Annotated in this window: 47 protein-coding genes and 1 other RNA gene (2 of these 48 running past the window's edge); 28 read left to right on the forward strand and 20 right to left on the reverse strand. The window is 75.1% G+C overall.

The genetic code is table 11. The features are described 5' to 3' along the window. Window positions 1-566 carry the final stretch of a bifunctional 3'-5' exonuclease/DNA polymerase gene (locus tag DNL40_RS06220; RefSeq protein ID WP_111250384.1) on the forward strand. Its footprint begins 1,111 nt before the window's first position, so 566 of the gene's 1,677 nt are visible here — the last part of the coding sequence; the start codon falls outside the window, past its left edge; the stop codon is at window positions 564-566. A gap of 67 nt (window positions 567-633) precedes the next feature. On the opposite strand, the gene DNL40_RS06225 is transcribed toward DNL40_RS06220, so the two are convergent. Then, a complete protein-coding gene (locus tag DNL40_RS06225) occupies window positions 634-1,050 on the reverse strand; it encodes an ArsR/SmtB family transcription factor (protein WP_111250385.1) in 417 nt (138 codons plus the stop codon). 61 nt (window positions 1,051-1,111) lie between these two features. Here DNL40_RS06225 and DNL40_RS06230 point away from each other — a divergent pair, with 61 nt between their 5' ends. The 3 genes from DNL40_RS06230 to DNL40_RS06240 are packed head-to-tail and all read left to right on the forward strand — an operon-like array spanning window position 1,112 to window position 4,024. Then, a complete protein-coding gene (locus DNL40_RS06230; protein WP_245885712.1) occupies window positions 1,112-2,035 on the forward strand; it encodes a Nif3-like dinuclear metal center hexameric protein in 924 nt (307 codons plus the stop codon). 49 nt (window positions 2,036-2,084) lie between these two features. Further along, window positions 2,085-2,828, forward strand: coding sequence for a zinc ribbon domain-containing protein (locus DNL40_RS06235; RefSeq protein ID WP_111250387.1), 744 nt, complete (start codon window positions 2,085-2,087; stop codon window positions 2,826-2,828). Between the two features lie 2 nt (window positions 2,829-2,830). Beyond that, on the forward strand, window positions 2,831-4,024 hold the full coding sequence (locus DNL40_RS06240) for a bifunctional RNase H/acid phosphatase (RefSeq protein WP_111250388.1): 1,194 nt from the start codon (window positions 2,831-2,833) through the stop codon (window positions 4,022-4,024). Window positions 4,025-4,057: 33 nt separating this feature from the next. Here DNL40_RS06240 and DNL40_RS06245 read toward each other — a convergent pair whose 3' ends face one another. Next, complete coding sequence (locus tag DNL40_RS06245) at window positions 4,058-4,906, reverse strand: YaaA family protein (protein WP_111250389.1); 849 nt, start codon at window positions 4,904-4,906, stop codon at window positions 4,058-4,060. Between the two features lie 68 nt (window positions 4,907-4,974). Here DNL40_RS06245 and rnpB point away from each other — a divergent pair. Further along, window positions 4,975-5,362: RNase P RNA component class A (gene rnpB / locus DNL40_RS06250), an RNA gene on the forward strand. Between the two features lie 33 nt (window positions 5,363-5,395). On the opposite strand, the gene DNL40_RS06255 is transcribed toward rnpB, so the two are convergent. After that, complete coding sequence (locus DNL40_RS06255) at window positions 5,396-6,142, reverse strand: MerR family transcriptional regulator (protein WP_245885713.1); 747 nt, start codon at window positions 6,140-6,142, stop codon at window positions 5,396-5,398. Window positions 6,143-6,181: 39 nt separating this feature from the next. Here DNL40_RS06255 and DNL40_RS06260 point away from each other — a divergent pair, with 39 nt between their 5' ends. From DNL40_RS06260 to DNL40_RS06275, 4 genes are all read left to right on the forward strand, one after another. After that, entirely contained in the window at window positions 6,182-6,685 is a 504-nt protein-coding gene (locus DNL40_RS06260; protein WP_111250391.1) for a DUF6194 family protein, read from the forward strand. 65 nt (window positions 6,686-6,750) lie between these two features. Continuing rightward, entirely contained in the window at window positions 6,751-7,170 is a 420-nt protein-coding gene (locus DNL40_RS06265; protein WP_111250565.1) for a pyrophosphohydrolase domain-containing protein, read from the forward strand. A gap of 43 nt (window positions 7,171-7,213) precedes the next feature. Next, window positions 7,214-7,831 (forward strand): GNAT family N-acetyltransferase, encoded by a 618-nt coding sequence (locus DNL40_RS06270; RefSeq protein ID WP_111250392.1) that lies wholly within the window; start codon window positions 7,214-7,216, stop codon window positions 7,829-7,831. A 219-nt stretch (window positions 7,832-8,050) separates the two neighbouring features. Then, window positions 8,051-8,380, forward strand: a complete 330-nt coding sequence (locus DNL40_RS06275) for an STAS domain-containing protein (RefSeq protein ID WP_245885714.1) — start codon at window positions 8,051-8,053, stop codon at window positions 8,378-8,380. Between the two features lie 57 nt (window positions 8,381-8,437). Here the strand turns inward: DNL40_RS06275 and ppgK are convergent, their stop codons facing one another. After that, entirely contained in the window at window positions 8,438-9,223 is a 786-nt protein-coding gene (gene ppgK / locus DNL40_RS06280; RefSeq protein ID WP_111250394.1) for a polyphosphate--glucose phosphotransferase, read from the reverse strand. A gap of 28 nt (window positions 9,224-9,251) precedes the next feature. On the opposite strand from ppgK, the gene DNL40_RS06285 reads away from it, so the two are divergent. The 4 genes from DNL40_RS06285 (at window position 9,252) to DNL40_RS06300 (ending at window position 16,367) form a co-directional block, all read left to right on the forward strand. Next, on the forward strand, window positions 9,252-9,467 hold the full coding sequence (locus tag DNL40_RS06285; RefSeq protein ID WP_111250395.1) for an SPOR domain-containing protein: 216 nt from the start codon (window positions 9,252-9,254) through the stop codon (window positions 9,465-9,467). A gap of 100 nt (window positions 9,468-9,567) precedes the next feature. Further along, on the forward strand, window positions 9,568-10,905 hold the full coding sequence (locus tag DNL40_RS06290) for a glutamine synthetase family protein (RefSeq protein WP_111250396.1): 1,338 nt from the start codon (window positions 9,568-9,570) through the stop codon (window positions 10,903-10,905). A 62-nt stretch (window positions 10,906-10,967) separates the two neighbouring features. Next, on the forward strand, window positions 10,968-14,129 hold the full coding sequence (locus DNL40_RS06295) for a bifunctional [glutamine synthetase] adenylyltransferase/[glutamine synthetase]-adenylyl-L-tyrosine phosphorylase (RefSeq protein WP_425450765.1): 3,162 nt from the start codon (window positions 10,968-10,970) through the stop codon (window positions 14,127-14,129). A gap of 219 nt (window positions 14,130-14,348) precedes the next feature. Continuing rightward, entirely contained in the window at window positions 14,349-16,367 is a 2,019-nt protein-coding gene (locus DNL40_RS06300) for a serine/threonine-protein kinase (RefSeq protein WP_111250397.1), read from the forward strand. 73 nt (window positions 16,368-16,440) lie between these two features. Here the strand turns inward: DNL40_RS06300 and DNL40_RS06305 are convergent, their stop codons facing one another. The 3 genes from DNL40_RS06305 to DNL40_RS06315 form a co-directional block, all read right to left on the reverse strand. Further along, on the reverse strand, window positions 16,441-20,712 hold the full coding sequence (locus DNL40_RS06305; RefSeq protein WP_111250398.1) for an FtsK/SpoIIIE domain-containing protein: 4,272 nt from the start codon (window positions 20,710-20,712) through the stop codon (window positions 16,441-16,443). Window positions 20,713-20,788: 76 nt separating this feature from the next. Then, window positions 20,789-22,138: an ABC transporter substrate-binding protein gene (locus DNL40_RS06310; protein ID WP_179950969.1), complete on the reverse strand. Its 1,350-nt coding sequence runs from the start codon at window positions 22,136-22,138 to the stop codon at window positions 20,789-20,791. Window positions 22,139-22,185: 47 nt separating this feature from the next. Continuing rightward, entirely contained in the window at window positions 22,186-25,083 is a 2,898-nt protein-coding gene (locus tag DNL40_RS06315) for a hypothetical protein (protein WP_111250400.1), read from the reverse strand. A 212-nt stretch (window positions 25,084-25,295) separates the two neighbouring features. On the opposite strand from DNL40_RS06315, the gene DNL40_RS06320 reads away from it, so the two are divergent. The 3 genes from DNL40_RS06320 to DNL40_RS06330 all read left to right on the forward strand — a co-directional run bounded on the left by DNL40_RS06320 (window position 25,296) and on the right by DNL40_RS06330 (window position 31,469). Further along, window positions 25,296-25,577, forward strand: a complete 282-nt coding sequence (locus DNL40_RS06320) for a pyrophosphorylase (protein WP_111250401.1) — start codon at window positions 25,296-25,298, stop codon at window positions 25,575-25,577. A 113-nt stretch (window positions 25,578-25,690) separates the two neighbouring features. After that, complete coding sequence (locus DNL40_RS06325; protein WP_111250402.1) at window positions 25,691-31,078, forward strand: DUF6531 domain-containing protein; 5,388 nt, start codon at window positions 25,691-25,693, stop codon at window positions 31,076-31,078. A gap of 46 nt (window positions 31,079-31,124) precedes the next feature. Beyond that, window positions 31,125-31,469: a hypothetical protein gene (locus DNL40_RS06330; RefSeq protein ID WP_111250403.1), complete on the forward strand. Its 345-nt coding sequence runs from the start codon at window positions 31,125-31,127 to the stop codon at window positions 31,467-31,469. Between the two features lie 69 nt (window positions 31,470-31,538). On the opposite strand, the gene DNL40_RS16890 is transcribed toward DNL40_RS06330, so the two are convergent. The 7 genes from DNL40_RS16890 to amiA all read right to left on the reverse strand — a co-directional run bounded on the left by DNL40_RS16890 (window position 31,539) and on the right by amiA (window position 39,220). Beyond that, window positions 31,539-33,167: an ATP-binding cassette domain-containing protein gene (locus tag DNL40_RS16890; protein ID WP_111250404.1), complete on the reverse strand. Its 1,629-nt coding sequence runs from the start codon at window positions 33,165-33,167 to the stop codon at window positions 31,539-31,541. Next, window positions 33,164-34,828 carry an ABC transporter ATP-binding protein/permease gene (locus tag DNL40_RS06340; RefSeq protein ID WP_111250405.1) on the reverse strand — a complete coding sequence of 555 codons (1,665 nt, stop codon included), beginning with the start codon at window positions 34,826-34,828 and terminating at the stop codon, window positions 33,164-33,166. The genes DNL40_RS16890 and DNL40_RS06340 overlap by 4 nt, the downstream gene beginning before the upstream one ends. Next, on the reverse strand, window positions 34,828-35,802 hold the full coding sequence (locus DNL40_RS06345; RefSeq protein ID WP_111250406.1) for a nitroreductase family protein: 975 nt from the start codon (window positions 35,800-35,802) through the stop codon (window positions 34,828-34,830). The genes DNL40_RS06340 and DNL40_RS06345 overlap by 1 nt, the downstream gene beginning before the upstream one ends. A gap of 13 nt (window positions 35,803-35,815) precedes the next feature. Next, entirely contained in the window at window positions 35,816-37,222 is a 1,407-nt protein-coding gene (locus DNL40_RS06350) for a YcaO-like family protein (protein WP_245885715.1), read from the reverse strand. Then, on the reverse strand, window positions 37,219-38,202 hold the full coding sequence (locus tag DNL40_RS06355; protein WP_111250407.1) for a CocE/NonD family hydrolase: 984 nt from the start codon (window positions 38,200-38,202) through the stop codon (window positions 37,219-37,221). Before DNL40_RS06355 ends, DNL40_RS06350 begins: the two co-directional genes overlap by 4 nt. Then, the gene (locus DNL40_RS06360) at window positions 38,199-38,978 is read right to left on the reverse strand and encodes a hypothetical protein (RefSeq protein WP_111250408.1); all 780 of its coding nucleotides are present in this window, start codon (window positions 38,976-38,978) and stop codon (window positions 38,199-38,201) included. The genes DNL40_RS06355 and DNL40_RS06360 overlap by 4 nt, the downstream gene beginning before the upstream one ends. A 143-nt stretch (window positions 38,979-39,121) precedes the next feature. Further along, the gene (amiA, locus tag DNL40_RS16720) at window positions 39,122-39,220 is read right to left on the reverse strand and encodes a streptamidine family RiPP (protein WP_245885716.1); all 99 of its coding nucleotides are present in this window, start codon (window positions 39,218-39,220) and stop codon (window positions 39,122-39,124) included. A gap of 106 nt (window positions 39,221-39,326) precedes the next feature. Between amiA and DNL40_RS06365 the strand changes: the two genes are divergently transcribed. The 5 genes from DNL40_RS06365 to DNL40_RS06385 all read left to right on the forward strand — a co-directional run bounded on the left by DNL40_RS06365 (window position 39,327) and on the right by DNL40_RS06385 (window position 45,127). After that, window positions 39,327-40,529: a hypothetical protein gene (locus tag DNL40_RS06365; RefSeq protein ID WP_111250409.1), complete on the forward strand. Its 1,203-nt coding sequence runs from the start codon at window positions 39,327-39,329 to the stop codon at window positions 40,527-40,529. A 149-nt stretch (window positions 40,530-40,678) separates the two neighbouring features. Then, on the forward strand, window positions 40,679-42,199 hold the full coding sequence (locus DNL40_RS06370) for a prolyl oligopeptidase family serine peptidase (protein ID WP_179950970.1): 1,521 nt from the start codon (window positions 40,679-40,681) through the stop codon (window positions 42,197-42,199). A 74-nt stretch (window positions 42,200-42,273) separates the two neighbouring features. Next, a complete protein-coding gene (locus tag DNL40_RS06375) occupies window positions 42,274-43,323 on the forward strand; it encodes a FecCD family ABC transporter permease (RefSeq protein ID WP_245885718.1) in 1,050 nt (349 codons plus the stop codon). Then, window positions 43,320-44,111 (forward strand): ABC transporter ATP-binding protein, encoded by a 792-nt coding sequence (locus DNL40_RS06380; protein ID WP_111250412.1) that lies wholly within the window; start codon window positions 43,320-43,322, stop codon window positions 44,109-44,111. Before DNL40_RS06375 ends, DNL40_RS06380 begins: the two co-directional genes overlap by 4 nt. After that, complete coding sequence (locus tag DNL40_RS06385) at window positions 44,108-45,127, forward strand: ABC transporter substrate-binding protein (protein ID WP_111250413.1); 1,020 nt, start codon at window positions 44,108-44,110, stop codon at window positions 45,125-45,127. The genes DNL40_RS06380 and DNL40_RS06385 overlap by 4 nt, the downstream gene beginning before the upstream one ends. A gap of 75 nt (window positions 45,128-45,202) precedes the next feature. On the opposite strand, the gene DNL40_RS06390 is transcribed toward DNL40_RS06385, so the two are convergent. From DNL40_RS06390 to DNL40_RS06415, 6 genes are all read right to left on the reverse strand, one after another. Continuing rightward, window positions 45,203-46,180: a carbohydrate kinase family protein gene (locus DNL40_RS06390; protein WP_111250414.1), complete on the reverse strand. Its 978-nt coding sequence runs from the start codon at window positions 46,178-46,180 to the stop codon at window positions 45,203-45,205. Then, entirely contained in the window at window positions 46,177-47,694 is a 1,518-nt protein-coding gene (gene gtfA / locus DNL40_RS06395) for a sucrose phosphorylase (protein WP_111250415.1), read from the reverse strand. Before gtfA ends, DNL40_RS06390 begins: the two co-directional genes overlap by 4 nt. Window positions 47,695-47,772: 78 nt before the next feature. Continuing rightward, window positions 47,773-48,768: an alpha/beta hydrolase gene (locus tag DNL40_RS06400; RefSeq protein WP_111250416.1), complete on the reverse strand. Its 996-nt coding sequence runs from the start codon at window positions 48,766-48,768 to the stop codon at window positions 47,773-47,775. Beyond that, on the reverse strand, window positions 48,765-49,589 hold the full coding sequence (locus tag DNL40_RS06405; RefSeq protein WP_111250417.1) for a carbohydrate ABC transporter permease: 825 nt from the start codon (window positions 49,587-49,589) through the stop codon (window positions 48,765-48,767). Before DNL40_RS06405 ends, DNL40_RS06400 begins: the two co-directional genes overlap by 4 nt. Continuing rightward, window positions 49,589-50,554, reverse strand: coding sequence for a carbohydrate ABC transporter permease (locus tag DNL40_RS06410; protein ID WP_111250418.1), 966 nt, complete (start codon window positions 50,552-50,554; stop codon window positions 49,589-49,591). The genes DNL40_RS06405 and DNL40_RS06410 overlap by 1 nt, the downstream gene beginning before the upstream one ends. Further along, on the reverse strand, window positions 50,554-51,918 hold the full coding sequence (locus tag DNL40_RS06415) for an ABC transporter substrate-binding protein (RefSeq protein WP_111250419.1): 1,365 nt from the start codon (window positions 51,916-51,918) through the stop codon (window positions 50,554-50,556). The genes DNL40_RS06410 and DNL40_RS06415 overlap by 1 nt, the downstream gene beginning before the upstream one ends. A gap of 263 nt (window positions 51,919-52,181) precedes the next feature. On the opposite strand from DNL40_RS06415, the gene DNL40_RS06420 reads away from it, so the two are divergent. From DNL40_RS06420 to DNL40_RS06450, 7 genes are all read left to right on the forward strand, one after another. Continuing rightward, the gene (locus tag DNL40_RS06420) at window positions 52,182-53,246 is read left to right on the forward strand and encodes a LacI family DNA-binding transcriptional regulator (protein WP_111250420.1); all 1,065 of its coding nucleotides are present in this window, start codon (window positions 52,182-52,184) and stop codon (window positions 53,244-53,246) included. A 119-nt stretch (window positions 53,247-53,365) separates the two neighbouring features. Then, complete coding sequence (locus DNL40_RS06425) at window positions 53,366-54,049, forward strand: ABC transporter ATP-binding protein (RefSeq protein ID WP_111250421.1); 684 nt, start codon at window positions 53,366-53,368, stop codon at window positions 54,047-54,049. Next, window positions 54,046-55,629: a hypothetical protein gene (locus tag DNL40_RS06430; protein WP_179950972.1), complete on the forward strand. Its 1,584-nt coding sequence runs from the start codon at window positions 54,046-54,048 to the stop codon at window positions 55,627-55,629. The genes DNL40_RS06425 and DNL40_RS06430 overlap by 4 nt, the downstream gene beginning before the upstream one ends. A 107-nt stretch (window positions 55,630-55,736) precedes the next feature. Further along, window positions 55,737-56,285, forward strand: a complete 549-nt coding sequence (locus DNL40_RS06435; RefSeq protein ID WP_111250423.1) for an alternate-type signal peptide domain-containing protein — start codon at window positions 55,737-55,739, stop codon at window positions 56,283-56,285. A 1-nt stretch (window position 56,286) separates the two neighbouring features. Then, entirely contained in the window at window positions 56,287-56,844 is a 558-nt protein-coding gene (locus DNL40_RS06440; protein WP_111250424.1) for a signal peptidase I, read from the forward strand. An 11-nt stretch (window positions 56,845-56,855) separates the two neighbouring features. Further along, window positions 56,856-57,401 carry a hypothetical protein gene (locus DNL40_RS06445; RefSeq protein ID WP_146252034.1) on the forward strand — a complete coding sequence of 182 codons (546 nt, stop codon included), beginning with the start codon at window positions 56,856-56,858 and terminating at the stop codon, window positions 57,399-57,401. Next, window positions 57,398-57,671, forward strand: the 5' portion of a protein-coding gene (locus DNL40_RS06450) for a hypothetical protein (protein WP_111250426.1). 230 nt of this gene lie beyond the right edge of the window; the window shows 274 of its 504 coding nt (coding positions 1-274); its start codon is at window positions 57,398-57,400; its stop codon lies beyond the right edge, outside the window. Before DNL40_RS06445 ends, DNL40_RS06450 begins: the two co-directional genes overlap by 4 nt.

Raw genomic sequence — 57,671 nt, forward strand, 5'->3', positions numbered from 1 at the left:
GGGCCATGTACGGCGGCACCACCGGGGCGAGCGCCCAGGTGCTGCCGAGCCTGGGGCGGGCGTTCCCGCGCGCCATCGCGCTGGTCGAGGACGCCGCGCGGGCCGGTGAGCGCGGCGAGGTGGTCTCCACGTGGTTGGGTCGCGGGTCGCCGGCGCCCGGCGAGTCGTGGGAGCGGGCGCAGGCCGGGGCGTACGAGTCAGACGACGGTGGTGGCGCCCGGTCCTACACGCGTTCCTGGGGCCGGTTCACGCGCAACTTCGTGGTGCAGGGCACCGCTGCCGAGTGGGCGCTGGCATGGTTGGCGTCGGTGCGCCGTCGGCTGTGGGCGCTCGGGGAGACCGGTGCCACGGCGGGTGCTGCGCCAGAACCGTTCGCCCGCCGACCCCACCTGGTCTTCTTCCTCCACGACGAGGTGGTGGTGCACGCCCCGGTGGGCATGGCCGAGGCGGTCGAGCGTGAGCTGCGTGAGGCGGCTGCGGAGGCCGGGCGGCTGCTCTTCGGGCAGTTCCCTGTCGAGTTCCCGCTCACGGTCGCCCAGGTGCAGAGCTACGCCGACGCCAAGTAGGGCGCCGACGGCACGGGGCGGGGCGTCGCAGGGCACACCGGTGCCCGGCGTCGACCGGTGGCTGCCCTCAGCGCTCCTCTTCCTCGAGCGCGGCCACGGCGGCGTCGAGCACGGCACGGGCCGAGGCGCCGGGCAGGGCCGGCAGGCGGCGCAGCGCGGCGATCTGCCCGCGTGTGGCCTCGCCCGTCAGCCGGGTGACAAGGAACGCGCGGGCGACCACCAGGAGCTCTGCGATGAGCGGCTCTGTCAGGCGGTAGTCGACGAGGTTGCCCGTGCGCGTGGACTCGACGACGCCCACGCGCTTGAGCACGGCGAGGTGCTGGGAGAGGGCCGAAGGCTCGGCGCCGGTGACCTCCAGGAGGCGCGAGACGGGCGCGCTGAGGTCGGGGTCGGCGGCCAGGACCTCCAGCACCTGCAGGCGCGACGGGTGCGCGAGCGCCTTGAACAGGTCGGCCTTGATCTTGTAGAGCGGCTGGGTGTCCACGTACTCACTTTAGTTTGGGCTTAATCCACGGCAACCGGTGAGCGCCCTTAGGGTCGTGTGCATGATCACACCCATGGGCCAGGCTGCCGCGAGCGGTTCGGAGGGCGGTGCGGCGACGCTCGCGGACGTCGTCGGGGTGATGGACGGACTGTACCCGCCAGGCAGCGCGGAGTCCTGGGATGCGGTCGGCCTCGTGGCCGGCGACCCGGCGGCCCCCGTGCGCAAGGTGCTGCTCGCCGTCGACCCGGTCGCCGCCGTCGTCGACGAGGCCCTCGAGTGGGGCGCCGACCTCGTGATCACCCACCACCCTCTGTTCCTCAAGGGGGTGCACTCGGTGGCGGCCACCACGTTCAAGGGCTCTGTGGTGCACCGTCTCCTGACCGCCGGCTGCGGCCTGTACGTGGCCCACACCAACGCCGACTCGGCCCCCCGGGGCGTCGCCGACGCCCTCGCAGACCTGCTCGGCATCGTCGACCGTGGCCCGCTCGTCGCCCACACCGACGGCGCGCAGACCGGCATCGGCCGGGTCGGGCGGCTCGCCGAGCCGGCGACCCTCGCAGCGTTCGCCCGCAGGGTCGCCGCCGCGCTGCCCGCCACCGCCCAGGGGGTGCGGGTCGCCGGCGACCTGGAGGCCACCGTCACCACCGCAGCCGTGGTCGGCGGCTCGGGCGACTCCCTGTTCGACGCCGTGCGGGCCGCTGCCGCCGATGTCTACGTCACCGCAGACCTGCGCCACCACCCGGCGTCCGAGCTGCGCGAGCGCGCCACCTTCGAGGGTCCGGAGGGGCGACCGGAGGCAGGCACCCCGTTCCTGGTCGACGTGGCCCACTACGCCTCCGAGTGGCCGTGGCTCACCTACGCCGCCGACGACCTGCAGGCGGGCGTGGCGGCGCTGCTGGCGCAGCGCGGCGAGGAAGGTACGGTGACGTGCAGGGTCTCCACGAACGTCACCGACCCGTGGTCGGCGACGTTCCGCGCGCCGTGACCCCACGGCACGACCCTCACCCCACGCCACCGGCCAGGAAGGACCCGCGGTGACCACTGCACCCCCCGAGGACCAGATCAAGCTCTTGGCCCTCCAGGCGCTCGACACCCGCGCCCAGCAGCTCGTCCACCAGCGGAACACGCACCCGTCGCTCGCGCGCATCGCCGAGCTCGAGAAGCAGATCGCGGACCTGCACGGCTCCCTGGTCGACTCGCGCACCGCGGTGGCCGACCTCGAGCGCGAGCTCGCCAAGGCGGAGGCCGACGTCGAGCAGGTGCGTGCCCGTGCCGCCCGCGACCAGCAGCGCCTCGACACCGGCAACCTCAACGCGAAGGACGCCGTGGCCGTGACCGACGAGCTCGCCTCGCTCGGCCGGCGTCAGGCCGCGCTCGAGGAGGTCGAGCTCGACGTCATGGAGCGGCTGGAGGCCCACCAGGACGCGCTGGCCAAGGTGGAGTCCGCCCACCAGGAGCTCGTCGACGCCAAGACGGCCGCCGAGGCGGAGCGCGACGCCGCGTTCGCCGACCTCAAGGCGCAGTACGAGGCGCTCGCGGCCGAGCGCAAGACCGCTGCCGCGGGCATCGACGCCGGCCTGGTCGCGGTGTACGACAAGCTGCGCGAGCGCCTGGGCGGGCGCGGGGCGGCCGCCCTGCGCGGCGGCCGGTGCGAGGGCTGCGGCCTCGAGCTCAACCCGGGTGACCTCGCGGCCGCCCGCTCCGCCGCTCCCGAACAGGTCGTGCGCTGCGAGGAGTGCGGCCGCATCCTGGTCCGCGTCGGCGACACGGCGGCCTGACGGTGCCCGGCCGGCACCTCGTGGTCGAGGCGGACGGCGGCTCGCGCGGCAACCCCGGGCCCGCGGGCTACGGGGCGCTGGTGCGCGACGCCGCCACCGGGCGTGTGCTGGCCGAGCGGGCCGGGTTCCTCGGCATCGCCACCAACAACGTGGCCGAGTACACCGGCCTGCTGGAGGGGCTGCGCGCCGCGCACGCGCTCGACCCGGACGCCCGGGTCGAGGTGCGCATGGACTCCAAGCTCGTCGTGGAGCAGATGAGCGGGCGCTGGCAGATCAAGCACGACGCCCTGCGCCGCATCGCCCAGGAGGCTGGCCGGGTGCTGCCCGCGACCCACGTGTCGTACACCTGGGTGCCGCGCGCGCAGAACGCCGACGCCGACCGGCTCGCCAACGAGGCGATGGACACCGCCGGTGACGTGGTGCGCGACCACCCCGACGAGCCGGCCGGCGAGACGCAGCCCGGCGCGGCGTCCTCGGCGGGTGCCCCGGCCCCCGAGGCGGCCCCCGGGCGGGACACGCACGTGCGGCCGTCCGGGGCCCTTGCCCGCTACGACGGTGCCGACGCCCTCACCGTGGTGCTGGTGCGGCACGGGCAGACCCCGCTCACCGTGGTGGGCGGCTACTCCGGTGGCGGGGTCCCCGGTCCGTCCCTGACCACCCACGGGCGCACGCAGGCGGCGCGTGCGGCCGACGTCGTGCACCGCCTGACCGGCGTGTGGCCCGACCTGCCGCGCCCCACCGAGATCGTCGCGTCGCCCATGGTGCGCACGCAGGAGACGGCGACGGCGATCAGCCGCCGCCTCGGGCTGCCCGTGCGCACCGACGCGCGGCTGCGCGAGTGCGAGTTCGGCGAGTGGGAGTCGCTCACCGCGCCGCAGATCGAGGAGCGGTGGCCCGGCGAGCTCGGGCTGTGGCACACCACCGGCACGTACGTGCCGCCCGGCGGCGAGTCCTACGAGCAGGTGGGCGAGCGCGTCGACGAGGCGCTGCAGGAGCTGCTGCGAGCCGGCACGGGCCGCGCCGTCGTCGTCGTGGGGCACGCAGCCATGATCCGCACGGTGCTGGGGCGGGCGATGGGCGCGCCGTCGTCGCGGTGGTCGCGGCTGCGCATCCCGCCGTGCTCGCTGTCCGTGCTGCGTGCGTGGCCCGACGGCGCGGCCGAGGTCACCGCGGTCGGCTACCCCACCGGGGACTGAGGCGAGGGGAGCGGCCGGGCGTGGCCCGGCCGCTCAGCCGACGACGAGCTCGAGCGTCTGCGGCGCCGTCTTCGAGGTCGCGGCGTGGAGCGTGGCCTCCAGCATGCGGTAGCTGAGGCCGGATCCCACCTCGGTGCCGACCACCTGGCCCACGAGCTCGCCGGCCGCCCGCGCCAGCTCGTCCGCCGACGTCGGCGGCTGTGCCTCGCGGCGCAGCAGGTGCCCCGCGAGCACCCCGCGCGTGTGCTTGGCGTTGTGGGAGACGACGGTCCGCTTGCCGCCCGCCTCGCGGACCACCCGCACCGTGACCCACTCCGCGGCGTCCGGGCCGGTGGTGCGCGGCTTCCACGCCGCGACGTACGTGGCCGAGCGGCAGTCGACGACGACGTCGCCTGCCGCCCGAGCGTCGAGCGCCTCGCTCAGCGGGCCGCGCCACGCCGTCGAGAGCTTGCCCACGCCCGGCAGGTCGACGCCGCCCGAGAGCCGGTAGGCGGGCACCCGGTCCGCCGGGGCGACCATGCCCCACAGGCCGGAGAAGATCCGCACCGACGCCGCCGCGCGTGCGGACGCCTCGCTCCCGGCGTCGGCCGTGAGCGCCGCGAGGTCTGCCGCCGCGTACAGCACGCCCGTGTACACGTGCGCCGCGGGGCCCGCCGGCTCCGTGCGCAGCCGCGTGTTGCGCTCCACCTCCGCCGCCAGCGAGTCGCCCACACCCAGCACCGTGGTCGCGTCCGGGCGGGCGCTCACCGCAGCCAGGGCGTCGAGCACGGCGGTGCGCTGAGGCGTGAGCTCGGCGGCGGCCGTCAGAGCGGCGAGGTCCACGGGGGCGGCGCCGTCGGGCGCGGGCGTCTTGCCCTCGGAGGGCGGCAGGAGCAGGAGCACAGGCGGAACCCTACGACGCGCGGGCAGGGCGTCCGGGTCGCGCCGCTGACGTATCCTTGCCGGGCGGACGAGTCGGTCGGACGGTCGCGTCACCTGGGGTTCCGCCCCGGGTGCCGAGGAACGTCCGGGCTCCGAAGGGCAAGGTGGTGGCTAACGGCCACCCGGGGTGACCCGCGGGAAAGTGCCACAGAGAACAGACCGCCTCCCCGGCGCGAGCCGGGGCGGTAAGGGTGAAACGGTGGTGCAAGAGACCACCAGCGCACCTGGTGACAGGTGCGGCTAGGTAAACCCCACCTGGAGCAAGGTCAGACAGGGAGCGATCGAGGGCGGCCCGCCCGAGCTTCCGGGTAGACCGCTCGAGGCCTGCGGCAACGCAGGCCCTAGATGGATGACCGTCGCCCGCCTCGGGGCAACCGGGGGCGGGTACAGAACCCGGCGTACAGACCGGCTCGTCCGCCCATGCCCCCGCCGCACGGCGCGTGTGGCATCTCAGGGGTTCTCGCCGGTGGTGCGGACGATCTCCGCGAGCGCTGCGCCGGCCCGCAGGAGCGCCAGCGAGCGCTGTGCGATGAGAGCCAGCCGTTCGTCGAGCGCCGCGAGCGACCGGCTCACCTCCTGCAGCTCCCGGACCGCGGTGATCGCGTGCCGGACCTCGGGGATGCGGTAGCCGGCCGCGCGGAGGGCCGTGGTGATGCGGGCCTCGCGGATCGCAGGCGCGGGGTAGCGCCGGGCGGTCCCTGCCGAGGTGGGGACCCGCTCGGGGTGGACGAGTCCTTCCCGCTCCCAGAAGCGCAGCGTGGAGGCCCGCACGCCGAGGGCGCCGGCCAGCTCGGTGATCGTCATGGTGTCGCCGTCGGCCGGCGAGGAGTCGGTGGTGGCCTCGGTGCTGATGGCGGTGAGCGCGTGGCGTGCTGCGAGTGCCTGCTCGCGCTCCTGGTTGAGCCGCGCGTGGAGGTCGCACACGTGGGCCACGGCGTCGGCCGTGGGCATCGCACGGATCTGGCGCATCGTGCGGCGGGCCTGCACCGGTCCGACGGCGGAGGCGAGGTCCCGGTAGGTGTGCAGGTCGCGCAGGTGCTCGGGGGAGAACCGCCGGTAGCCGTTCGGTGCGCGCTGCGCGGGCGGGAGGACCCCGTGGGCCTCGAGGTCGCGGACCTGCTGCGGCGACCAGCCCGTGGCCGCTGAGACCTCGGCGGTGCTCAGGTTCGCACGGGTTGCCGAATGGCGGTTTCCCACGTCAACCCTCCATAAGCACTTCAACCTCATGCTCGAACCATGAGTATGGAGCAGATCCTGGAGACGGTACGGGGGTTCGAGGGCGTCCTGGAGCTCGCGCCCACCGAGGGCAGCGCCTTCCCGGCGCTGGCCTGGGGCGACCACTTCTTCTACTACGCACCGGACGGGAAGGTGCCGGAGAGGGAGCAGCCGTACGCCACGGTGGTGACGAAGAACTATCCCGACGACGTCTTGTGCGACCTCGACCCTCCGGGTCGCTGGCGACTGAACGTGCACGTCGGGCGCTCGGTGTTCCGGGAGCTTCTCGGTGAGGACCCTCGGTCGGGAGGGACGGCCGTGGACTTCTCCGCGACGGACACGGTGCTCCCGCACCCGGTCTACCGGACACAGGGCTGGGTGGCGATCGTCAACCCCGGCTCGGAGACCGGCGACCTGGCCGTCCGGCTGCTGCGGGACGCGCACGCGGCTGCCCGGCGGCGGGCGGGCCGCCGGGCAGCGACGTCGGCCGTCGGGAACGACGCGGCGGTCTCGGAGGACGGCTGAGCGTCGTCCGGCCCATGCCGCCCGCCTCCGTGCCGCCGGGGGCGGGCGGCCCTACGCTGCCGGGCATGAGCAACGCCGACCTGGTCGCCGAGTTCCACCGCGCCGTGGGGGAGAGCGTGCCGGCTGGGCCGACGCTGCCCGACCTGGCGACGCTCGACCTGCGCGAGACGCTCCTGCGAGAGGAGTTCGCCGAGGTGCTGGAGCAGGTCGCCCTGCTGCGCGCCCGGGTGGTGGCGGGCCAGGAGGCGAGCGAGGATGCCGGGCTCGCGGACATCGCCCGGCTCGCTCACGAGCTCGCGGACCTGCTCTACGTCACCTACGGGGCGCTGGCCGCCCTCGGCGTGCCCGCGGACCGGGTGTTCGCGGAGGTGCACGCCGCGAACCTGGCGAAGGCGTCCGGGCCGCGTCGTGCGGACGGCAAGCAGCTGCGGCCCGAGGGGTGGCAGCCGGCCGACGTGCTGGGCCTGCTGCGTTCTCTCCCGTAGCGCGCCGCACGCCTCGGACCACCCTGCGGCCTACGCTGGGCACATGAGCCCGCCGGGCGACTCAGCGTTGAGGTTCCGGGCCGCGAACGATGCGCCGTTCGAGGACCTGCAGGCCGTGCTCGGTGCGTCCACGGCCGGCCGCTGCCAGTGCCAGCGCATCGTCCTGGGGGACCGGGACTGGTGGGACATGCCGGTGGCGGAGCGGCGCCTGCGGCTGCACGAGCAGACGAACCCCGACGACCCGGGGGCTGCGTCGACGAGCGGTGTGATCGCCTACCTCGACGGGGAGCCCGTCGGGTGGGTGGCCGTCGCGCCTCGGACCACCTACCGCCGGTACACGGGACCGCGCAGCAGCAGCGTCCCGTGGCAGGGGCGGCACGAGGACCGGGCCGACGGCTCCGTCTGGGCGATCGTGTGCTTCGTCGTCCGCAAGGGCTGTCGCGGCCAGGGGATGACGTACGAGCTGGCGCGCGCCGCCGTCGACCTCGCGCGGGAGCGTGGTGCGGCCGCCGTCGAGGGGTACCCGATCGTGGCACCGCCGGGCCAGGAGATCACCTGGGACGAGGCGTCAGTGGGCACGCCCCAGGTCTTCGCCGCTGCCGGCCTGGAGGAGGTCGGTGCGCCGACGGTGCGCCGTCGCGTCTACCGGGTCGACTTCTGACCGCCGGACCCGTGCGGTCCGCACACCTGCGACCACGGACGTTGCCTCCCGCTGCCCTGCGATCGTTCAATGCAAAAGGACCGTCAAGAGGTGTTCCGTTCGTCACCATCATCGTTGTATCGTCAGGGGGCGGCAACGAGGCCGTGATCACGGCGGCCGACGCCCAGAATCGGCGCGGCCCTCCGCCGGTGAACGGGGAGATGGATCAGCATGACGGTCATGGGCACGCGGACGGGCGGCATCGACCTGGTGCGAGGCGCCGAGTCCAGCGTGGTGGAGATGTGGGGAGAGATCGACGCCGCGCTGCGCACCGAGGCGAGCGCGGCGCTCGCGGGTGCGCTGGAGCAGGACGTCCCGGTCGTCGTCGACGCGACCCGGGTGGACTTCATCGACTCGGCCGGGGTGGCGTTCCTGGTGCAGCTGTGCCGGGTGGGGCGCGACGAGGGGCTGGCGGTGTCGCTGCGCAACCCGCCGCAGGTCGTGGCGGACGTGCTGCACATGGTCGGCGTGCACGACGTCATCTGCGACGAGCGGCCGCCGGGCGTCTGAACCTCGCGCAGCCCCGGGGGCGGTGCCCGCGGCGAGGAGGCCGCGGGCACCGCTCTCTCACTTCTTGTGCTTCTTGCCGTGCTTGCTGTGCTTGGCGCGCGAGGAGGCCAGCGCGGCCGCGCCGACGATGCCTGCCGCGTTGCGCAGCTCGGCGGGGATGATCGGCGCGCGCAGGTCCAGCAGCGGCAGGAACTCCTTGTGCTTCTTGCTGACGCCGCCGCCCACCACGATCAGGTCGGGGGAGAGCAGCATCTCGACGGTCTCGAAGTAGCGCTGCAGCCGCCCGGCCCAGGCCGCGAAGTCGAGGCTCTCGCGCTCGCGGGCGGAGTCGGCGGCGCGGGACTCGGCGTCGTGCCCGTCGATCTCCAGGTGGCCGAGCTCGGTGTTGGGCACCAGCACGCCGTCGACGATGAGCGCCGAGCCGATCCCGGTGCCGAGCGTGGCGACGAGCACGACGCCGTCGCGGCCCTTGGCGGCCCCGTAGCGCTGCTCGCCGATGCCGGCCGCGTCGGCGTCGTTGACGGCGGTGACCTCCCGCCCGGTGGCGTCGTGCAGCAGCTCGGGCAGGTCCACGCCCTTCCACGACTGGTGGAGGTTGGCGATGAACCGGACGACCCCGTGGTCCATGGGGGCGGGGAACGCGACCCCGACGGGTGCGTGCTCGGGCAGGTCGAACGAGTCGACCAGCTGGCTGACCACGGCGGCGACGGCCTCGGGGGTCGACTCGCCGGGGGTGGGGATGCGCAGGCGCTCGGCGGCGAGCTCGCCGGTGTCGAGGTCCACCGGTGCCCCCTTGATGCCGGAGCCGCCGATGTCGATGCCGAGGGCGAGATGTCGAGCCATGGCCTCCATCCTGGTGCAGGATCGAACCATGAGCGAGGAGAACACCCTGGACCCCGTCCCCAGCACCGACGCCGAGTACTGGTTCAACCTGTCGACCGGCGAGGTCGAGCAGGGGCGTCAGTCGTCGTGGACCCACCGCATGGGTCCGTTCAAGACGCGCGAGGACGCGCAGCGCGCCCTGGAGAAGGCCAAGGAGCGCAGCGAGGCATGGGACGAGGACGACGAGCGGTGGAACGGCTCCTGACCCGCGGCGCCGTGACGCTCGCGTCTTCGTGGCCTGCGAGGTCGCCCCGCGGGCCGGGTGCGTCACTCGCCGGTAACAGTCTTCGTGCAAGATGAGCACCATGGACAGGCAGCAGGAGTTCGTGCTCCGCACGGTCGAGGAGCGCGACATCCGCTTCATCCGCCTCTGGTTCACCGACGTGCTGGGCGTGCTCAAGTCGGTGGCGGTGGCTCCCGCCGAGCTGGAGTCCGCCTTCAGCGAGGGCATCGGGTTCGACGGCAGCTCCATCGAGGGCCTGACGCGCGTCTACGAGGCGGACATGATCGCCCGGCCCGACCCGACCACGTTCCAGGTGCTGCCCTGGCGGGGTGAGCGTCACGGCACGGGCCGCATGTTCTGCGACATCCTCACGCCGGACGGCGAGCCCTCGATGGCCGACTCGCGCAACGTGCTCAAGCGGGCGCTGGCGAAGGCGAGCGACGCGGGCTTCACGTTCTACACGCACCCCGAGGTGGAGTTCTACCTCTTCGAGCAGCTGACCGACCCGGAGGCGCCGCTGGTGCCGATCGACCGGGGCGGGTACTTCGACCACCTGGCGCGCGGGACGACGCACGACTTCCGGCGCGCCGCGATCACGATGCTCGAGTCCATGGGCATCTCGGTGGAGTTCTCCCACCACGAGGCGGGCCCGGGCCAGAACGAGATCGACCTGCGCTACGCCGACGCCCTGACCACGGCCGACAACCTCATGACCTTCCGCACGGTGGTCAAGGAGGTGGCGCTCGAGCAGGGCGTCTTCGCCACGTTCATGCCCAAGCCGATGGCGGAGCACCCGGGCTCGGGCATGCACACGCACCTGTCGCTCTTCGAGGGCGACCGCAACGCCTTCCACGAGGCGGGCGCGCAGTTCGAGCTGTCCAAGACGGCGCGCCAGTTCATCGCCGGCCTCCTGGTCCACGCAGCGGAGATCACGGCTGTCACCAACCAGTACGTGAACTCGTACAAGCGCCTGTGGGGCGGGGCCGAGGCGCCGAGCTACGTGTGCTGGGGCCACAACAACCGCTCCGCGCTGGTGCGGGTGCCGATGTACAAGCCGGGCAAGGGCAACAGCTCCCGGGTGGAGTACCGGGCTCTGGACTCGGCCGCGAACCCGTACCTGGCGTTCGCGGTGATGCTGGCGGCGGGTCTCAAGGGCATCGAGGAGGGCTATGAGCTCCCTGACGCCACCGAGGACGACGTGTGGGAGCTGACGGACGCCGAGCGCCGCGCCCTGGGCATCACCCCGCTGCCGCAGTCGCTCGACCAGGCGATCTCGATCATGGAGCGCTCGGAGCTCGTGGCCGAGACCCTGGGCGAGCACGTCTTCCGCTACTTCCTGGCGAACAAGAAGCAGGAGTGGGAGGCGTACCGGGCACAGGTGACCCCGTACGAGCTGCAGCGGTTCCTCCAGTTCCTCTGACCTGCGCGGATCGGGTCCGTGGCGGGGGCGCCGGGCGCCGCCGGGCGGGCTAGGGTCGGCACGTGGTTGCTGCGACGACGCCCGGACCGGACCTGCCGCGCCCGTCGGCGCCCGCGAGCCCTGCGGCACGACGGGAGACGCTCACCCGGCGCCTCCTGCGCGCCGGGTTCGCGGACCTCACGCGGTCGGCCGCCCTGTGGGGGGACCCCGCGCTGACGGCTGTGCTTCCGGGGCCGCCGGAGGGCGGTGCGGACGCGTCGGACGAGGTGCTCGCAGCCGTCGGCGGCACGGCGGACCCGGACCTGGCGCTGCTGCAGCTGGTGCGCCTGGCCGGGACGGCGGGCGCCGAGGACCTGCGCCGCGTGCTGGCCGCCGACGGGGAGCCGCGCCGTCGGCTGCTCGCCGTGCTCGGTGCCTCGCAGGCCCTGGGGGACGAGGTGGTGCGCCGCCCGACGCTGCTTGGCCTGCTCGACGACGACGGCGCGGTCGGCGCGGCACCGGAGCAGGTCCGTGCGGAGCTGCTGGCCGCCGTCGGCGCCGATCCCGAGGCCACCGCACCGGTGGCCGGTGCGGCTCCCGGGCAGTGGCCCGACGACGGCGCGCGGACCGCGACCGACGCGCTGCGCCGTGCCTACCGTGCCCGTCTGCTGAGGATCGCCGCGGAGGACCTGACGGCGGACGAGCCGCTGACGGTGCTCCCGGCGGTGGCCTCGGCTCTCGCGGACCTGGCCGCCGCGGCGCTGGAGGCCGCGCTCGCCGTGGCCCGCGCCGAGCACCCCGACCACGCCGAGGCGCGCCTGGCAGTCATCGGCATGGGCAAGACGGGCGGCCGGGAGCTGAACTACGTGTCCGACGTCGACGTCGTCTACGTCGTCGAGCCCGGCACGGGACCGGACGGTGCGCCGGTGGACGAGCCGCGTGCCGTCGCCGCCGGCACCCGCCTGGCCTCGACCCTGCAGAAGGTGTGCGGCGGTGCGTCGGGGGAGCCGGCCCTGTGGCAGGTGGACGCGGCGCTGCGGCCCGAGGGCAAGCAGGGTCCCCTGGTGCGCACGCTCTCCAGCCACCTGGCCTACTACGACCGCTGGGCGGCCACGTGGGAGTTCCAGGCGCTGCTCAAGGCGCGGCCCGTCGCGGGCGACGCCGTCCTCGGGCGGGCGTACCGGGAGGCGATCGACCCGCTGGTCTGGAAGGCGGTGGCCCGGGAGAACTTCGTCGAGGACGCCCAGGCCATGCGGCGCCGGGTCGAGGAGCACGTGCCGCCGGCCGAGGCCGACCGGCAGATCAAGCTGGGGCGCGGCGGCCTGCGCGACGTCGAGTTCACCGTGCAGCTGCTGCAGCTCGTCCACGGGCGCACCGACGCGGGCATCCGTTCTCCCAACACGCTGGCGGCGCTCGCCGCGCTCGCCTCCGCGGGGTACGTGGGCCGTGACCACGCCGCCCGGATGGCGGTCTGCTACCGGTTCCTGCGTGCGCTCGAGCACCGCGTCCAGCTCTTCCGCCTGCGCCGCACGCACCTGCTGCCCACCGGCGAGGACGACCTGCGCCGCCTGGCCCGGGCCCTGGGGATGCGCGGCGAGGGCGCCGAGGGGCTGACGGACCGGTGGCGCTCCACGCGCCGCGAGGTGCGGTCGCTGCACGAGGCGGTCTTCTACCGGCCGCTGCTGCCGGCGTTCGCCCAGCTGTCCGACGACGAGGTGTCGCTCGCGCCCGAGGCTGCGCGCCAGCGGTTCGAGGCCATCGGGTACCGCGACCCGGACGGGGCGATGCGGCACGTGACCTCCTTGACGGAGGGCACCTCCCGCCGTGCCGCGCTGCAGCGTCAGCTCTTGCCCGTGCTGCTCGGCTGGTTCGCCGAGGGGGCCGACCCGGACGCCGGCCTGCTCGCGTTCCGGCGCCTGTCCGAGGAGCTCGGCTCCACCCACTGGTACCTCAAGCTGCTGCGCGACTCCGGCTCGGCGGCCCAGCGGCTCGCCCACGTGCTGGCCTCGTCCCGCTATCTCGCCGATGCGCTGGCGCGGTCGCCGGAGTCCGTCCAGTGGTTCGACGACCCGGCAGGGCTGGAGCCGCGCGGCCCGCGCCGCCTGGCGGTCGAGGCTGACGCGATCCTCACGCGGGCAGAGGAGCCCCGGGCGGCGGCGACCAGCCTGCGCGCCGTCCGACGCCGAGAGCTCGCCCGTACCGGCGCGGGGGAGGTGCTCGGTGTGCTGGACCCGGTCGGGGCGGCCGCCGCGATCTCCGACGCGGCCGACGTCGCCCTGCGAGGCGTGCTGCGGATCGCCGAGCACGTGGCCCGCGCGGAGCTGGGGATCGAGCAGGACCCGGCCGCCAACCCGACGCGGATGCTCGTGGTGGCCATGGGCCGCCTGGGCGGGCGCGAGCTGGGCTACGGCTCCGACGCGGACGTCATGTTCGTGCACGACCCGGTGCCGGGCGCCGATCCCCAGGCGGCCGGACGGTTCGCCCTGGTGACCGCCACGCGGCTGCGGGAGATGCTGGGTGGCGTCGGACCCGAGCCCGCCCTGCCCGTGGACGCCGACCTGCGGCCCGAGGGGCGCCAGGGCCCGCTGGTGCGCACCCTCGACTCCTACGCCGAGTACTACGCGCGCTGGTCCAGCGTCTGGGAGGCGCAGGCGCTGCTGCGGGCCCGGCCCGTGGCGGGTGAGGACTTCGGTGGGGCGAGCAGCGAGCTGGCCGAGAGGTTCGCCGCCGTCGTGGACCCCCTGCGCTACCCGGCGGGTGGTCTCGCCCTGACCGACGTGCGCGAGGTGCGGCGCATCAAGGCGCGGGTCGAGTCCGAGCGGCTGCCCCGCGGCGTCGACCCGGCCCGGCACCTCAAGCTGGGGCGAGGGGGAGTGTCGGACGTCGAGTGGACGGCGCAGCTGCTGCAGCTGCGCCACGCCCACGAGGTGCCCGGCCTGCGCACCACGGAGACCGTGGCGGCCCTCGAGGCCGCGGTCGAGGCGCAGCTCCTGGAGCCCGACGACGCCCAGACGCTGTGCGAGGCGTGGCGCCTGGCCTCGCGCCTGCGGTCGGCCGTCGTCCTGTGGTCCGGTCGGACGGGCGGCGCGCAGGCCGACCTGCTCCCGCACGACCGGCGCGCCCTGGCAGGCGTGGCCCGGCTCCTGGGAGACGTCGGCACGGGCAGCGAGCTGGAGGAGCTGTACCTGCGCACGGCCCGGCGGGCGCGGGGCGTGGTGGAGCGGGTCTTCTACGACGCGGACTGACTGCGGTCCGAATCCGAGCCTGACTTCGGCTGGCTGCGACGTGCGGACGGCCCGCGCGCCGGCTGTGGACCGACCGTGGGCTCCGCCGCGGAATTCGCCCTCACCGAGCGGCGATCGCGCAGGTCGCCGCTTGTACGATGTGCCGCTGAGGGTTTCAGCCCGCAGGCCCGCGCAGGTGCACGTCGGCGCGCTGCGGCGAGCACGACGATGGGGGCAGCCGTGGCACGCTCGCGGTCCGGTGACGCGCTCGGGGCGTCCTACCGGCTGCTCGAGCACGTCGGTTCCGGGGCCGTCGGCGACGTCTGGCTCGCCCAGTCGCGGCACGACGGACGCACGGTGGCCGCCAAGCTCCTCAAGGACGAGCACGCCCACGACCCGGCGATCGTCGAACGCTTCGTGCGCGAACGGTCCGTGCTGCTGTCGCTGCACCACCCCCACGTCGTCCGGGTGCGCGACCTCGTCGTCGAGGGGGACCGTCTCGCCATCGTCATGGACTACGTGCCCGGTGGCTCCCTGCGTCAGCTGCTCGCCGCGCACGGGCCGCTCGCACCGCGCGACGCCGTCGGGCTCGCCGTCGAGGTCCTCGAGGCGCTCGGCGCTGCCCACGGCCGCCAGGTGGCGCACCGGGACGTCAAGCCCGACAACGTGCTGCTGTCCGAGCCGTGGCGACCGGGCCTGACCGGTGCGGTGCGCGTCACCGACTTCGGCATCGCCTCCGTCATGGGTGAGAAGGCCCGGATGACCACCGGCCTCCTCGGCACCCCGCAGTACATGGCGCCGGAGCTGATCACCACGGGGCAGGCGGGTCCGCCCGCCGACGTCTACTCGACCGGCGTCATGCTCTACGAGCTGCTCGCCGGCCGCACCCCCTTCGCCGGGCCGGGCACCGACTTCACGGTCGCCTACCGGCACGTCACGGCGGTCCCTCCGCGGCTGCCGCTCCCCGCAGACCTGTGGTCGGCGCTCGAGCGCATGCTCAGCAAGGACCCGGACGCACGTCCGAGCGCCGCCGACGCCGCGGCCCTCCTGGTGCGTCTCGGTCACGCGCACGCAGCCCTCGGCGCGCTGCCGGCCGAAGGGCTGCCCGAGGGCTTCCAGGAGCCCGACCATCCCGCCACGGTGGTGCGAGGCGGCGCAGCCGGCGGCGGCGCCGGTGCGGGCGCCGTCGTGCACGACCTCGCTCCGGACGGGACGGGCACCCGGGTCCCTGGCGCACGACCTCCCGCTGCCGCGCTGCCCGACCTCGGGGTCGCGGGAACGCAGACCGTCGTCCGCCGCCGGCAGCAGACCCCCGGCCACGCCCGCCCGGCCACACCGCAACCACGCTCACGCCGCCGCCCGGCCTGGCTGACCCCGCGGGCCGGCCTCCTGGCCGCCGTCGGCGTCCTGACCGCCGGCGCCGTCGCGCTCGCGATCACGATGTGGCCCGAGGCCGGCCCCGAGCCCGCCGCGCCCCCCGCCACGGCACCCGTGCGCATCACGGCCCACCAGCAGGACCCGGCCCTGCCGACCGGCCTGTCGGTAAGCCGGGACGCCGCCTACGACCCCGAGACGCAGACCGTCTCCCTGTCGGTGACCTACAGCGCGCAGGTCTCCCCGCTCCAGGGCGCGTTCCTCGAGGTGGTGCCCGGTGCCACCGAGGGCGAGGCGTGCCCGCCCGTCCGCTGGGAGGGCGTCACCGCCAGCCGCAACCAGCCCTCGGTCACCGCCATCACGGTCGACTGCGGGTGGCGGCTCGAGGGCGTCGAGATCCCGGCCCGCGGGCAGGTGGCGCTGCACGCCGAGGTGCCGCTGCGCCTCGCCGGCCAGGACGAGCTCGACGCCTGGCTCGCCGCCGGCGCGCAGGCCACGCGCGACGCCGTGTCGAGCCCCTCGGTCACCGGCACCGCCTACCCGGTGCAGCGGCTCCAGGACATCGAGGTCCGCACCGCCTCGCGCACGGTGAGCCAGACGGCCCTGCCCGTCACCCTCGTGCCCGTGTGGCCCAGCGGACCCGACGAGCTCAACCCGCTCTACGTCAGCCCCGCCACCGGCCGGCCCTCGCAGATGCTGCAGGACGTCGCCGGGGGCGAGGCCGGGGTGCGGTTCGCCGACGGCTGCTCCGGTGCGCTCGCCGTCTCGTCGGACGGCCTGACCGTCACGGCCCTGGCGGTCGCCCCCAGCTGCGTCGTACGGGCGTCCGTGGGCAACTTCCCCAACCTCGAGAGCGCGCCGTTCAGCATCACGACGCGTCAGTGACGCGGGCCGCGGCACCGCCGGGGAGCCCGCGCAGGACCGTCGCGGACCGGTGACGGGGAGCAGCGGCCGCAGGTCATCGGCCCGGGCTCGTCGACTGGACGAGCCGTGCCACCCCGCCCACGCAGGCGTACCCGCGGCCGGTGCTCATGGCGACCGGTGCGCGGCGCGGCAGCGCCACCCCGAGCAGCTCGCCGTCGTAGTCGACGTCGGGCTGCAGCAGCACCCCGCACCGGGACTTGCGCACGGCGCGCGTCCAGTGCCCGTACGCGGCGCGCAGGTCGGCGGAACGCCCGGCCGCCACCACGCACAGCTGCGGGCGGTCTGCGGCCAGCAGGGACGCGATGGACTGGTCGGCGTCCTCGAAGCGCTCGGCGTCGTCGACGAGGAGCACCAGCGGGCCGCGGTGCATGCGCACCCCGGCGATGAGGGCCGGCACGTCGTCCGCCCCGACGGCGACGCGGTCGAGCGGTGCGGACGCGAGCGGTGAACGCCGGTCGCACACACCCCACACGGCCGGGGCCCCGGGGCCAGCACCGCGCAGCGACTCGGCGAGGGCCAGCAGCAGCGTGGACTTGCCGGACCGGGCGGGGCCCGCGACCAGCACGTGCTCGCCCTCGTAGACCTCGAGCCGGGCCACGGACAGGTCGTCCTCGGCGACTCCCACGGGCAGCAGCCACGGCTCGCCGTCCAGCACCGGTCGCGCGCCCAGCTCGCTCACGCGTACCTGCTCGGGCAGACGACGGATCGCGGCGCCCTTGCGCGGCGCGTCCGGCCAGGCGGCAGCCACCCGCTGCACCGCGGCGTCGAGCGGCTCGCCGGGGGTGGCCACATGCATCTGCCGCCGTGACACCGCATCGACGAACCGCCCGGGGACGGGAGCCGGCACGTGGGTGCCCCGCACCCCGAGGGAGGCGTAGTCGTAGGGGTCTGCGAGGCGGAAGAGCCACTTCTGCGTGGTGACCTCGTCCATCGCGGACGGCACCGCCTTGGCGCGGTTGGTCGCCACCGCGAACGACAGCCCTAGCGCGGGGCCGTCGGCGTACGCGCGGTACAGCAGGTCGAGCAGCTGCTGGCCCTCGTAGTCCTGGTGCTCGTCGCGCAGCGCCGCCAGGCCGTCGAGCAGCACCAGCGCGCGGCGGGCCGACGCCGGGTCGGCGCGCCGCCGGTCCAGCTCGGTGCGCAGGTGGCGCAGGAACCGTGCCTGCTCCTCCTGGGCTCCTGGCCCGGTGCCCACATACGCGACGGTGTGGGGGAGGGCGGCCAAGGGTGCGAGGCCGCCGGAGCCGAGGTCGAGCACGAGCAGGTCGAGGTCCTGCGGGGAGACCTGCGCCGTGACGGACAGGGCGATGCTGGCCAGAGCGGTGGTGGTGCCGCTGCCGGGGATGCCCATCAGCAGCAGGTTGCCCTGGCGCAGGTCCCAGCCCGCCGGGACCTGGCGCTGCATCTCCGGCTCGTCGGCGAGAGCCACGGTGATCACCCCGTCGCGCACCCCGCCCACGCGCGGCTCGTCGGACGACCGGGGCGCACCGCCCGCGAGACCGTCGAGCGGCACCCGCTCGCCCAGCGGCTCGGGCCACACCCTGCGGGGCGGGGCGAAACCCTCGGCGGCGTTCGCCGCACGGATCGCGTCGATCAGCAGGTCCAGGTCGTTGGTGTCCGAGGCGCGTGGCGCCGAGTCGGCGGATGGCGTCAGGAGCACGCCGAACCGGTCGGTCTCCCGCACCTCGACTCGCCCGGCGGCTCGCTCGTCCGCGTGACCCGTAACCAGGGCGGTCTGGACCGGCACGATCTCGTCCTGGCCCAGCTTCACGTACGCCCTGCCCTGCTGGGAGCGGTTGATGCCCGCCGCCGCAGGGACCCCGACGACGTTCACGGAGTCGTCCCGGCTCTGCACCCGCAGCGCCACGCGGAGGTTGGTGTTCGCCAGGATGTCGTCGTTGACCACGCCGGCGGGCCGCTGGGTGGCCAGGATCATGTGCACCCCGAGCGTGCGGCCCACCGCCGCGACGCTGACCAGCGACGAGAGCACGTCGGGGAAGTCCTTGGCGAGCATCGCGAACTCGTCCACCACGAGCAGGAGACGCGGCATCGGCTCGACCGGGTTCGTGGCGAGATAGGCGTCCAGGGTGTCGATCTCGGGCCCCGCCTGCGCGAAGAGGCGCTGGCGGCGTTCCATCTCCGCCTCGAGGGCACGCAGCGCGCGCTCTGCGAGCTGCTCGTCGAGGTTGCTGATGGTGCCGATCGTGTGGGGGAGGCGCTCGCACGCCTTGAACGCGGCTCCGCCCTTGAAGTCGACGAGGATGAAGTTGAGCCGGGTGGGATCGTTGCGTGCCGCGAGCCCCGCGACGAGGGAGCGCAGGAACTCGCTCTTGCCGGACCCTGTGGTGCCGCCGACGAGACCGTGCGGGCCGTCCGCGACCAGGTCGAGGGTCAGCACGCCGCTCTCGGTGCGCCCGATCGGGGTCGAGACGCCGGTGGCCGAGGACCACAGGGAGCGCACGACGCGCGAGTCGGGGCGCGAGGCGCCGAGCAGGGCCGGCAGCCGCACGAGGGACGGCAGGGCGGCGCCGGGCACGACGAGCTCCGGGTCGTCGAAGCGGGCCAGGCTCGTGGCGCACTCCTCGGCGGTCTCGAGGTCCACGCCGGCCACGACGATGTCCTCCACACGCGTGAGGTTCTCGGGGTGGTGCACGGTGGCGGCGGCGTCCTCGTCGACGACGACGACGGTGGTGCACGCGGCCGGCAGCTGTTCCTCCGACGCCGCCAGGACGATCCCTGCCACCCGGCGCGGGCGCTCGTGCGGGCCCTGGGCCGCACCCGGTGCCGACCTGCCGCGGCCCAGCAGCGCCCGGGCCGGGGCGTCACGCCCCTCGGTGAGCACCTCGGAGTCCAGCACGACCAGCATCGCCGGCGTGGGCAGCTCGTCCACCTTGTCGCGCAGCGTGCCCAGCATGGCCGTGCTGGCCTGCCGGTCGCTCGACATCCAGCGCTGGCCGGTGCCGGCGCCCGCCTGTCGGGTGTGGGGCAGCCACGACGCCCACGCCCAGTCGTCCTCCCGCCCGGCGTCGCAGAACACGCCCACGGTCAGGTCCGCGGGGCCGCAGTGCACGGCCGCCTGCACCAGCAGGCTCCGCGCGAGCGCCAGGGCTCCGGGCCGGTCGCCCACGATGCCCACGACGCCGGCGTCGGTCAGGTCGACCGTGACAGGGGCGGCGAGCATGCGGCTGTCGTCCAGCACCTGCCGGACGGCGTCGTCCAGGCGCGGCGCGCCACGGTCGTCGACAGGGGGTCGCCACGGGACGTCGCCGGTGCCGGCGTGCAGGGCCAGGAAGTCGTCCGCGTCGGCCCGGCGCTGCCACAGGCGCGTCGTGGGCAGCACGGCCCGGCGCATCACGGTGGCCGGGTCGGGGACGATCTCCCACCGCCGGCGCTGCTCGGCGGCGGCCGCCCGTGCGACGTCGGACCGGAACGCGGCGACCTCCTCGGCGAACCGCTGCTCCTCCTCCTTCACGCCCTTGCTGCGCCGCCGCGCCTGCTCCACGTACATGCCCACGGCCATGACGGGGCTGAGCGCCGCGAACAACGCGTAGCGGGCGTCACCCATGATCATGACCATGGCCGCCGCCAGCACGAGGGGCGCCAGCACGGTGACGTAGCTGAAGCGGGAAGCCGGGGGCACCTCCTTGCGGGTGGGCGGCAGCACGGGACCCGCCTGCGCCGGGCGTCCGGGACGGGGCGGTCGGTTGAACGGGGCGGTGAAGGCGGGCGTGAGGTTGCGCAGGCTCCCCGGAGCGGGGGCGAGCGTCTCCTCGAGGTGCGGGCGCACCAGCAGCACGGAGCCTCCCGCCAGGACGGTGGTGGGTCCCGTGACGAGCACGCCGTCTGCGTCCACGGGCTCCCCGGCCACCACCGTGCCGTTGGTCGACCCGGCGTCGCGGACACGGACGCCGTCTGCCTCCAGCTCGAGCGTGCAGTGGTGCCAGGACCCGCTGACCGTCGGCAGGACCAGGTCCGCCTGGGGCGAGCGCCCGACCACCATCTGCCGGTGGCGCGGTACCTCCACGACGCGCCCGGCGGAGAGGCCACCGCCCAGGGTGACGCTCCACCCGCTCACCGTGGAGCGCCGTGGGCGCGGCGTGCGAGCGATCCGGGTGCCTTCCAGCAGCGGCAGCTCGGACAGCGGGGTGCTCACCGGGACGGCCGTGTCGTCGACGTGCACGACGTCGTGGCCGGCGGCCGCCGGAGCACCTACCGCCTGCAGGAGGTCGGCGAGGGTGGCAGAGCCCTGCCACCGGTCGAGGTCGACGCTCGAGCGCTGCCCGTCCAGCTCGATGAGCACTCGCATGTGCCTGTCCCTCTCGGTGCCCGCTGACGCGGGGAGTTCCTCGTTCTCGTCCTCGCTCCCGTGGGAGGCGCGGGGATCACTGTGCCACGGGTGCGGGGAACCAGACCGTGCGGACCGTGCCGTCCTGTGCCGCGGGCCGCAGCCCCAGGTCCTGCGCGGACGCGTGCAGCGGCCGCACCTCGCCGTCGAGGACCGCGCGGCGGGTCAGGTCGAGCGCGGGGCCGGCGACACCGTCACGGGCCGAGAGCCGCAGCCCTCCGAGCGCGTCGGCCACCTTCCCCGGGTCCGTGCTCTCCGCCGCCGCCACCGCGCGCACGAGAGCGACCACCGCGTCGTGGCTGCGCGAGTCCGCCGCTCCGGCGACCTCCGCGAAGGGGACGTCCTCGGTGAGGTTGGTCGCGGCCGGCTCCTCGGCGAGCAGCCGCACCGCACCGAGGAACGCCGACATCGCCCGGCCGGCGGCGTCCTGGCGCAGCGCCACGGCGTCGTCCCAGTCGGCGCCCACGGTCACCAGCTCGCTCGACACGGCTCCGCCGCGCTCCTGCAGCGCACCGGCGAACGCGGGGCTCGTGGCCTCGGGCGTCAGCACGACCCGTGCCGTGACGTCAGCCGCCTGCAGCGCCTGGACCACGACGGCCTGCTGCGTGGGCGGTCCCGCCACGACCACCGCGTCGAACGTCGCGCCTCCCGCCTCGCCCTGCGTCTGGTCCTCGGGGGCGGCGGGGGCTGCCCCCGTGAGTCGGGCGACCTCCTGGCCGAGGCTCGTGACGTCGTCGCCGGGCCGGAAGGCGAGCGACCCCGCCGTCGGCAGGGCAGCCGGGACCGATCCGCCGGCGTCCACCAGCAGGGGCCGTTCGGCGCCGCCCAGCGCGTCCGCCAGCGCCTCGGCAACCTGCTCCTCGTCCGGCGCGGTGGACCAGACGTCGGCACCGGCCGCCTCGCCGTCCGCGTACGGCATGACGACGGGGACGCCCGCGGCCGCGGAGGCCTCGAGCGCGCCCTGGACGTGGTCGCCCGAGGTGGCCAGCACGACGCCGGACGCGCCGCGGTCGACGAGTCGCTGCACGGCGGCGCGGCCGCCCTCCACGGTGCCCTGGTCGTCGAGGGTCAGCAGCGTGACGTCGGTCCCGCCCAGGCCGAACCGGTGGGCCGCCACGGCGGCTCCCTGCGCGGCCCGGTTCCAGCCGGCGCCCTGGCTCTCGTCGCTGCCGAGCGTCACGACCACACCGATCGTCGTGCCCGCAGGTGCGCCGGGGGCGGTGAGCGCCACGGGGACGGTCGCCGCGGCCGCGTCCGACGCCGACGAGCCTCCGCGGACCAGCAGCAGCACGCCCGTCACCAGCGCCGCCAGCACCACGGCTCCTGCTGCCGCGAGCAGCACCAGCCTCCGCGGCCCCGGACGAGGACGCGGCGAGGACTCGGTCACCGCGCTACCCGCCGGACCCGGCGACGGCGTGGCAGAGGCGGGCTCCGTCAACGCCCGCCCCCGAGGCGGAAGGAGTAGAACGTCTGGGTGGTGGCCCCGGCCGGCACCTCGAGCTGGAAGGGCGGCATGGACGCGGCAGCGTCGAGAGATGCCTCGAACTGGGCCTGCCGGAGCATCAGCCCCGCCACGTCCTGGCCACGGATGTTCGCGTACCCGGCGGCGTTCTGGGACGCCAGGGCGAGCTGCACGTCGGCGCTGCCCGCCTTGGCCGCGCTCGTGGACATCGACCCGAGCAGGCCGGACCCGTTGACCTGCCGGTCGCCGAGGTCGAGCATGACGCGCGAGAGGTCCGCCACCAGGAGAGCGGTGGCGCCCTGCAGGTCACGGGTGGAGGCCGACGTGCTCTCGGCGATCTGCTCCAGCGACGCGACGGTCTGCTCGTGCAGGGCCGCGGTGAGCTGCTCGCCGTGCTCCCGCAGCGTCTCGCGCTGGCCCTCGATCGTGCTGCGGGCGTCCTGCGCGACGTCGTCACGCGTCGAGCGCAGGCCCGCGACCGACCGCTCGAACGCCGCCTGCACCCTGGTGACGTCCGCGTCACCCTGCGCGGAGACGGCCGTGCGGTAGTCGTCGATCTGCGCCGGGAGCTCGATCGATGCACGGTCCGCGGCGTCGACGGTCGCCTCGAGCCGGTCGACGAGCTGCTTCTGCTGCGACCGCAGCGCGTCGAGCCGGCGCTGCAGCCCGTCGGCGCTCTCGCGCAGGCCCTCGGCCAGGGCCTGCAGCTCCGTGACCGTGCCCGTGGTGCCGTCGAGGCTGCCGCCGAGGGCGTCGACCCTCTCGAGCGTCGCGGTCACGGCGGCCCCGGTCTCGTCCGCCAGGGCGCGCAGCTCGTCCCAGGCCTGCGCCTGGGCGGCGAGCCGTGCGCTCATGGGCTGGTCCGGCGCGGGACGGGTGGGCGTCGCCGAAGGGGCGGCCGACGGGCTCGTCGAAGGCGCCGAGGGGTCGTCGGACGGCGCCTCGGACGGGGCCGGGGTCGCCTCCGCGCCGGCGGTCCGCTTGCGGAACCACCAGGGGGAGGGGGCGTCCTCGGCCGGCTCGGCCTCCGCGCCGCCCGTCTCGTCGCCCTGGGGTGCCGAGGGCTCCGGCGCCGGCGGTGCCGGGCAGGTCTCGCCCGTCAGGTAGGAGCCGACCAGGCGGTCCGCCTGCTCCGGCGTCAGCCCGCGCCCGCCCTCTCGGCGGGCCACCAGCGCGCACACCTCTTCCGCGAGGGCCGCGTTCTGCCCCCGCAGCGTGGTGCCGGGCTCGTCGTCGGCACCGATCGCCTCGACCTGCTCCGTGGCCTTGCCCCGCAGGGCGTCCGTGTGGGCAGCGAGACCCGTGAGGTCGGTGCGCAGGGCGTCCACCGAGGCGCGCAGCGCCTGCAGGGCACCGCCGTCCGGGCTGCCCTCGGTCACCTCGCTCGAGAGCGTGGCGAGCTGGCCGACCACGGCGTCCACGCCCTCCGAGACGTCGCCATAGCTGGCGATCGCCGGGTCCACGATCTCCGGCTGGAGCTCCTCGACGAGCTGCTCGCCGCTGGTCACCAGCGCGATGAGCGCGGTGCTGATCGCGAACGACGAGCGGTATAGGGCGCACGTCATGGAGGGCTGGACGCACTGCGCCTCGTCGGGCGTCTCGGGCCCGACCATCGCCTCCAGCGCGGCGACGACCTCACGCTGGCAGCGGGCGTTCGCGCGGGCATAGCCGTCGAGCTGCGCGGAGACGAGCAGCAGGCTCGAGTACACGTCGGACGGGGCCAGCGGGGCCTGCGCCTCGGCGGCGCACCCCGTGCCCGACAGCTCGATGCGCGGCGCCTCGGCGGACGTGTCGCCAAGCATGTCGTCCACGCTCGTCACGGCCTCGCGCATCTGCTCCAGGACGGTCGAGCGCGTCTCGGTGGCGGTCGACTCCAGGTCCGAGCGGAGCGCGGCGAGCTGCCGGTCCAGCTCCTGCATCGTGCCGGCCAGCGAGCCGCTGCTCTGGCTCAGGCGCCGGGCGGCGTTGGCGCCCAGCGTCTGCGAGGTCGTGTCGAGGTTGGCGCGTACCTCGGTGATGGTCTGCCCCGCCCTGGTGAGCACCTCGTTGACGTCCCCGACCAGCTCGATCGTGCGCTGCTGGAGAGCCAGCTCCGAGGTCGGCCCCGTGGTGAACGCCGAGGCGAGGACCCCGTCGACCGACAGGTCCGTCGACAGCCCCGGCTGGGCCGCGATGTCGAAGCGCGGGGGGACGAAGTCGTGCGCGTCCACGACGAGCTGGAGCGTGGTGCTCGCCCCCGACCGCGGGGGCGCGAGCAGCGCTCCCCACTGGACGACCGCGTCACCCTCGGGCGTCGCGCTCACGATCCCGTTCGTGCCGCGCCCCTGGTCCGTCGTCTCGGTCACCACGCGGCTGGGGGCGACCCCCTCCAGCACGGTCGACGCGGCGACGCTGAACGGCGCACCCACCAGCGCCGGTGCTGTCCGCGACTGGCCGGCCGCGTCGTAGACGAGCTCGCGCGGCGCCACGGTCAGGTTCTCGACCGTCAGGGTGATCTCCAGCCGCCCCGTGCGGCCCGCCAGGTCGGCGAGGTCGGTGCCCGACCCGTCCGCCGTCCGGTAGCGGGTGGTGACCCGGACCGGCAGGGCGTCCACGACGTCCTTCGGCTCGAACGACGTCTGCGAGCTCGACGAGGCGCCCGCGACGTCGTCGACGTAGACGGCCGTGCTCGCGAGGCCCGTGACGGAGCCGTCCGTCGACAGCGACGCCTCGACCGACTGCAGCACCCTCGACGGGTTCTGGACGGTCGGTGGCGCGGTGCACGCCGTGGCCAGGAGCGCGACGACCACGGCGCTCGCGGCGGTGGCTCCGGCGACCCGGCGCGGGCGTCGGGCCCGGTAGCCGGCTGTGCGGGTGTTGCCGCTGGTCATGGTGGTTGCTCCCCCGGGTGGCGTGTCCGGGAGCATGATATGGGCCGGTTCGGGCGGGTCTAGACGAGTTGAGGAGTCTTGTGGAAGTTCACCCGCTGGCAGGCGGAAAAGAGCCTGCAGCCGCTTGACGTGGCCCCCGGCGCGAATAGTGTCAATGCGGTCGTACCTGGTCAGGTCGGCACAGGGGTGGTTCACGGAGCGGAAGGTCCCACATGTCGCGCGTTCTCTCGACGGAGCAGGCCAAGACGGCGATCCGGCAGATGCAGTCCGTCATCAACGGCGGGTTCACCGACCAGATCGGCCAGCTGGACGCCCAGGGGCGCATCCTCTCCGACCCGAACGTGTGGGACGGCCCGCTCGCCGCGCAGTTCCGCGGCTCCACCTGGCCGGAGACGAAGGCCGCGCTCGACAAGGCCAAGGCCGAGCTGGAGCAGCTGCGGACCCAGCTCGACCGGATCTCGCACGACATCTTCACCGCCGGCGGCGGCGCCTGACACCTCCGGCACCCGCGGCCCGCCGGTCGGGCAGGGGCGGTGGGCGCCGCGGGTGGGGGTGCAGCGGGTAGGGGTGCAGGGGGACATGTCTGAGCGTGCGGGGGATCTGACGCGTGAGTGAGCTGCACGGGCGCGAGCCCCTCCGGTTCGACGAGGGGACGGCGGACGCGCTGGTCGCGGCGCTGCGTGCCACGGCCGACGCCATCGAGGGCCAGGCCGCGGCTCGTGCGTCCTACGTGAGCACGGCCGCCCAGGAGTTCCGCGGGTACTTCGCGCGGCTGTTCGCCGAGAACGCGGAGACGGCCGCGGCCGACGCCAGGGAGCTGGTGGCCGGGCTGCGCGAGGTGGCCGGCTGGGCCGGCGTGCTCAAGGAGTCGGCGCGGCGCGAGGACGAGCGACGGCGACGCGCACGGGAGTGGCACGCCCGCGTCCAGGAGCGGCGCGCGAGCTGGGTGCTGAGCACCTGGGACGACGTCTTCGGCGAGGAACCGCCGCCGGCAGACCCGGTCGAGCCCGCACCCGTGTTCCCCGCGCGCAGCGTCTCGCCGCGACCGCGGCACACGCCCCGGCCGGGTGCCGGCGGGAGCAGCGGCGGCACGTCCTCGGCCCGTCCGGACGACCTGCGCACCTTCGCCTCCGGGTCCTCGCGCCTGGACCTGGTGCTCGCCGGCAGGCCGCGTGCCCTGAGCGCGCGCCTGGCCGACTTCGAGGCACGGTGCCAGTGGGGCCGGATCGACGCTGACGGGCTGGTCACGGGCCTCGAGCGCTGGCTGGCCGCGAACGACGAGGACGTCGCCTGGGCCACCACCGTGGCGGACGCGTTCGCCGCGGCCGGTGGCGAGGGCGTCGTCTTCTCGGTGTCCGACGCCGCGCTCGCGCTCGCGCTGCAGGCGGGCGGCGTCTCCGCCTCCCGCCAGGAGCTGGTCGTCGCGCCGCCGCAGGCGTTCGGGGCGCCGCCGACCACCGGTTACGCCCTCGACCCGGTCAACACCTCGACGGGGAACTTCCTGGAGACGGAGGTGGACCTGGCGTTCGCGGGCGCGTCGACCAGCCTGCGCCTGGAGCGCACGTACAACTCGCTGGACGAGCGGTCGGGGCTGTTCGGCCCGGGCTGGACGTCGGTGCTCGAGACCGCGCTGGAGATCGGTGACGACGGCGCGGTGCTGACGATGGCGGACGGGCGCCAGGTCCGGTTCCCGCGCCTGGCCGACGGCTGGGACCGGGGCGTGGGGGAGAACTACTGGCTCGGCGTGGAGGATGCGTTCGCCTTCCCGGTGCTGGAGCGGGCCGGGACGAGCGGCGAGCTGCTCGTGGTTCGCGACAACGCGGGAGGCTGGTGGGCCTTCTCCCGGGCGGGTACCTGGCTGGGAGCGGGCACGGGCCCTGGCACCGCCGTGCTGGCGGAGCGGGACGCCGAGGGGAGGGTGACCGCCCTGGTCCACGAGCGCGGCCGGCGCATCGACGTCGAGCACGCGGACGGGCGCGTCGCCTCGGTGACCGGCTCGGACGGGCGCCGCCTCGAGTACGGGTACGACGACGGCCGGCTGGTGGCCGTGCGCTCGGCGCTGGGGACCCGCTCGTACCGGTGGAACGCCGCCGGGCTGATCGAGGCGGTCGTCGGCGCCTCCGGCGTCGTCGAGACGGTCAACACCTACGACGAGCGCCGGCGGGTGGTGGAGCAGAGCACCCCGCACGGGCGCCGGGTGCGGTTCGGGTACCTGCCGGGGCGGGTCACCCTCGTCTCCGACGAGGACGGGCGTCGCTCGAACGCCTGGCAGTCGGACGCCAAGGGCCGGGTGGTGGGCGTCCTGGACGCCGAGGACCGCCGTCAGTCGATGAGCTACGACCCGCACGGCAACCTGGTGTCGGTCACCGAGCGCGACGGCGCCACCACCGTCCACGCCTACGACGAGGCGGGGCGGCGCGTGCGCACGGTCACCCCGTCGGGCGCCGACATCACGTACGGCTACGACGACCTCGACCGGGTGGTGACCGTGGTGACCGAGTCGGGCGCGGTGGTCACCTACGAGTACGTGGGTGTCGAGCGGGACCCCTCGGTGATCGTGGACCCGGAGGGCGGGCGCACCGAGCTCGTCTGGCAGGACGGGCTGCTGACCCAGGTGGTGGACCCGGCCGACGTCACCGTGTGGCTGGAGTACGACGAGCTCGGCGACCTGGTCTCCACCACCAACGCGCTGGGCGACGTCGCCCGGATCGAGCGCGACGGGGCGGGCCGGCCGGTGGCCGCGGTCTCGCCGTCAGGGGCACGGACCACCTACACGTACGACGACGCGGGGCTGCTGGTCGCCAGGCAGGACCCGGACGGGGCCGTGTGGCGCTTCGAGCACACGGCCGGCGGCAAGGTCAGCGCCGTCGTGGACCCGCTGGGGGCGCGCACCGAGCTGGAGTACGGCCCGAGCGGCGACCTGGTCCGCACCGTGGACCCTCTGGGGCGGGCGACCACGCGCATGATCGACGACCAGGGCAACGTGGCGGGGGTGCGGCTGCCCGACGGCGCCGAGTGGGCGTTCAGCGTGGACGCCCTCTCGCGGCTGCGCGAGGTGACCGACCCGTCCGGGCACGTGTGGGGCCGCGAGTACGACCCGACCGGTGCCCTGTCGAGCGTGGTGGACCCGACCGGTGTGCGCCAGGAGGTGGCCCGTGACCGGGCGGGCGGCACCGCGCAGCTGCGCGACGCGTTCGCCACCACCACGATCACGTTCGACGAGTACGGCCGGCCCACCACCGTCGAGGCGCCTGACGGGTCGAGCGAGCTGACCGTCTACGACCGCTGCGGGCGGCCCATCGAGCTGGTCGACGGCGAGGGCGGCCTGACGCGCCTGGAGCGCGACGCGGCAGGCCGGGTGGTCGCCGTCGTCTCGCCGTCGGGGGCGCGCACCACCTACGAGTACGACCTGTGCGGGCGGCCGGTGGCGCGCACCGACGCCGCCGGGGCGCGCACCACGCTCACCTACGACGCCGACTCGCGCGTGGTGGCCCGCACGCTGCCCACCGGCGAGGTCGAGCGCATCGAGTACGACGCCGTCGGCCGTGTCACCGCCCGTCACGTGCCCGGCGGCGGCGTGGCTCGCTTCGGCTACGACAAGGCGGGGCGCCTCACCTGGAGCCAGGACTCCTGGTACGGGCAGCGCCGGTACAGGTACGACGCCGCGGGCCAGCTGGTGGCGACCGTCAACGGGCTGGGCGGCGTCACCCGGTTCGAGCACGACGAGCGCGGCCGCGTGGTCGCCGTCACCGACCCGGCCGGCGGCGTCACCCGCCGCACCTTCGACCAGCTCGACCGGGTCACCTCCGTGACGGACCCGCTGGGTCGCACCACGCGGGCGCGGTACGACGCCGCCGGGCGCCGGGTGTGGCAGCGCGACCCGGACGGACGCGTCACCGAGTGGGAGTTCGACGCCACGGGCCGCGAGAGCGCCGTCCGTGTCGACGGTCGCACCGTCTCGACCGTCGCGCGTGACCCGCGCTCGCGCACCGTGGTGGTCACGGACACCACCCGGCCCGACGGCGTGCCGGTGGAGCACCGGCTGACGTACGACAGGCGCGGCCTGCTCGTGCGCCGCACCCGCGGCGACGGTGCCCTCACGTGGGAGTACGACGCCGACGGGAACCGGGTCGCGATGACTGCCCCGGACGGTGTGCGCACCACCTACGGGCTCGACGCCGCGGGCCGCGCGACCAGCGTGGGAAGGCCCGGCACCGGGGAGGCGACGGTGAGCTACGATGCCGCCGGGCGCGTCACCCGCTGCTCGGCCGGCGGGGTGCTCCAGTCGTGGCAGTACGGGGACGGGTACGTGACCGAGCACGCGCGCATGGCTCCTGGTGGCGTGGAGAGCACCCGCCTGGTCCGGGACGCCTTCGGGCGTGTGGTGCGCGTCGAAGGCCCGCGGGCACCGACGGTCTACGCCTACGACGACGCCCACCAGCTGGTGTCCGTGCGCCGGTCGGACGGCACAGCGACGACGTGGCAGTACGACGTCGCCGGGCGCCTGGTGCGCGAGCAGGGACCGGGCCTGGTGCGGCAGTACCGCTACGACCCGGCCGGGCAGCTCCTGGAGGTGCTCTCCGACGACGCCCTGGACGGGCAGGGACGCGACGAGTATGCCTACGACGGGCTGGGCCGCCGCACCGCCGTGACCGCCGGCGACGGGACGTCGGTCCGGTATGCCTGGGGTGACGTCGGCCGCCTGGAGCGCGTGGTGCGCCAGGACGCCGAGGGCGTGACGCTGGAGGAGACCACGCTCTGGGTGGACGCCCTGGGAGAGCTCGCCGAGGTGGACGGCGCGCCGGTGTGGTGGGACACGGCCGCGTCCGTGCCGGCGCTGGTCTCGGTGGCCGGCACCCCGGTGCTGACCACGCCGGGCGGCGCGACCGGCGTCGGCGGCACCTGGGTCGAGCCCGGGTGGCGCACCGTGCGCTCCTCGGCCGCCGACGACCCGTGGGCGGTCGACCGCCTCGTGGAGCTGCCCGACGCCGGGCTGCCTCACGGCCTGTCGCTGACCCCCACGGGCGGGCTGTCGATCAGCGGGCTCGAGTGGCTCGGCGCACGGGCCTACGACCCGAGCACGCGAGGCTTCCTGTCCACCGACCCGCTGCCGGCCGTGCTCGGTTCCGGCTGGGCCGGCAACCCGTACTCCTACGCCGGCAACGACCCGCTGCACGCGAGCGACCCGCTGGGGCTGCGTCCGGTCACCGACGCAGAGCTGCTGGCGTACGCGACCGGCACCCAGGGCCGGCTGGCCGGAGCCGCGGGTGCGGCCGACGGGTGGGCCGGCGGGCCGGAGCACGTCGCCGCCGGAGCGCTCGCGGCAGCGGGTGCGGCCCTGATGCTCGCCGGGGTGGCAGGGCCGGCGGAGACCGTGCTGTCCGGGTCGCCTGGAGGTGCGCAGGGCGGGCTCCTCGCCGGCGGGCACGAGCCGGCCGGCAGTCACGAGGTGGTCGCCGGGCACGATGCCGCCGCGCACGATGCGCTGGCCGGGCACGTCGACTGGGCGCGGCTCGGCGTCCACGCGATCACGGGTGCCGCGGTCGCTCTCGCAGGCGCAGGCGTCCTGGCGTGGTGGGCGGGCCGGACGGACATGTTCGCTCGCTCGGCCACCGGCGCGGCGGGGGCAGCCCCGGCCGGCGCCCCGTCCGGTGCCGTGCGAGGAGAGAGGTCCGGGATCCTCGGCGTTCCCGGCCCGGCTGCCGGCCCGGCTGCCGTCCAGGCGACCGGTCGGTTCGCCGTCCCGGGGGTCGCGGGAGTCGAGCGCTCGGGGTGGCCGGGCACGGGAGCCGCGTCGGCGTCCGGGGTCGGCGTCGTGGCGCCGGGGGAGGTCGAGAGCGTCGCCGGCGTCCCCGGTGACGCGGTGCTCTTCCGTGACGGGACGGCCGCCGACGTGGGCGACCCGACGGACTCGTGGTTCTCGGTGCGCGTCACGGCGGGTCCGGGGCATCCCGCCCCGGGCGTCCTGCGGGGCGCCACCGACGGGCGCCTCTAGCCCGGTGGTGTGCTGTGAGCCGCGCTGAGGGTCGAGGATCGCTGCCGTGAGGCGGGAGACGCGTGCCGACGGGGCGCTGCTGCTGCGGCGCCTCGCCTCGTGGTGCGACGAGCTCGGCGAACAGGAGAAGTCGGAGCGGATCCAGGGCCTGGCGCGGGAGCTGGCCGCCGGCCCGGGCGCCGCGCGGGAGCGCCAGCTGTGGGCCGACGTGGTGCGGGAGCTCCGCGGCGGCCACGGCACGATCGGCGACCGGTATCTCGCACACCCCGACGGGAGCCCGGACCCTGTGCGGTCCGCGGAGCTTCTGTCGGTGCTCCGGCAGCTCCGGCGAGCAGCGCGACGGTCGTTGCCCTGGCTGACGTACCGGCGCCTCTGGAAGGTGGGGAGGTGACGGCTCGGCGGAGGGCACGCATCACCGGGAGAGCAGCCCAGCCTCGGGGTCGGCGGCCGCGCCCAGGGCTCAGCGGGCCTCTGGAGGAGGCGTGAGGGTGACGACCCTGTCCATGGTCGCGAGCGTCTCCTCCCGATGGGAGACGACGAGCAGCGTCGCGGGCAGCGCCCTCAGCACCTCGGAGACGCGGGCGGCGGCCGCGGCGTCGAGGTCGGCGGTGGGCTCGTCGAGGACGAGCACCCGAGGACGGCGCAGGAGGGCGCGGACGAGGCGGAGCCGGGCCTGCTGACCGCCGCTGAGACGGACGCCGGCCTCGCCGAGCTGGTCGTCGGGCCCGAGGGCGTCGGCCAGGTCCAGGCGCTCCAGCAGGTCCACCGCATCGGCCCACGACGCGTCGCTGCCAGCGGTGAGCTCCTCGGCGACGGTCCCGGCGAAGAGCCGACCGTCTTGCTCGACGACACCGACAGCGGCCCGCAGGTCCGCCTCGTCGAGCGCGGTGAGCGGCACGGCACCCCCGGCCCCGGTCAGCTCGACCGTTCCGAGGTCAGGGTCCCAGAGCCGCCCGGCCAGCGCGACGACGGTGGACTTGCCGACGCCGGAGGGGCCGCGCAGGCCCACGTGCTCGCCGGGAGCCACCTCGAGGTCCAGGCCGCGCAGCACCCACCGGTCGGCATAGCGGAAGCCGACGTCGCGCAGCGCCAGCCCGAGCGGGCCCTCCGGCAGGGGCGCGGGGCGCGCCGCCGGCTCGACGACGGCCGGGCGAGCGAGCTCGGTGCCGACGCGTGCGGCCGAGGCTCGCAGGGACGGCAGCTGCGCCCAGGTGGCGGCGGCGTCGGCGACGGGTGCGACGGTGGCCAGGGCGAGGACGACGAGGGCGGCGACGTGCTGGGGTGCGACGTCGCCGGCGAAGGCGGTGACGAGCACGCCGACGGCGGCGAGGGTGACGATCGCCTCCCGGGACCCGGCCAGGAGCCGGTGGGTGGTCTCGAGGGCGCCGGCGGCTCTGGCGGCCCGTGCGCCCGTCTGTGCGACCTGGCGCCGGACGGGCTCGTGCAGGCCGTACCCCAGCACCTCGCGCAGGCTGCCGAGCACGTCGACGACGTGGTCGGACAACGTGCCGGTCGCCGTGACGACCTCACCGCCCAGCCGGTCGAGGCGGTGCCGGCCCATCGGCACCGTCGCGGTCACGGCGGTCAGCGCCACCGCGACGACGGCCGCGACGCCTGCGTCGAGCAGGACGAGGACGGTCAGCCCGAGCGCGGCGTTGACCACGGCGGCCAGGAGCTGGGCCACGGTGTGCGCGTAGAAGAACTCGAGCCTCTCGGTGTCGGTCATGGCGGTCGCTGCCGCACGGCCGTGGTTCTCGCGGCTCCGTGCGGGGAACGCGACGGCGTAGCGGTCGAACAGGGCGACCCGGAGGCGGGCCAGGACGCGGAAGGCCAGGGAGTGAGAGGCGTCCATCTCGCCCCACGTGAGCAGGGCCCGCAGCAGCACGAGGCCGGCCAGGAGCGGCCACAGCCACGCCGGTGGTGCCTGGCGGAGCACGGCGACGTGGCCGACGGCGGCAGCGAGCAGCACCGAGATGGTGGTGAGGCACAGGAGGCTCACGCAGACGAGCACGACGGTCGCGGTGATGGCACGCCGCTCCGTGCGCAGGTGGTCCACCAGGGCGGCCAGGGGCCGGGCTGGCGCGCTCATGCGGGGCTCCTGTCGAGCACGGGGGCGAGGCGGCCGTCGACCAGCTCGAGGACCGTGCCGACGCCGTCGAGCGACTCCTCGCGGTGTGCGACCACCACCACGACACGGTCGGTCGCCACGCGGGCGAGGGTGGTGGTGACGGTCGCGGCGGCCGCGGCATCGAGCGCGCTGGTCGGTTCGTCGGCGAGCAGCACCGGGCGGTCGGAGAGCACGGCGCGGGCGAGCGCCAGCCGTTGGCGCTGGCCGCCGGACAGGCTCGCGCCGGCGGCCGCGACCCGCGAGTCGAGCCCTGCGGGCAGGCGGCGCACCTCCTCGTCGATGCCGGCGGCGACGCACGCCGCCCACAGGTCGTGGTCGGTCGCGTCCGGCCGTGCCACCAGCAGGTTCTCTCGCACGGTGCCCTCGAACAGCACCGGCCGCTGGGACACGACGGCGACGTCCGACGGCTTCACGGGGCGGCCTCCGCGGTGCAGGCGCCCCGACGTCGGGGTCAGGTGCCCGAGGACGAGGTCCAGGAGGGTGCTCTTGCCGGCTCCGCTGGGCCCGACGACGGCGGTGACCGCGCCCGGGCCGAACGTCGCCGTGACGCCGTCGAGGACGGGGGCGCGCGTGCCCGGGTAGGCGAAGCGGAGGTCCTGGAGCTCGAGCGGTGCCGAGCGGGGCGCCGAGTGATCGCCGGGCGAGCCGGTGCCGGTGCCGGCGCCGCGGTCAGGCTCGCGGCCGACGCCGAGCGCTCGCAGAGCGGGGACCGCGGAGACGCCGAGGTAGCCGGCGTGCCAGGCCCGGGACAGCTCACGGACCGGACGGAACGTCTCGCTGACGAGCATGAGCGTCAGGTACAGCTCGGCCGGAGGCCCTCCCGTCCCGCCGGCCCCGCTCACCAGCGCGACGCCGACGGCGGCGACGGTACCGCCCTGGACGGCGAGGTCGACGAGGGCGGTGTCGAGCAGCGACGTGCGCATGGCCCGCACGGTCGCCCGGTGCAGCGCCTCGGTGCGCACGGCGATGCGGCGACGGGTGCGCTCCACCCGGCCGAGCAGGCGCAGGGACGTCATGCCCTGCAACGACTCCAGGAGGTCAGAACCCAGGTTCTCGTAGGTGTCCCAGTGGGCGTCGCTGTGCCGGCGCACGAGCCGCTTCCAGAGCAGCGGTGCGAGGAGCGCCGTGAAGGCGGCGGTGCCGGCGAGCAGGCCAGCGAGAGGGTGGACGAGCGTGAGCAGCACGGTCACGGTGGGGACGAGGAGCACGGCCTGGGCCACCGCCGGCAGGTAGCGGGTGACGTACGCGTCGACGCCGTCCACGCCGTCGACCAGGGCCGCTCGCAGGGCACCGTCGCGACGACCGGGGTCGTGGAGGGCTGCTGGCACGAGTGCGCCTCGCAGCGCCTGGTCGCGCACACGGGTCCGCACCGCCTCGCCGAGCCGGGCGGCCGCGCGCGCCTGCGCCCAGGTGAGCAGCCAGCGGGCGGTCGTGATGCCGGCGACGGCGACGGCGGCTCGCACGGCGCCGTCCGTGTCCCCGGCGACGCCGGCCGCCAGGCCGTGGGCGAGGGCCCACGCCTGGGGGAGGTGGCTGGCGGTGGCGGTGGTCTGCAGCGCTGCCGTCAGCAGGGCCGCACGGCGGTTCTGGGTGGATGCGCGCAGGAGCAGCGGGTCGACCATCACGGTGCGGTTCCTCTCAGCACGGCGACGGCGTGCAGCAGCGGCGCGGCTCCCGCGGAGGGTTCCTCGGTGAAGCCTGAGACGGCGCGTGCCGCGTGCCCGGCACGGGCGAGGTGGTAGGTCAGGCGCGCCGCCTGGCGGTGGACGTTCCACAGGTGCGGGTAGGCGGCGGCGCAGACCCGCCCGGGACGGGCCCACGTCAGGACGCGGTCGGCCCCGAGCACCCACGCCTGGCCGCTCTGCCTGGCCGCCTCGGCGGCCTGCGCGACCGCCGCGGCGCACGCGGGGCGGCGAGCCAGGAACCGCGCCCGGTCCGGGCTGCGGCGCGCCTCGAGCCCGGCCACGGCACGTGCGTCGCGCTCCCAGGCGGGCGGCAGCTCGATCCGCGCGAGCGCGATCTCCGGGACGAGTCCGCGGTCGAGCCACCAGGTGGTGTCCCGGGCGGCCGGGACACCCACCAGGTGGCGGGCGGCCGGCATGCTCGACCAGTCCGAGGGCAGCACGGCGTCCGGGACCAGGGCGCGCACGGCCTCGAGGGCGTAGGCCGTGTCGGCGACCCACAGCGGCCAGGACCGGTGCTGGTAGCGGCCGAAGGTGCGCCCCGGCTGCACGGTGAGCACGAGCACGACGTGGTGCCCGGTGGCGGGGGCCGGGGCTCGCCGGACGAGCTCCTCGCGCGCCGGGTCGTAGACGTAGCGGCCCGGCGGGAGCTGCTCCCGCGCGCCGGGCGGGACGACGACGTGCCACTGCACGGGGTAGGTCCCGCCCGCCGAGGGCACGGCCCGTCGTGGCACGGACGTGGGGGTGCCGTCGTCGCGCACGTGCCGTCCGCGTGCCCGCCACAGCAGGTGGACGAGCGCGGCCACGGGAGCGCCGGCGCCGGCGGGCTCGCCAGGCCAGTCGTTGTGCCGAGGGCCGGGCGGGAGCGGTTCTCCTGGCGGTGCGGGCGCGAAGGCGGTGTCGAGCAGGGTCATCTCGGTCCTCCGGTCACATGTGGGGCGGCGGGCACAGCGCCAGCGGGTCGGCTGCGGGGTCCGCGGGTGCCCAGCCCCGGGAGCGAGCGGCGTCGGCGAAGCGCGGCATGCCCAGGTAGCGGAAGGCCGCCGGCGCGTTGGGCACCAGGCCGGTGACGAGGGTCCGCACCACACGCAGGGAGGTCTGTGCGACGTCCCGTGTGGTCAGGTCGTGGGTGATCACCCGGTGTCCGTCCTCGTGGAGCCGCTGCCGCAGCCGCGCGACGTCGCCAGGCGCGACCTCCTGGACGGGGACGGTGCCGTGCACCGGTGCGGTGAACCGCTCGGCGAGGTGGTGCACGCGCGGGTCGAGCCAGACCTGCACGTGGGCGCCGAGGTCACGGACGTGACGGAAGCTCGCGCCCGCCGAGTCCAGGTAACGGCGGTCGGCTCGATGATCGAGATACAGCCCCGGTGCCATGAGGCCGGCCTCGACAGCCCGGAAGACCCACCCGTCGGAGTCGACGCACCCGAGCGTGTAGATCCAGGTGTGGACGGCTTCCAGGACGGCCTTGCGCACCGCCCGGACCGGGTCGAGCGCCGAGGAGAACCCAGCGGCGTGGACACCCGTCTCCGGGTCGCGCACGAGCGCCGCCATGGCGGGGGCGAGGTCGGTGGGCATCTGGACGAGGTGCACGTCCAGAGGCGCACCCGCGAGATCTTCGGCGAGGCCGGGCACGGAGCCGGGGTCGATGCCCCGGGCGGGGCCGCCGTGGTGCCACCAGACCTCCAGGGCGTCTCGCTCGACGACCTCGAGGAGCCCGCGCTCGTGGGCGTCGGCGGCTCCCTGGCCGGTGGCGATGCCTGCGTAGTTGAGGTGGAAGACACGGTCGAGGTGAGCGAAGCGTCGCTGGCGCCAGTTGAGTCCGACGAGGGCATGGGGCAGCCAGACGTCGGTGGACGGGTCCGGGTCGTCCCGGTACCCGTCGGTGACCTGCTCGCGGCAGCGCGTCCACAGCGTGGCGACGTCGTCGGCCAGCTCTCGGTACGGGAAGTCGCCGCGGCTCAGCTGCTCGGGAGACCACCGTGGCAGGTCGTGGAGGTCGACGACGGGCAGACCCTCGGCGCGCAGCTCGGCGGCCGTGGCGATGCGGTGCCGGGCGGGGTCGAGCCGCTCGGGGAGGAAGTTGCCGCAGTAGCGCTCGACGCCTTCGGCGATCGCGGCGACGCGGGCGCCGGCGACGTCTCCGAACGTGGTGCCGAGGGAGACCCTGTCGGCGGGCCAGTCCCCGAGCCAGCGGGCGTCGGAGACCTCGGCGGTGAGCGAGGTGTAGCGGTGCGGCGCGCGTTCTGGACGCAGCACCTCGCGGACACGGCGGACGATGCCGGTCTCGCCGTCGACGAGGCGCTCGACGTCCAGCGGGGGCAGGGTCGTGGTCACCCGTGGGCCTCCATGGTGCTCGGGGCGGACGGCAGGGGGAGGACCTGCCAGGAGCGAGAGTCGATGTCGAGGCGAAGCTCGGTGCCCGGCGCGGGGGTCGTGCCACCGGTCATCCACCGTGCGGCGGCTTCGCCGGGCGACCCTGCTGTCGCGAGGGTGTCGCGCAGGGCGTGGTCAGGGGTGGAGATCCCGAGGTCATGGCCCCAGGGGCCGCTGACGACGGCCCTGGTGGCACCGGAGCGAGTGCCCCAGGCGGCAGCCAGCCGTCGTGCGTACCCGTCGAACGAGTCGTGGTCGCCGGTGACCACCAAGAGCTCGGCGCTCGCGTCGGCGTAGCGCGAGAGGTCGAGCGCGGGCGCTTGCCACAGGCGTCGGAACGCGTCGAGGCGGTGGCCGTCCCAGCCGAGCCGTCGTGCGGCCGCGACAGGTCCCTCACGGCGGGCGCGGTGAGCGGCTTCGTGCAGCACGGCAGGGGGCAGCGGCGGGTGGTCCTGGCGCCCGGACCCGTGCACGGCCCACCAGCCGAGCCGGTCGAGGTGCTGTGGGGTTCCGTCGGGCGCATAGGCAGTCTCGTGCAGCCCGAGGGCGGGCACCATGGCCACCACCTTGCGGACCCGACGGTCGGCGCGGGCGAGCTCGAGCGCGGCGTGGGCCGCGTACGAGGCGCCGTACGCGACGACCGGCCCGCGCACCCCGTGGTGGTGCAGGGTGTCGAGTGTGACCACGCCGTCCTCCGCCTCCCCGACGTACGGCGCCCAGTCGCCCGTGGAGGAGTACCGGCCTCGTACGTCCTGGACGAGGCAGTCCAGGCCGCGGCGCGCGAGCGACCGGGCCTGCGGGAGATGCTGGTCGGCGTCGTACGGCGTGCGCAGCACCACGACCCCGTGGGCGGGGCCGTGAGCGTGCACGAGGGTGCCGCCGAGGACGGCCCCGTCTGGCGCCGTCACGGAGAAGGGGCTCTCTGCGATGGGGCGGGTCATCGCCGGCCGCCCTGGGGGTGAGGAGCGGGTTCGTCGAAGCCGAGCACGGTATGCGTGGTCTCGCGCAGGTCCTCGCCGATGGTGCGCAGCAGGCGGCGGTGCTCCGCGACCGCGGGTCGCCCGGCGGCCCAGTCCTCCAGGACGGCGAGACAGCGAGCGACGGTCAGGCTCACCGCCGCGGCGCGCAGCCTCCGCCGACGGTGTGGGCGGGCCAGCCACGAGGCCAGCTCGGAGGCGGCAGGGGACGCGGCCAGCCGCCGTCGGCGTACCTGGTCCGCGGTGGCCTCCGTGCCGTCGACGGCCAGGGGGTACAGGAGCATGCGCGCCCCTTCGCGGCGTCCGCGCAGAAGAGCCGTGCCGGTGGAGGGGAGCGGGTCGAGGGCGGAGTCCTCCTCGGGGCGGTGCGGAGTGTCGCGCACGTCGACGACGACGTCGACGGACGTGAGGAGGGCTGTCCCGGCGCGAGCGGTGCTGCGGCGCACGTCGGCCCCGGCACCGCGCAGGGCGGCGGTCAGCGCACGGGCGAGGCGATCGTGGCCGAGCACGAGGACGCGCCGGCGGCCAGGCGGCCAGCGTCGGGCGTGCTCGGCCTCCTCGAGCGCGAGCACCGCCTGGCGGACCCGGTGCAGGTAGCGGGTGCGGGCCACGGGGGCGGGTGCGGGTACGTCGTGCAGGCGCAGGAAGCGGCCACCGCGGGTGCGCAGGGCGGGGCGTTCGCCGGTGAGTCGCACCTCGCCCGTGCCGAGGAGCGGGCGCCAGCCGTGCCTGGGCTTCATGGTTCTCCTGGTCTGCTCTCGTCTCGTGGACTGCTCTGGTCTCGGACCTGCGTGCGGTGTGGCGGACGAGGGAGGGCGTGCCGGCCCGCACGCGGGCCGGCACGCCCCGGTGGGCGGTCGACGCTCAGGTCGCCGCCGGTGGCTCAGTCGAAGGGGTTCTCGACGAGCGCGTTGGAGTGCGAGGCCGAGAGGTGCGCCAGCTGCTCGGTCTCCTGGATCTCGCTCACGACTGCGTCGTTCATCGGTGTTCCTCTCAGATCGATCGACCCGGCGCTGCCGGGACCCGCGGGGTGCAGGCAGGACGACCGTATATGAGAACGATTATCGTTTCTAGTAGAGTCCGGGACCATGGACATCCCGCTCCTCCTCGCGGACCACCGCGCGGGCAGCTGGTCGGTGCTCGACGGCACCGGCTCCCCGCTCGTCTCCGGGGCGGCGACGCTCGCCGAGCACGCCGGGGTGCTGAGGCTTCCGGCCGGGGCGCCCGGCGGTGCCCGTGCCGTCTTCGCCGACGACGCGCTCGGGACGCTCGTCGTCCTCGACGACGCCGGGGCCAGGCGGGTCCCGGTCGCGATCCCCGCAGAGCACCTGGCCTGCGACGCGAGCGGCCGGTACGTCGTGGCCACGACAGGCATGGGGGCCTCGTGGGAGCCCTGGAGCGACCTCGTCACCGTGGTCGACCTCGCCGACCCGGACGGCACCACCGCCGTCCGTGTCCGGGTGCGCACCGGCGAACCTGGGGTCGCGGTCGTGCCGGACACGGCGACGGGAGAGCTGTTCGTCGTCCTGCGCCACCGGCAGCCCGGGGAGGCCGAGGCGATCCCTCTATCGACGATCCTCGCGGCCGGCCCCCACTGCCCCGCCGTCCGTGGTGAGACCGTGCCCCTGACTGGCGACCTCGGGCACGGCGACGCCGCCGACCAACGCACCGGCATGGTGCACCTGGCCACGGAGGCGGGCATCGAGCGGCTGCGTGTCAGGGGCGGGCACCTCGAGAGGCTCGAGACCTGGCCCTGGCCCGTCCCGGGGCGCGCCTACTTCCTCCGGCTCGACCCCGCCGAAGGCGTCATCGTGGGCTCGCTGCGCGGGGGTGCCCCCGACCCCACCCGCTGGCACACCTGGACGAACCATGTCGCACGCTGGTCTCTCGACGGTGACGTCGACGTCACCGCGACAGGGGAAGGGCTCGTCTTCCGGCCCGACGTGCACCGGGGGACCGTCGGGTGGAGCGTCGTCCACCCCGACGGAGACCGGCTCGTCCTGCTCGACCACGGTCGCCTGCGCGAGACACCGCTGCCCTCGATGTCCGCCGCCCCCCGTCCCGGGGCGACACCGTGGGACACGGTCGACGGCCGGAGCGCCCAACGGCGGGCACTCGCGCTGGTCGGACCCGATCGTGCGGCTGTCACCCGTGGCGGGGACGGTGAGCTGCACGTCGTCGGCCCCGGGGGTGTCGAGGCGACCTTCCGCACCGGAACTCCCCTCGACGAGGGCGGTCACCTCGCCGCCCTGCACCCGCCGGTCGGTCACGTCGACGGGGTCGGTCGGTGACGCGCGCCGCGGTGCACGAGGCACTGCGGCGGGCCGAGTCCGTAGCACGGCCCGGGCTCCCGCTGGGCGGTTACCGGCTGGGAGGGCGCCCCGGAGACCGGTCGCCTGTGCTCCTCACCGCCGACGGGCGGCTCTGCCACGACCCCGGCGTGCGCATCCAGTCCGTCGCCGTCGCGCCTGGCCGAGACACGGTGGCCCTCGAGCTCTGCGACGACGGCACGGAGCAGGGCCGCGTCGTGCTGGTCGACACCGGCCCCGGCGAACCGACCGAGGTGCCCGGCCTCGTGGTCCGTCACTGCCGGCCCGTGTGGTCGGGTGACGCTCTCGTGCTCGTCGACGCCCAGGGCCGCGTCGTCGCTGTCTCCCGTACCGGTGCACCGGAGATCCTGCTCCGGCCCGCGCCAGGAGAGCGTGCGCTGCCTCTGCGCCTGGGCGGACGCCTGCTGGTCGCCCTCACCCGCGATGACCGCACGCGCCTGATGGAGCCGGACGGCACCACCGTCGCCCTGCTTCCGAGGGTGCGCAGCATCTCGAGCGCCGACGGCGTCGCGCTCGCCGTCACCGACCGGGAGCTGCTCCTCCTGCGCGGGCCGGGAGCGCACGTGGCCGGACGGCTGTCGCTCGACGCTCTCGACGGGGTGCCCGTGCACGCTCAGGCGACGCCCCTCGGGGGCGTGCTGCACGTGGTGCGCGGGGGGCACTCCGCCGTCGTGCGGCTGGCGGACGCGGCCGGCAGGCTCGGCCCCGTCGGGTCCGTGGCGGTCTCGTCGGCGGACCACGTGCACACCGTGACCGGCCTGGCGTGGGCAGACGGCACGGCCTGGGTACGTGTGGAGGCCCCCGCCGTGCCACCGCGAGTGGTGACCGTCGACGAGCTGTCCGCGCCAGTGCCCGGCCGCGCCGGCTCCCGCCTGGTGCCCGTCGTCGCCGACGACGGGGCCGCGGTCGAGCTGGTGGTCACGGGAGACCCGGGTGGCCCTGTCCTCGTCGAGGTCTACGGCGGGTTCGGCCTGGTAGACCTGCCCGTCTTCGAGCCCTCGGTGGCCGCGTGGCGTGCGCTCGGAGGCCTGCACGTCACCGCTCGGCTGCGCGGGGGAGGCGGTGCCGGGACCGAGTGGCACCGCAGCGGTCAGGGGGCGGCCAAGAGCCGTACCGTCGCCGACGCGGTCGCGGTCGTGCGCGAGCTGACCCGCAGCGGCCTCGCAGCGCCCGGGCGCACCGTGCTCGCCGGTGCCTCGCTCGGTGGGCTCGTCGCCGCTTCGGCGGCGCTGGCGGTGCCCGGCCTGGTCGCCGGTGTCGCGTGCACGGCAGCGCCCCTTGACCCGCACCGGTTCGCGGAGCATCCCGCGGGCCACCACTGGGAACAGGAGCTCGGGGACCCTGACGACCCGGCCGTCGCCGCCGCCATGGACGACTACTCGCCGTTCCAGCGTGCTCGCCGTCACCCCGGGACAGGGTGGCCCCGCTTCCTGCTGACCACCTTCGCCGAAGACTCCCGGGTCGACCGGGGGTCGTCCGACCGGCTCGCCGCCCTCCTCTCGGCACGGGGCGCGCGCGTGGTGCGCCGACACCTGCCCCGGATGGGCCACGGCAGCAACCTTCTCGACGACGTCCACGACTTCTCCGCCTCCGTCCTCGACTTCGCCCTCGACAGCACAGGAGCACCATGACCTCGACCGAGACCCGGGCGGTGCCGCGGTCCGCACCAGCCCTTCCCAGCAGGCGGTCGCCGCGGCCACGGAGCGTGGCACGCAGCGCCCGCCGTGCCCGGCTCCTGACCGCTGTCGCACTCGTCGCCCTGGCCGGTGTCGTAGCCGTCGCGGCGTCCGCCGGGACCGTCGACCTTCGCCCCGCTGACGCCGCCAGGCTCGTGCTGGGGCACCTCGTGCCGGGCATGCCCTGGATGAGCGACGGCACTTACACGCCCCTCCAGGACCAGGTCGTGTGGCAGTTCCGTCTGCCGCGTGCGCTCCTGGCCGCCCTCGCCGGCGCCGCCCTCAGCCTCGCCGGCGTCCTGATCCAGGCCGTCGTGCGCAACCCGCTCGCCGAGCCCGCCATCCTGGGTGTCTCCTCCGGGGCCGGCGTGGGCGCCGTCAGCGTCGTCGTCCTCGGGGCCGCAGCCGACGCCGCGATCGGCACCGCCGCGTTCACCGGTGCGGCCGTCGCCACCGCGGCCGTGTTCCTCGTGGCGTACAAGGACGGCCGGATCGCGCCCCAGCGCCTCGTCCTCACCGGGGTCGCGCTCGGCACGTTCTTCAGCGCCGTCACCAGCTACCTGACCATCACCACCGAGGCGCAGAACGTCTTCAGCGTCATGTTCTTCCTGCTCGGGTCCGTCTCCGCGGCCACCATGAGCGACCTCGCGGCGCCGGCGCTCGCCCTCGTCGTCGCCCTGGTCGTCGTGACCGTCACCGGCCGGTCGGTCAACGCGCTCCAGGTCGGGGACGAGACCGCGACCGCGCTCGGCGTCTCGGTCAACGCACTGCGCACGGTGCTGCTGCTCACCGCCTCCCTGCTCACCGGCACCGTGGTGGCCGTCGCCGGCGGGATCGGGTTCGTCGGCCTCGTGGTGCCGCACGTCGCGCGGGTGCTCGTCGGCGCCGACCACCGTCGCCTGGTGCCGGTCGCCGTGACGGGCGGAGCCCTGTTCCTGTGCACGGCAGACCTCGCCGCGCGGACCGTCTCCGCCCCGGCCGAGGTACCGCTCGGCATCATCACCGCCTTCATCGGCGTGCCGTTCTTCCTCTGGCTCATGCGAGGCCGCTCCGCCGACGAGCAGGGGATGTCGCGATGAAGATCGAGCTCGACGGCGTCACTCTCGTCCGCGGCAGCCGTGAAGTCGTCACCGACGCCCGCGTGGCGGCGGAACCCGGTCAGGTCCTCGGTCTCCTCGGTGCGAACGGCAGCGGCAAGTCGTCCCTCCTGCGTGCCTGCTTCGGAGCCCTGCGCCCCACAGCGGGGCGCGTGCTCCTCGACGGCACGGATATCGCGACCCTCAGTCGGCGGCAGGTGGCCCGCCGCGTCGCTGTCATGGCCCAGGAGCCGCCCGACGAGTTCGGGCTCACCGTCGCCGAGAGCGTCCTGCTCGGGCGCACTCCCCACCGGGGCAGCCTGGGCCATGACGACGACCGCGACTGGTGGCACGTCGATCGCGCCATGGCGCTCGCAGGCGTCGCCCACCTGGCCGACCGACCGGTGCACCGGCTCTCGGGCGGAGAGCGTCAGCGCACCCTGCTCGCGCGCTCCATCGCGCAGGAGGCCGACGCCCTGCTGCTCGACGAGCCCACCAACCACCTCGACGTCTCCTACCGCTTCGAGCTCATGCGCACCGTCGCAGGCCTGGGCCTGACCACGGTGATCGCCCTCCACGACCTCGACCTGGCGCTGTCGTTCTGCGACCGCGTCGTGGTGCTCCACCGGGGGAGGGTCGCTGCCCACGGGGCTCCGGCCGACGTGCTCACCCCCGCGCTCGTCCGCGACGTCTTCGGCGTCGAGGCCACCCCGGTCGTCCACCCGGTCACCGGCACCACGCACCTGCTCCTGCGCGGACCCTCCGTGCACGAACCCGAGAGGAACCGATGAACACCACACTCCTGCGACGGACCGCGCCGGCCGCTCTGGCTCTCGGCGCCCTTGCAGCTCTGACCGCCTGTGGATCAGCCGTCACAGCGGCCGGCGCCGGCGGGGGAACGGCTGCCGCCGACGGCTATCCCGTCACCGTCGAGAACTGCGGGCGCACCCTGACCGTCGACTCCGCCCCGGAGCGGATCGTGGGTCTCAGTCCCGCACAGACCGAGCTTCTCGTGCGACTCGGCCTCGCCGACCGTCTCGCCGGGCAGGCGCAGACCGACATGCACGAGCTCCCCAACGACGTCGCGCCGCAGGTCACAGACGTGCCCGTGCTCAGCACGTCCACGCCGCCGGCCCGCGAGACGCTCCTCGAGGTGCACCCCGACGCCGTCGTGGCGCCCACCGAGTACGAGTTCACCGCTGAGCAGGGATTCGCCACGATCGACCAGCTCGCCCAGGCGGGTGCTGTCACCTACGTGGCTGCCGGCGGCTGCTCGGAACGGCGCGCGACCGGCGAGGTCACCGACCTGTTCACGGACATCGACGCCCTGGGCCGCATCTTCGGGGTCACCGGGGCGGCCGAGGACCTCGCCGCTGAGGCGCGGGCCGACCTCCAGGCCGTCGACGAGGCTGTCGCCGACCGGCCCCGCCCGAGCGTCGCCCAGCTCTACGTCGAGGGCAAGACGCTCGCCGCCATCGGCGCGGGTGTCGAGTACGACATGATCGCCCGTGCCGGCGGCGACAACGTCTTCAACCCGGAAGAGAAGCTGTTCGAGCAGTTCTTCTCCGCGATCATCTCGCCTGAGGAGGTCGCCGCACGCAACCCGGACGCCATCGTGTTCGCCGTCCGTGACCAGGCCGAGGAGGCGCGTGTCCGCGAGTACCTGCGGCAGACCTTTCCCGACGTCACGGCGGTGAAGGAGGACCGCCTGGTCGCGCTCCGCACCCCCGACACGTTCCCCGGGACGCTCGGTAACGTCACCGCCGTCCGCACGATCGCCGAGGCGCTGCACCCCGACGCGTTCTGACGGTCCGGGGAGCGGCCCTCGTGGCCCTGCGGTACGGCGTTCGCGCCGCAGGGCCGCGGGGAGCCCGCCCTGCCCTCACGCAGCCGGTGGGCTGTCCGCTCTGCCGGTGCGCAGCGCCACCTCCGCCTCGGCCACCTCGGCGGCGGTCGGCAGGTCCGCTCCCGGACGAGAGACGGTGACGGAGGCGGCGAGCGCAGCCCGAGCGAGGAGCGGGGCGAGCGCGGACCCGCCTGCTGTGCGGAGCGCCTCGCGGGCTGCCGGCCCGAGCAGGCTCGCCCGCCGCAGGCCGTCGAGGAGCGCGGCCATGAAGGAGTCGCCTGCGCCCACCGTGTCTGCCACACGGGTGGCGACCGCCGGGACCTCGAACGTCCGCTCCCGGGTGGCGGCCAGCGCACCGTCCTGGCCGCGCGTCACCACGACGAGGCCGGCACCGGCGGCGACCAGGTGCCGCGCCGCCGACCCCGCCGTGCGGCCGGGGTAGAGCCAGGCGAGGTCCTCGTCGCTCGCCTTGACGAGGTCAGCGCGAGGCACGACCGCCTCGAAGCGCCGCACCGCCTCGGCGCGGTCGTGCAAGAGGTCGGGCCGGACGTTCGGGTCGACGCTGATGCTCGCGGACGGGTGGGCGGCGGCGACGAGCCGTGCGACGGCGTCAGCGCCCGGTGCCAGGAAGAGGGCGACGGACCCGGTGTGGACGTGACCCGCCTGCACCGTGCGGGGGACGTCGCGCAGCGTCCAGGCGAGGTCGAACGCGTAGCGTGCCGAACCGTCGGGGCCGATGTGCGCCGTCGCCCGGGAGGTGCGGTCGCTGGCGGCGTCCCCCGTCTCTGCTGTCAGCACGACGCCGGCACCGGTCTGGTGGGCGCGCAGGAGGTCGCCGTCGGCGTCGGCGCCCAGCTGGGTGAGGAAGGCGACCGTCGTGCCGAGCCGCGCCAGCCCGTAGGCGACGTTCGCCGGGCTCCCGCCGGGGTGGGTCGTGGTGGTGCCGTCCGCACGCCGCAGGACGTCCGCGACGGACTCCCCGACGACGAGGACGTCGTGGGCCGGAGAAGTCACGAGACGCCCTCCTCCGCGCTGCCCGCACCGTCGGCGACGCCACCCAGGGCGGCCGAGGAGAGCACGGCACGGGTACCCTCGCCGGACGTCGCGCGGACCTCGAACGAGCAGTCGGCGACGTCGAGCACCAGGGACGCCACGGCGTCGTCGCAGGCCCAGCGCAGCGTCGCCCGCGTGCCGCTGACGCTGTGGGAGAACGTGCCCTCGAACGCGCGGTGGGACGCACGCAGCCGGAGGGCCTCGAGCTGTGCACGCACGACCGGGCGCCGGAGGGCGGCATCCACCTCCGCGGGCGTGTAGTGGTGGCGGTTGACGTCACGGCCGACGCCGGTGCGGGCGAGCCGCTCCATGTCGTTCGTGCCGGCCAGGAGGCCCACGTAGTACACCTGCGGGACGCCGGGGACGAAGAGCTGCAGCAGCCGGGCGAGGAGGTAGCTGCGGTCGTCCCGGGCGAGGGCGTCGTAGAAGGTGCAGTTCACCTGGTAGAGGTCCAGGTTCGACGCGGCCGCGCCCGTGGCGAGCCGGGAGGCACCGTCCGAGGCGACGTGGATGCGCTCGACGAGCGCGTCGATCTCGTCCGCGCCGAGGAGGCCGGGCTCCCCGGGGAGCAGGTCGGAGGTGCCGACGTCGACGATGCCGATCCCGTCGTGCGTGTCCAGCACCGTGACGGCGTTCGTGGGCCGGATGCGGAGCCAGCGGTCGAGCGGACCCAGGTCGGCCGCGGTGAGCGCGTGGAGCACCAGCGGTGGCAGGGCGAAGTCGTAGACCAGGTCGACCTTCCGCGCGATCTCGACCTGCTGCAGGTAGTGGCCGTGCACCTCGACGAGCACCTGCGCGCCCCGCGCGTGCGCCCGCTCCACGATCCGCGCGGTGTAGGCGTCGGTGGCGGGCGTCATGAAGCAGTCCGTGCCCGCCTCCTTGCCCGTGTACCCGACGGCGTCGAGGCGGAGCACCGTGACACCGCCGCCCGTGAGGGCGTCGACGACCGAGTCGAGGTACTCCCACGCCTGGGGAGTACGCAGGTCGATGTCCACCTGGTCGGGGGTGAACGTCGTCCACACGAGCCGGCGCCGCCCGCCCAGCGACATCACCGTGAACGGCAGGCCGGGCCGCGGGCGGTAGATGCGGGCGAGGTCCTCCTCGGTGGCACCGTCGGGGAACACCGATCCCAGGGTGAGGAACATCGGGGCGTGCGGCGAGGCGTCGCCGTGCTCCCGGACGTCCAGGAAGCGGTCGGACTCGGCGGAGACGTGGTTGACGATCACGTCGGCCATGACGGTCCGGTCCTGGGCGAGGGCGCGCACGTCGTCCCAGGTGCCGAGCCGGGGGTCGACCTCGGTGTGGTCCCGGGGGTCGAACCCCGCGTCGGCGCCGTCGTACGGCGGGTAGAACGGCAGCACGTGCACGCCGGTGAACGCTCCGGCGAGCGGGCCGTCGAGCAGCTCGCGGAGGCCGGCGATGTCACCGGCGAGGCGGTCGGCGTAGGTGATCAGCTGAGGGCCGTGGTGGGTCACGGTCGAGACTCCGTCGTCGAGAGGGGCAGGCCGGCCGGGACGGCGGCCTGCCGCGGGTGGGGGAGCGGGGGCTCAGGGTCAGGGGGTGGGCTGCGCGGTCCGGGCGAGCAGCCGCTCGAGCCACGCGGCCCGAGCGGCACGGGCGTCGTGGGACAACGGCGCCTGGGGGACCAGGCCGTCGAAGCCGTGGCACCCGCCGGGCCAGACGTGCAGCTCGGCGTCGCCCCCCTCCTGCCAGATGCGGGCGGCGTACTGCACGCACTCGTCGCGGAAGGTCTCCGCGGAGCCGACGTCGACGTAGGCGGGCGGCAGACCGGACAGGCGTGCGGCACGTGCGGCCGCGGCGTAGGCCGGGGTCGTGGGCCCGCCTGCGGCGTCCCCCAGGTAGGCCGCCCAGGCGGTGGCGTTCGCCGTGCGGTCCCAGGTGCCGAGCCCGGCCATCTGGTGGCCGGAGGCCGAGTCGCCCCGGTCGTCGAGCATCGGGCACACGAGGAGCTGCCCGGCGAGCGCGGGCCCGCCGCGGTCGCGCGCGAGGAGGGCGAGAGCGGCCGCCAGGCCGCCTCCCGCGCTGACCCCGGTGACGACGATGCGAGCGCGGTCGAGGCCGAGCTCCCCGGCGTGCCCGGCCAGCCAGGCGAGCACCGCGTAGGCGTCTTCCACGGCGGCCGGGTACGGGTGCTCCGGCGCCAGCCGGTAGTCGACCGAGGCGACGGCGCACGTCTCGGACAGCGCCACGGCCGCGGGGACGTCGTCCGCCACGGTGCCGACCACGAGCCCGCCGCCGTGCAGGTGCAGCAGCACCGGTGCCGGCGCGTCGCCGGGCGGGCGGAGCAGCATGACGGGTACGTCGCCGTCGGGCCCCGGCGCCCGGTGCTCGGAGAGCGACCGGCCGGTCCTGCGGGCGAGCTCGGCGAGGTCGGGCGGGGTGGCCCGCTCTCGCAGGGCGGCGATCTCCTCCGGGAGCAGCGTGGTGACCACGTCGTCGGGCCGGGCGGAGAGGGCCTCGGCCACGGCCGCGTCGAACGGCGGGTGGACGCGGGGTGCTGCTGCCCGCGCGGCCCCTTCGGCGCTCATCCCTTCAGTGCTCCCTGCATGAGCGCGGACACGAACCGCCGCTGGAACACTAGGAACACCAGGAGCGTGGGCGTCAGGATGAGCAGCGACCCGGCGCACAGCAGCGGGATGTCGGTGCCCCACTGCCCCTGGAAGGCCCCCAGGGCGCCCGCCATGGTCCGCCTCGCCGGGTCGTCGACCAGCACCACCGCGAGCAGGAACTGGTTCCACGTCCACAGGAACAGCAGGATGCCCAGAGAGGACAGGGCAGGGATCGACAGCGGCAGGTGGATCCGGGAGAAGAGCTTCCAGGTGCCGGCTCCGTCGATGCGTGCGGCCTCGGACAGCTCCTCGGGCATGGTCACGAAGTGCGCCCGCATCCACATGACGGCGAACGGCATGTAGAGCCCGATCAGCGGCAGGATGATCGCCCATCGCGTGTTCAGCAGCCCCATGTCCCGCATCTGGTAGTACAGCGGCACGATCACGGCCTGGAACGGCAGGGTCAGGCCCACGACGAAGGTCAGGAAGATCGCCCGGTGCCCCGGCGGGCGCAGGTGGCCCAGGGCGAACCCCGCCAGGGTCGCGATGAGCAGCGTGACAGGGACGACGCCGATCTCGATGAGCACGCTCGACCACAGGAGGGCACCCATGTTCGCCGCCGTGAAGGCGTCGACGAAGTTCGACCAGTGCGGATCCTCGGGCCAGGCCAGCCCCGCCGGGTACGTCCCCGGAGGGTGCAGCGCCGTGACGAAGAGGGTGAGGAAGGGCACCACCGTCACGAGCATGAGGACGACGAGCAGGGCGCGCCCGAGGAAGACCTCGCGGCGAGAGACGATCATCAGTCACCTTCCCTGGTGAGCCGCTGGATCGGCAGGACGATCGCGAGCACCAGCAGCATGAACACGACGGCCAGCGCGGATGCCTGGCCCACGTCCCGGCTGAAGAAGCCGAGGTAGTAGATCTCCAGGCCGGGGACGAGCGTCGAGTTCGCCGGTCCGCCCTGGGTCGAGATGTAGACGATGTCGAAGGCGGCCAGGGCGGAGATCACGGTGACCGTGACGGCCACGCCGATCTCCTGGCGCACGCTGGGCAGCGTGACCGCGAAGAACTCGCGGACCGGCCCGGCGCCGTCGATGCGGGCCGCCTCGTACAGCGACGGGTCGATCTTGGTCATGCCCGAGAGGAACAGGAGCATGCACAGACCGAGCGCCACCCAGGCACCGATCACGCCCACCGCCGGCAGCGCCGTGCTGGTGTCCCCGAGCCATGCCCGGGTCACGGAGCCGAGCCCGACGGCGCGCAGCACCTGGTTCACGAGACCGTCCGACGCGAGCAGCCAGGTCCACATGATGCCGGCCGCCACGAGCGGGATGACCTGGGGGAGGAACAGCACCGTGCGGGACACGAGCGCGAGCCTGCTCGCGGCGAGCTTGCGGATGGTGGCGGCCGTCAGCAGGCCGAGCGCCACGGGGACGAAGCTGAAGTAGACGATCAGCTCGAGCGCGTTGACGATGGACCCGAGCATCTCCGGGTTCTCCGCCAGGCGGGCGTAGTTGCCCAGCCCCACCCACGTGGAGGAGGTGACGCCGTTCCAGTCGTAGAACGAGTACTGGACGGTGAGCGCGAGCGGGCGCAGCACGAACATCGCGTACGCGGCAGCGGCGGGTACCACGAGCCCCAGGCCGACCCAGCCGTGGCGCAGGCGCCGCGCGCGGATGGCGCGGCGCCTGGCCTCGGTGCTGGTCGCGGGCTCCTCGACGGCACGCCGCCGACCGGGGGTGCCGGTCGTCGGAGCCTGCACCATCAGCGGCCGATCTCCCTCTCGTAGTCGGCCTGGACCGCGGTCAGGAGGCCGGCGCCGTCCTGCTCGCCGGCCACCAGCTTCTGCAGGTTCGGCGTCCAGCTCTTGGCATAGATGGCGCCGGTGGCGTTCGCGATGAACTCCATCGAGCCGTTGGCCTCACCGATCGTGGCGCCGGCAGCCAGCGTCTGCGCGGTCACCGTGTCCTCCCCGACCTCGGGCATGAAGGCGTCCGCCGGACCCATGGGGTGCGACCCCCCGACCTCGACCGCGATGGTGCGTGCCTGGTCGTCGGTGGCCACCCAGTCGAGGAAGAACGCGGCGCACTCGGGGTGCTCGGCCCGGGCCGAGATGCCGTACGTCAGGGGCGCCGACATGGCGCCGACCTGGCCGCCCTCCTCGAGCGGCGGGACGAGGAAGAACCCGACCTTGCCGGGCATCTGCTTGTCGAGGTTCCCGGACTCCCAGTCCCCGTTGAACATGAACAGGCTCTTGCCCTCGAGGAAGCGGCTCATCATCATCGAGTAGTCGAGCGAGTTCACGTCGTCGGCGAAGTAGCCGTTCTCGACCCACCGCTGCAGGTGCTCCGCCGCCTTGACGTTGTCCGGCGTGTCGATGCGGGCGCCGGGCTGCTGGAACGTCCACGCGTTGATCTCGGACGGGTCGCCGTAGGACGCCATCAGGCCCTGCAGCGGGAAGGCGAAGCCACCGGTGGCGCCGCCGTTGAACTGGGCGATCGGCGTGATGCCGGCGTCCTTCGCCCTCTGGAGCACCTCGTCCAGCTCGGCGAGCGTGGCGGGCGGCTGGGTCATGCCGATCTGGTCGGCGAGCTCCTTGTTGTAGAAGACGCCGGTCATCGAGAAGTTCAGGCCCATCGCGTACAGGGGGCCGTTGCCGCGCCTGCCGTCGTCGTCGACCCGCATCTGCTCGAGCTGCGAGGCCGGCCACTCGTCCCAGCCGAAGGTCTCGGCCGCGGCGTCGAGGTCGTAGAGCAGGCCGTCCGCGGCCAGCTCCGACACCTGGGGGAGGCGCATGAGGTCGGGCGGGTTGTCGGCCAGCACGCGGGGGGCGTTCTGCGTGATGACGGCGAACTGGTCCTCGCGGACGTCGAAGGTCACGTTGGGGTGCTGCTTGGTGAACTCCTCGAACAGGGCGGCCGAGAGCGGGAACCCCGTCTCGACGTAGGCGCTGAGGGTCACGTCCTCGGTGCCGCACGACATGTCGCCGGAAGCGCTCGTCGCTGCGGTGCCCGAGCCGCCCTCCGCGGTGGACGTGCCCGGCGCGCTGCACGCGGTGGCGGCGAGGAGGCTTGCGAGCCCGAGCGACGCGACGACCGCGACGCGAGGGCTTCCACTGGTACGAGACAACGGTGTCTCCTTCTCTCGTCGAGAGCTGGTCCGCACGGCAGATCCAGCGCTAAATCGTGTTAGCATCCACATCGTCGCCAGGCGCGGACACGGTTGTCAAGGCGGGCCCGGTCACGGATCGATCACGTCGCGCGGCGCGGGCGACGCGCTGCCGCAACCGCCGGGCCACCAGCGGCACAAGAGGCGGCGAGGGTGCCACCAGGCCCCCATAGGATCCGTGCGACGGGTCGGCACGAGCCGGCGAGCACCGACGGGAGGTCAGGGTGAACCGCAGGCGGACGACGCTCGCGGACGTCGCGCGCGCCGCGGGCGTCTCCTCGACCACCGCGTCCCTCGTGCTCTCCGGCCGCGGGGCCGAGCTCCGCATCTCGGAGGCCGTGCAGGACCGGGTACGGGCCGCGTCCAGCGAGCTGGGCTACCGCCCCAACATCGTGTCGATCGGCCTGCGCAAGGGGACCACCCGCACCCTCGGCCTGGTGTCGGACACGGTGGCCACCGGCCAGATGGCCGGAGACATGATCAAGGGGGCCATCGAGGCGGCTCGCGAACGGGGGTTCATGCTGTTCATCGGCGAGACCGAGGGGGACCCGGCCGCCGAGAGCGCGCTCCTGGAGGCGATGCAGGACCGCCAGGTCGACGGCATCCTGCTCACCTCGATGTTCACCCGGGCGCGGGCGGTGCCCAAGCAGCTCGACCGGATCCCCACCGTGCTCCTCAACACGCTGCCGTCCTCCCCGACGCGGTACCCCGCCGTCGTCCCCGACGAGGTCGAGGCGGGACGGGCGGCGGCCCGGCTGCTGCTGGAGGCGGGCCACCGCTCGATCCACCTCGTCGGGGCCGGGCCAGGCCCCGACGACGTCGCTCCGGACACCGTCGCCGGCGTCGAACGGCTGGCGGGCATCCGCGAGGTGCTGCACGAGGCGGGGCTCCAGCCCGCCTCGGCGCACATGTGCGACGACTGGGTCCCGCCGCAGGGGTTCGCCGCCGCCCAGGAGGTTCTCGCCGTGGACCCCTCTCCCGGGGCCATCGTCTGCTTCAACGACCGCCTCGCGTTCGGCGTCTACCAGGCGCTGGGGGAGGCGGGCCTCAGGATCCCGGACGACGTCTCCATCGTCTCGTTCGACGACTACCCCATGGCGCAGTGGCTCAGGCCAGGGGTGTCCTCGTTCGCGATCCCTCACGAGCAGCTCGGGCGCCGCGCCATCGAGCTGCTGATCGCGCAGGTCACCGGGAAGCCCGCGGACGCGCCCGAGGACGGAGTCGTCCACCGGCTCGCCCTGCCTCTGCACGCCCGTGGGTCGATCGCACCCGTCCTCGCCGGCGCCTGACCGCGCCCGCCGCCCACGCCCGGCTGCCCGGCCCTGCCTGCCCGGCGCTGCCCGGAGGCGCCGGCTCCCCGTGGCGGCGGTCCCGCTACCAGGGGTGCCGGACTCCTACACTCGGTCGCATGGCCGAGCCCGTGACCGTCAGCGTCCGTGCGGCCACCCGCACCCACGGCACCGTCGAGGTGCTCGAGGAGACCTCGTTCGACGTGGGCCCCGGACGCGCCGCCGTCGTGGTGGGCCCCAACGGCTCCGGCAAGACGACGCTGCTGCGGCTCGTCGCCGGGGCCGACCTGCCCACGCGCGGGACCGTCGAGACCCTCGGAGCGCCCGCCGCCGAGACGCGGCAGACCCGGCGCGACGAGCTCGCGCTGCTGCTCGGCGGGCTGCCCACCTACCCCGACCTCACCGTGGCGGAGCACCTCACCCTGGTGGCCGCCGCGTGGGGTCCGCGGCACGTGCTCGGCCGCACCCCCGCGCCCGGCGTCGACGAGGCGCTCGCGGACGCCGGCCTCACCCGGGTCCGCGACCAGTACCCCGGCGAGCTGTCCTCGGGGGAGACCCAGATGTTCGCGCTCGCGTGCACCCTGTACCGGCCGGGCGCTCTGGTGATCGTGGACGAGCCCGAGCAGCGGCTCGACGCCGGCTGGCGGCGGCGGTGCCGCGACCTGCTGCTCGCCGCGCTGGACGCGGGCCGCACCCTCGTCGTCGCCACGCACGACCACGACCTGCGCGCAGCGCTCACGTCGGTGGGGCCGGACGGGCAGGCGCGAGGCGTCGAGGTGGCGCTCGCCGCGCCGCAGCGATGAGCGGGGCGTCGCAGGGCGTCCCGGCCGCGGGCACCGCCTCCCCGCTCCGCGGTGCCGCCGGCCCTGCGGGAGGGCGGGCGTATCGCGCCTGGCGTCGGCACCTGCTGCGGCGACGGGCCGACGCGGGCGCCGAGGGCTGGGGCGGCAGTGCGTACGTCGTGTACGTCGCCGTGCTGCTCGGGGCGATGTACGGGTCGATGGCGTGGTCGTTCCTGGCCTCGTTCGGCATGGGCCAGGCGTCGGCGGCCTGGCCGGTGCAGCGGCTGGCGCTGCTCGCGCTCGGCGCCGCAGCGGTGGCTGCCGTGGTGGCGGTCCGGGCGGGGGTGCCGCTGTGGGTGACGGGCCGTGAGGCGGTCCACACGCTGGGCGGCCAGTTCCGGCCGGGGGTGGTGCTGCGGGGGCGGGCGCTGGCGCTGCTCGGAGGGACCGTGACGGTCGGCGCGCTCGTCACGGCCGCCGCGGCCGCCGGGGGCGGATCGGCTCGCGAGGTGGTGCTGTGGGCTGCCGCGGGCGGACTGACGGCCCCCGCGGCGCTGGCCGTGGGAGCAGCCGCACAGGTCGCCGTCTGGCGGCGTGAGGCCACGGTGCTCGCGTCGGTGCTGCTGGCGGTCGGTGTCGCCGCAGCGACCGCGCCGCGGCCCGTGCCGCTGATCGCCTGCGCCCGGGTCGCGACCGGTGAGCCCGTCCCGTGCTCCGACCCCGGCCCGGGCGTCGCCGGTCTGGTGCTCGCGGCCGTCACGGCCGCCGTGAGCTGCTGGGTGGTGCTGCGGACGGTGCCCGCCCGGCTCGACGTCGACGACGTCGCCGCGCGCGGCGCCCGCTTCCGGGCGGCGGGCGAAGGGCTGGGCACGGGCGACGCGCTGGCCGTCTCCCGCGCCGTCGGCGTGCGGCCACGGGGACCGCGCCGCGTGTGGGACGCCGGCAGACCGCTCGCGCTCCTCACCCGAGCGCCGGTGCTGGCCCGGGACCTCCTCGGGCTGCGCCGTCGGCCCTGGACCACCGCGACGGCGACCGCCGCCGGTATCACGGGCTCGTTCCTCCTGCTCGCGGTTCCCGAGACGGCGGGCACGGTGGTCGGCGCCGTCCTGCTGTACGTGGCCGTGTGCGGGGTGGCCGGTGGGCTGGCAGCGTTCTCCCGGCAGCCGGTGCCCGGAGGGCTGTTCCCCGGCAGCGCCGCCAGGGTGCACGGCGCACACCTTCTCGCCCCGGCGCTGGTGGCTGCGCTCGCCATCGTGACGGGGGCCGTGCTCGCCGCCGTCGCCACGGTGCTCCGCGACCCCGCACCACGGGCGGACGCGACGCTCGTGGTCGCCCTCGCGGCGCTCACGGTGACGGTCCGGGCCTGGGTGCTGAGCAGCACCGTGGTGCCTGCCGCGCTGTTCACGCCCGTGGCGTCACCCCTGGGAGACCTGTCGGTGGTCACCGTGTTGGCGTACCACCTGCGCGGGTGGCTCGTGGTCTCCGGGGCGGCATGGTTGGCCGCGACGGCGGAGGGCGACGCCGCATGGGGTCCGACGGCGGTGGTGGCGGTGCTGTTCGGGTGGTCGGCCGCGCGGAAGGCCGGGCAGGTCCGGGAGTGACGCCCCCCGGTTCCGTTCGCGCCAGCGGCGACCCCGGGCCCTGGACCGCGACCTAGCGTCGGAGCCACGGCGGCTGACGAGGGCCGCCCTGGGCGAAGGAGTCCGACATGGAGAGGCTGACCAAGGCGGCCGTCGCGACGGGCGGGGCGGCGGTGCTGCTGCTCGGCGGTGCGGGGACCGTGGCGTACTGGACGGCGCAGGGCACGGCGAGCGAGGACGCGCTGAGCTCGGGCACGTTCGACCTGGCCGACGGGACCTGCGGCGGGTGGACGTACCTGGACGACGGGGAAGACGGTGGCGAACCCGTGACGGCGGTGGTGCCGGGAGACTCGGTCACCACCACGTGCACCTTCGAGGTCACCGCGACCGGCGACCACGTCGGCATCGGGGCCGTGACCGTGACCGACCCGCAGTGGACCGCGGAGAACGGGCTGGCGACCCAGCTCGGTGACGCGGAGGTGGTGAGCACGACGCTCGACGGCGTGCCGTTCACCGGGCCGGTGAGCGCCGCGACCGGAAACGAGGTGGACGTCCGGCTGGCCGTGACGTTCGACGGCCCGGGGGCCACCAACGAGTCCCAAGGGCTGACGGCCGCGCTCGACACCATCTCCGTCACGCTGGAGCAGGCGCCCGTCCCGGGCCCGGCGGCACCGTGACATGAGCGCAGCGAGCGTCGTGGTGGTGCGCAGAGCCCTGGCGGCGGCCGTGGTGGCCGTCGCCGGGTTCGCGCTCCTGGCCGGCGTCCTCGTGCCCCGCCTCGCCGGAGCGACCCCGTACACGGTGCTGAGCCCCTCGATGGAGCCCCGCTACCCGGTCGGGACGCTCGTGGTCGTGCGCCCCACCGACGACGTCCGCACCGGCGACGTCATCACCTACCAGCTCCGGTCCGGAGAGGCCCACGTGGTGACCCACCGGGTGGTCGCCGTGGGCGCCACGACCACCGGCGAGCCGCGGTACGTCACGCGCGGCGACGCGAACGAGGCCGCCGACCGCGAGCCGGTGCGGCCCGTGCAGGTGCGTGGCGAGGTCTGGTACCACGTGCCGTGGCTCGGGCGGGTGTCGGCCCTCATGACGGGCAGCCAGCGGCACCACGCCGCGATCGGCGTCGGTGCCGGGCTGCTGGCGTACGCGGCGTGGCAGGCGTTCCAGGGCCTGCACGAGCGGCACGCGCGGCACGACCCGCACGAGCCGGTCGTGGCTGGCAGGACGGTGTGAGGGGGGCGAGCATGGGACTGGCACGGGCACGGGCACGGGCACGGGTGCTGGCGCCGGGACGCCAGCACAGCGCCCGGCGGGTGCTGCTGGTCGGCGCCCTGGCCGCCGGGCTGGTGGCCGGCGGGGGAGTCGCCTGGGCGGCGTGGACGGCCACCGGCGTCGCGGCCGGGCCGGAGGCGCTCACGTCCGGGACGCTCCGGATGAGCGTCGACGGGTCCCTCGACCTCACGGTCACGCCTGCGTGGCCAGGCTCCGGGAGCGCCGGTGCCGTCACGGTGACCAACACGGGCGACGCCTCGTTCACCCTGACCGCCGCACCGGCCGCCTCCGGGACCCTGGCTCCCTATGTCCTGACGGCGGTCGGGTACGGCGCCGTCGCCAGCGGCACCGCCTGCACCGGAGGGAGCAGCACCCCGCCCCTGCTGGGCCCCGCGGAGGCGGTGACGGTGTGCGTCGCGGCGCGCCTGGCCCCCGCGACCCCCAGCGCCCTGCAGGGAGGCAGCGCCGACGTCTCCGTCCGGCTCGACGCCGCCCAGAGCGGAGAGGGTCTGCCATGAGGACTGTCGCCACGCGGGCGCACGGACCACGAGCGCTCGCCACGTTCGCCGCCGGTTTCTGCGCGGCGTTCCTCGGCCTCACTGCGATCGCCACCGCCCCACCGGCCCGTGCCTACTGGAGCGACTCGCAGACCGTCTCGGCGGGCACGATCACCGCGGGCACCGTGCCGGCCCCCGAGCTGGACTGCCAGGGGATCTCCATCGGGCGCACCACCTTCACCTGGACCGCGGTGCCGGACGTGACCGCCTACGAGTTCCACCACGGCCCTG

This window comes from Xylanimonas oleitrophica (genome assembly GCF_003244315.1).
Lineage (GTDB): Bacteria > Actinomycetota > Actinomycetes > Actinomycetales > Cellulomonadaceae > Xylanimonas_A > Xylanimonas_A oleitrophica.

Coding starts and splice junctions, on each gene's coding strand:
- DNL40_RS06230 (WP_245885712.1), top strand. CDS start 1,112: ATGATCACACCCATGGGCCAGGCTGCCGCGAGCGGTTCGGAGGGCGGT.
- DNL40_RS06260 (WP_111250391.1), top strand. CDS start 6,182: ATGAGTATGGAGCAGATCCTGGAGACGGTACGGGGGTTCGAGGGCGTC.
- DNL40_RS06265 (WP_111250565.1), top strand. CDS start 6,751: ATGAGCAACGCCGACCTGGTCGCCGAGTTCCACCGCGCCGTGGGGGAG.
- DNL40_RS06270 (WP_111250392.1), top strand. CDS start 7,214: ATGAGCCCGCCGGGCGACTCAGCGTTGAGGTTCCGGGCCGCGAACGAT.
- DNL40_RS06275 (WP_245885714.1), top strand. CDS start 8,051: ATGGGCACGCGGACGGGCGGCATCGACCTGGTGCGAGGCGCCGAGTCC.
- ppgK (WP_111250394.1), bottom strand. CDS start 9,223: ATGGCTCGACATCTCGCCCTCGGCATCGACATCGGCGGCTCCGGCATC.
- DNL40_RS06285 (WP_111250395.1), top strand. CDS start 9,252: ATGAGCGAGGAGAACACCCTGGACCCCGTCCCCAGCACCGACGCCGAG.
- DNL40_RS06290 (WP_111250396.1), top strand. CDS start 9,568: ATGGACAGGCAGCAGGAGTTCGTGCTCCGCACGGTCGAGGAGCGCGAC.
- DNL40_RS06305 (WP_111250398.1), bottom strand. CDS start 20,712: ATGCGAGTGCTCATCGAGCTGGACGGGCAGCGCTCGAGCGTCGACCTC.
- DNL40_RS06315 (WP_111250400.1), bottom strand. CDS start 25,083: ATGACCAGCGGCAACACCCGCACAGCCGGCTACCGGGCCCGACGCCCG.
- DNL40_RS06320 (WP_111250401.1), top strand. CDS start 25,296: ATGTCGCGCGTTCTCTCGACGGAGCAGGCCAAGACGGCGATCCGGCAG.
- DNL40_RS16890 (WP_111250404.1), bottom strand. CDS start 33,167: ATGAGCGCGCCAGCCCGGCCCCTGGCCGCCCTGGTGGACCACCTGCGC.
- DNL40_RS06340 (WP_111250405.1), bottom strand. CDS start 34,828: ATGGTCGACCCGCTGCTCCTGCGCGCATCCACCCAGAACCGCCGTGCG.
- DNL40_RS06345 (WP_111250406.1), bottom strand. CDS start 35,802: ATGACCCTGCTCGACACCGCCTTCGCGCCCGCACCGCCAGGAGAACCG.
- DNL40_RS06355 (WP_111250407.1), bottom strand. CDS start 38,202: ATGACCCGCCCCATCGCAGAGAGCCCCTTCTCCGTGACGGCGCCAGAC.
- DNL40_RS06360 (WP_111250408.1), bottom strand. CDS start 38,978: ATGAAGCCCAGGCACGGCTGGCGCCCGCTCCTCGGCACGGGCGAGGTG.
- amiA (WP_245885716.1), bottom strand. CDS start 39,220: ATGAACGACGCAGTCGTGAGCGAGATCCAGGAGACCGAGCAGCTGGCG.
- DNL40_RS06365 (WP_111250409.1), top strand. CDS start 39,327: ATGGACATCCCGCTCCTCCTCGCGGACCACCGCGCGGGCAGCTGGTCG.
- DNL40_RS06380 (WP_111250412.1), top strand. CDS start 43,320: ATGAAGATCGAGCTCGACGGCGTCACTCTCGTCCGCGGCAGCCGTGAA.
- DNL40_RS06385 (WP_111250413.1), top strand. CDS start 44,108: ATGAACACCACACTCCTGCGACGGACCGCGCCGGCCGCTCTGGCTCTC.
- DNL40_RS06400 (WP_111250416.1), bottom strand. CDS start 48,768: ATGAGCGCCGAAGGGGCCGCGCGGGCAGCAGCACCCCGCGTCCACCCG.
- DNL40_RS06405 (WP_111250417.1), bottom strand. CDS start 49,589: ATGATCGTCTCTCGCCGCGAGGTCTTCCTCGGGCGCGCCCTGCTCGTC.
- DNL40_RS06410 (WP_111250418.1), bottom strand. CDS start 50,554: ATGGTGCAGGCTCCGACGACCGGCACCCCCGGTCGGCGGCGTGCCGTC.
- DNL40_RS06425 (WP_111250421.1), top strand. CDS start 53,366: ATGGCCGAGCCCGTGACCGTCAGCGTCCGTGCGGCCACCCGCACCCAC.
- DNL40_RS06430 (WP_179950972.1), top strand. CDS start 54,046: ATGAGCGGGGCGTCGCAGGGCGTCCCGGCCGCGGGCACCGCCTCCCCG.
- DNL40_RS06435 (WP_111250423.1), top strand. CDS start 55,737: ATGGAGAGGCTGACCAAGGCGGCCGTCGCGACGGGCGGGGCGGCGGTG.
- DNL40_RS06440 (WP_111250424.1), top strand. CDS start 56,287: ATGAGCGCAGCGAGCGTCGTGGTGGTGCGCAGAGCCCTGGCGGCGGCC.
- DNL40_RS06445 (WP_146252034.1), top strand. CDS start 56,856: ATGGGACTGGCACGGGCACGGGCACGGGCACGGGTGCTGGCGCCGGGA.